Source organism: Leptospira broomii serovar Hurstbridge str. 5399 (assembly GCF_000243715.2).
GTDB classification, from domain to species: domain Bacteria; phylum Spirochaetota; class Leptospiria; order Leptospirales; family Leptospiraceae; genus Leptospira_B; species Leptospira_B broomii.
Genome location: NZ_AHMO02000007.1, coordinates 112452 through 170122, shown reverse-complemented (window position 1 = coordinate 170122; position 57671 = coordinate 112452). Strand labels below are relative to the sequence as shown.

Here is a 57671-nt window from a genome sequence, read left to right as displayed (position 1 = left end):
ATTATCGTTTCAATATCTTTGGAGAAATTGGACGGTATGGGCGAACTTTAGTCTTCCGTTCTCTCTTTTTTTGGGATTATTTACGGCTTCTTTATTCGGTCGCTCGTTTTTAGGAGCGGCAAAATATACTCCGAAAACGGCTCGCATCTATAATTTCCTTTTTTTTCTTCAAATACTTGGAATGATCTCCACGTTGACGCTTCTAGACTATCGGACTTCGATCGTCTCCAGCCTTGTGGTTATGTTTTTGACGTTAGGCTTCTTGGTTTTCAACGGAGTGCAATGTCTTTTAGCGGGAAGAAGAGAGGCACGCTATTTTCTATTAGCTTGGTCGGTTTTTATCTTATTTAGTTTCCTCTTCGGAATAAAATCCTTTGGTCTTCTACCCGATAATTTCTTTACGCTTTACGGAATCCAAATCGGTTCCGTGATGGAAGTAAGTTTATTATCTTTAGGACTTGCGGATCGAATTAAGGGTCTTTCCGACGAGTTAAGCAATCGTGTTCTTGAATTGGATAAAACGCGGATTAACGCCGAAGAATCCGAAGCAAAATATCGTAGCTTGTTCGAAGCGGAGGAGGACTTCCTTTTCTCCATCGATCAAAATTGGACTGTCTTAGCCGCAAACCGCTCTGTAGCAAAACATCTAGGGTATAAGCCGCAAGAAATTATCGGCAAAAATTTTATGGAGTTGGTGTACAAATCCGGTGGAATCCAGGACGCATATAAAAAGCTGTACGTCCTGGAAAAATTGGAGGAACTTTCCTCCGAAGGAAAGCCGGTCCGATTTTTGGCGGAGTTTCTACAAAAATACCTTAGAGAGCCTAAGGAACTGCAGGTCCAATTTCAAGTTTTAGAATACGAAGGCCAGCGAGAAATACTAGGGAGAGCCTACGAACCGGACCAAGATCTGATGGCAAGATTTGTGGACGGCGAAAAACTAGTTTTCTCCGCAAATAATTATCTTCAGAACGCAGAGTTATTGAGCCAAAGGTTGACTGCGAATTTATTTCGATTTACCGATCCGGGAACTATCGTTGCGATCAGGAATTGCTTACGAGAAATGATAATAAACGCGATTGAACACGGAAATTTGAATATCAGTTTCGACGAGAAGACGCGAGCTATGGAAGAGGGAAATTATTTTCGATTCGTCCAAGAACGGCAAAAAGATCCTTATTACAAAGGGAAAAAAATCAAGGTGGAATATTCGCTTTCGGCCGATCGTTTCGGAGTAAGAATTACCGACGAAGGCAAAGGTTTTAATCATGCACGGACGTTAAAGAATAAGATGGAACAGTTGAATTCGGAAGGTATGACTCATGGAAGAGGTTTGACTCTGACATTGTCTACGTTCGATGTTGTGAAGTTCAATAGTAACGGAAATCAAGTGACTCTCGTAAAATATTTTTAATATGGGTCGGCCTATGACATTTTTTCGCGATTTATTTCTAATCGGTGCAATCGGGATCCTGCTGATAGACTGCTCCTCTTTAGGAACGAAAAATAAAGCTCCCGATTTGGAAAGCGCAGTAAAAACTGTCGCCGGGGATTTAAAGAATCAATTCGTCGCCTCTGCAAAATCTCAAGGCGGAAAAATACCCGGTAGATTAGGAATTTTGAATATAGTGAACGGGGACGGATCAAAGTCGCAGTTGGGCGGAATTTTGACGGATAAATTGACTAAGGAACTTTTCGATCCGAATGTTTTTATTTTATTGGAAAGGGATCGGCTGAATCGGGTAGTGGGTGAACAGACTTTTCAGGAAAGCGGATTAGTTCTTTCTGATCAGGTAATTTCCCTCGGAAAACTTTCGGGGGCCGAATATCTGCTCTTAGGACAGATACTGTTCGAGGATCAAGATTTTTTATTGAATCTCCGTATAGTTTCACTTGCCGGAATTATTCTTGCGACTACGGAAGTTCGTTTCGATTCCAATGACGAGACATTTTCCAAATTTAGAGAACGTATTCAATAAGGTTTCGATTCCCACTTCCTATTTGCGTTTCTTCCGAACAGGTTGCACCTTTTTCTTTCCGATCGGTTTTTTTATTTCGGTTCTTCGAACTTTCTTCTTAGTTTTCGACGGCTTCTCGACTTCGGGGATTTCGGTTTCTAGGATCCGACTTTTATCCGATTTAGAGTGGTGTTCCAAGGAACTGCCTGGCGGATGATTCTTTTCCAAGTAGTCGGTAATGCTACGCAGATTTTCCTCTACTCTCACGATATTAAAATTCCCGACGACGTCGAACCAAAGATCCCTTCCTTGTCCGAATTCCGAAGAAGATTTAGGGAGGAAAAAGAGCTCCTTCCAAGGGGAAAGCGGTTGGAAACGATCCATAAAAAGAAAGGTGTTGAACATCTTTTCCAACAAAGGAGATTTCCAGTCCAGGTCTTTCGGTCCAAAAAAGCGAAAGAGCGAAGTCCCTCGAAAAGGAGTTCCTAGCGTAATTAATGCGCCGACCTTTCTTCTAGACGTATCCGGTAACAGGAGGCATAAAAGACCTCCCGTATTATGGGTTAGAAAAACGTACTTCTTCGGTAGGTTTTTCAGTTGGGAATCGAGGGATCGGATGATATTCGTCGTGCTTAAAAAAATCGGAGGAACTTTTAGGATTTTGGGTTTGTAACCGGCTTTTTCTAGGTTTCTTGTAAGTTTTTTGTAATATACGGGTCCGGAAAAAAAACCGGGAACGATTAAAATATCCGCTTGCTCGATCGGAGTTTCTCGAGTCTCCGGGAGATAGCAAGTTGCCAGAGAGAAGAGAAACGAGAATATTTCAACGATGTAGTAATAGAATTCGCGTAAGCTTGCGAAGGTTTTTTTCATACGAAAAGCTTGAAGTATCCGAGGTTAACTGCAATATGTCAGAAGGTTTCGATGTTGGGAAAAAATTGGTCCAAACTTGTTCTGATCTTCTTCTTAGCGGTCGCTCCTGTCTACTCGAATATACCGAAATATTCGGAGCTGGACAGGATTCTACTTTCTACTTGGAACAGAACATTCCCGATACCTTTTACTAAGATAGTTAAGAGGGATATAAGCGGGAAGGGAATCCTTCAATACAGAAAGTCGTCAAAGAAGACTGTTTATATCTATACCTATCTGGTGTTTCTTCCTCGATACGGGGAAGAAGCGGAAAAACCGGTTCAGCAAGATGGAGGCAGAGAAGTGAAAGTCAAACTTCTGTACGATCCTTTATCTCTGGAAAAATACGAGGTAGAGTTGGGCGAATTCGACGAGGCCTACGATACAAGGGGGATTATTCGATGGATTCGATGAAAGCTGAATCGGAGGCATTGATTCAAGCGAAGATGCTTGAGGCCGGACTTTCTGTGGAATTCATTTCCGACTTTTTGTTAAAAGTCGACGAGGTTCGAAATGGCGAGACTGGAATCGTAAAATGGGAAGAGGTCGGAGATCTTGACTCTAGTACGGACGAAATTTCTCTCGAATCGATCGAATCGAAAGGTAGGCCAAATCCGTCGGTTTTAAACGAGCTCGTAGTTATTAAACTCAACGGCGGATTAGGAACAAGCATGGGATTGTCCGGCCCGAAATCTCTCATAGAAATCAAAAACGGAATGTCTTTTTTGGAGATAGTTGCTCGGCAGATCGAGTTTATTCGGAAAGAATATGAGATCGAAGTTCCTCTATTGCTTATGGACAGTTTCAGCACTTTGGAACAGAGTCGGGCAGAGCTAAAGCGAATCGGATTTTCTCAATCTTTCCCGACAAGTTTTCTGCAGCATAAGGTTCCCAGGCTACTCAAGAGTAGCCTAAAGCCGTTGGAGGTCCCGGGGGACGAAAATGAAGAGTGGTGTCCGCCCGGTCACGGTGATATTTGGTTTACACTTCTGGAAACCGGCATCTTAGATTCGCTGATCGAGAAGGGATATAAAGTCGCCTTTGTCTCTAACGGAGATAATTTAGGCGCCACAGTTCATCCGGGAATCTTACGGTACATGATGGAAGAAGAACTGGAATTCTGTATGGAGATGACTCCGAAAACCCTTGCTGATAAGAAAGGCGGCGCCATTTTTCGAAGGACGGTCGATGGTAAAAAGCTAAATTACCAATTGCTAGAAACGGCACAAGTGCCTCCGAATCATATGAACGAGTTTGAAGGAGTTTCTAAATTTCGGAGTTTTTCTACGAATAACCTTTGGATTCGTCTGGATGCACTTAAGGAGCGTTTAGTTTCCGGAAAATTTTCCTTATCCTTGATCGTAAATCCGAAGAAGATAGATGGGAAGGAGGTCCTACAGTTGGAAACCGCAATGGGATCCGCTATTCAAAACTTTCCAAAAGCCAAAGGGATCATCATTCCGAGAGATCGATTCGCGCCGGTAAAAAAATGCGAAGACTACTTAGTCCGCCGCTCTGACGCATATACTTTGAATTCTGACTTTTCCATAACGATGACAGAGGAACGTAAAAGTGCGGGTCTAGGGGAAGTGATCGTCCAGATGGATGATAATTATTATAAAAAAATTACTGACTTTACTTCAAGAATGAAAGCTCTTCCGTCATTAGTGCGCTGCACCTCGTTGCGAGTCGAAGGGGATGTCTTATTCGACGTTCCTTTAGAGATAGAAGGTGACGTAACTATAACCAATCCGAATCCATTGCAGAAAAAAGTCTCCGAACTAGGCAAAAATCGAATCTCCGGGGAAACGATACGTTTCCGCTTTACATAAAACAACAGTCGTTTAAAATCCTGTCTACGGGCGTTATGGGGAAAGCCGTCCGCTCCAATGCCGATAAAAGTCGAAGCTGAAATGACAGATTCCCAAAACCTCAAATTAAGGTCCTTTGATTTTGGGGACTTAGAACAATTCAAAACTGTATTTATCAATGAGAATCGAGGAAAGCCGATCTTCCTCCTTAGATTCCAAAGTATTTCCGTAATTTCTCTCGTTGAATTCATCCAACTCATTCCGCAAAAGATCGCAGAAGTAGAACCTTCTCATCGCGAATTTCTCCGCTATTATACTTATGGGGACAAAAAGAATTTATTGATAGGGGTTGCCCCCCTAGATAACTCCGAATTTGAAAATCAGGCGAATTTCGACGCTGCCATCGGTAGATTTCATGATAGCGCCGTGCGAAACGGAAGTTTAAATTTCGATTTCGGCATAGGTCGAACCCAATGTAATTTTATCTCCTACGTGGAGGAAATTTTTCGAGAGCTGGAGTCTTCCTCCTTAAAGAATTTAAAGGACAATCTGGTCCGCTGGAGTTGGACCTATTTAAATCGCGTAAACGATTATTTCGCTAGCGATCGCCCCGACGCGGTAATTCAACCGATTATTCATTATAATCATAGAGATCATACTTTCTCGATGAAAGGCGGCGAGGTTTTTGTCGGTGGAGAAGCGTATGCCGGTTATGCCGATCTGATACGCGACATCCCGCACGATCAGGACTTAAATAGAATCGAACTTTTGATCCTCGAAAAGTTGATCATGTCCTGCAACGGATCGCCGGGATTATTGAAGTTCAATATTTCTCCGCAAACATTAATCGATACCTTCGATACGGACGAGAAAGTTACTCGATTTCATGAACTTCTTTTAAAGCAAAATTTGAATCCCCAGAATATTCGTATGGAGTTGATAGAAAAGCCGTACGAGGAAGGCGAGGCTACCCTTAAATCCGTATGTAGAAGATTCTGGAATTTCGGAATCAGCTTTGCAGCGGACGACTTCGGAGTCAAAAGCCAAAGTCATCAAGTCGTATTAGACTTGGGCGAGATGATTAAGGAATTTAAATTGGATCCTATCAGCTTCAAATTTAAGGCGGACCAGGATCTAACTAAATTCTTAGATAACCTTGCATTCATCGATTATTGCCGTCGACTTTCCGATAACCGAGAAGCGATTATCACTGCAGAAGCTTTGGAAGATATAGATTCTTTAAACTTCCTAATCACTCACCAAGTATACTATTTCCAAGCGAATTTGTTTTGTCGCAAAATTTGGATTCAGGACTATAAAGATCGATTCAAAGAAATGCAAAAACTTCCGGAGAGCGCCGTAACGACGATTCTCAGTTCCACAGAATTAACCCAAAGGTTGAAGGAAATCGGAAATATCTTCACACTTGCAAGAGAAGTGGAACTTATTTAATTTCCGAATCCCTTTTTAATCTGTGGATAGTCGTCATCGTTCGAATTTCCTATTTACCGGCTACTCGAAATTCCCAAAAAAGTTTTAATGTCGCATAGTGTTTTAGTTTGCTTCTCTAAAACGGCCTATTGCTATAAACGAAAGACTTCTACCGAATTCGCCGTTGAAACCGGTAGGAGTCTTTACTTAATGTCGACCAGGTTTGTAGAGTACGTTTATTATTCTTTCAGAAAGCTCAGTGTGGATTTCTGATTTATAATCCCGTTATCTTTCAAAGTAACCGAAAGCGCGTCTCCGGTTTTCTCGATTTCAATTCGGAATTTTCCGTCCTTGTCTATGATCGGGCTATTTTCGACGTATTTCCCTTCGAAAATCTTTTGCTTGTTAAACTTAACCACATAGTTAACGTTATCTTGGCTCTCGATTTCCAGTAAGACTTGATTGACTCCTTTCGATCCATCCCAGGACATCGCAGTCCACGGCCCTTTAAATTTTTCTAAAGTAGAATCTCCACCGAAAGCTCTCATTAATTTTGCCGGTTTTGCGGCGGAAAGCACTGCGGAAACGGGACTAGAATATTCGCTTTCGCCTCCTAGGTCCGTTTTAGCCGTAACCGAATACAAAAAGAAGGTTTCCTTTTCGGGGATATCTGCGGTAAATAGCGAACTCTTTGCGTTGGCCGAGGATATAAAATTCCAGGAGGAAGATCCTCGCTTCTTGCGATAAACGTAATATTCCGACGCGCCCTTGACAGGCTCCCATTTTAAAGTGATCTTACTGTTTTTTGCATCCAGATTTCCTTTCAGGCCGGTCGGAGAAGGGAGCCTTTCTCCTCTGTGTTTGTTCGGATCGATATAACCGTAAGCGTAGTCCGAAAAAGGTCCAGCTAAACCGTTTTTGTTTACGGCAGCTACCGCATAAAACGCATACTGGGCCGGAAGTTTCTCATCCACGAAATTCTCTTTAGCTTCCTCGGCAAGTTTCGACCAAGTCCCGCTACCGAAAAGTCCTCCTGTATTATAGCGATAAATCAAATATCTGGATGCTCCGCTAACTTTTTGCCAACGAAGTTCTACCTTGCTGTTATACAGCCCTTTCGTCGCGATCAAGCCGACGGGTTTCGGAGGTTTGGAATCTGCTTTGGCAGTGCTTCCCGAGGCGGCGTCGGAAGGGTCGCCCGTCTTTCCTCCGTTGATCGCTGCGACTACATATAATTCGGTACTTCCATTCTTTGCCGCACTATTATCCGAATATGAATTGGTTTTACTTTTTCCGATAAGAACATATTTTTTCTGGGCTGTACTCCATTTATAAACGGAGTACTCGGCCACTCCGTCCATCGCTTCCCATATTATATCGATTTTATTCGAAAATTGACCCCGACTAGCTTTCAGACCTACTACCTTTGCAGGCGCTTTTTGCTCTTCCGACTTTGCATAGCCTATAGCTTCGCCATCCGATTGGTCCGAAGAATCGGAGTCCGTAAGAGTCGCGATTTTATACGCGTAAGCCATATCTTTTTGGATGCCGTCGTCCGTGAATCCATTGGTTTGCGAAAGGCCGATTTTAGCGAATGCGGAATCTCCGGGTCCTTTTCGATAAATCTCGTAGCCTATGGCTCCCGCGAGGCTTTCCCAAGTGATTTGCACTCTATCCGAGTAGGTCCCTTGCGATGCTGAAACCTCCTTCGGAGGTATGGGTTTGGTTTTCTCAGGGGGAAGAGGTTTATTATCGTTCGTTTGAGCAGGCGTCGGTTCTTCCTGTATACTTGCTACTTCATCAACGAGAACGAACGCCGATTGACAGACTTTCGTAAACCACTTATAGTCGATGTATCCGTAACCCTGGTCTCCCCATTGCGTGCTCCATGAATTAATGAATTTGAATGCGTTTTGAGAATCGTCATAGCCTACTATTGAAATTGCGTGCCCACCATAGGCTTTGCCCGCTCCTTCCTTATAGATTTCCTTACCTTTTAGGTTCATGAAATTCTCATAAACGAGGATCCCGGCGACTACAGGTCTTCCCTGTGCGAGCTGATTCTTTACTTCCATCGGATCCGTCTGCCGAACCCTTAGGAATTCCTTGGCTTTAAATTTGGAGGCAACGTCGAATGCAGATTGGGGCGGCTTAGTCAGATAATCACTGGGGTTATACGGCATTGCATCCCAAGTGGCCGCTCCGGTTTCCACCACTAGTTTCATGGCATCTGAAATTAAGGAGCCGTTATCCCTTCCGCCGTTGATTTGATTGTAGATAAACGCCGGAGAAAAGATGGAAGAATAGTTAGGAGAACCGTCGGCAGCTTTTAAATTCCAATTCCCCCTTCCTTTCCTCTCGCTATATTCCTGGAACGATTTTGTTGCGTATGCAGTGGACCAGGCAACGCAGGAGCTTTGTTGGCCCTGATCTCCCACCGGTGGCATCGAATCCGAGAGGTCTACGCTGGAGGCCATTCCGCGATGAGAAATTCGATTAGGATTAGCTTCTTTAAGGGAAGACAGGAGCTCGAACGGCTCCTGCTTCATTCCTAATCCCGGAAATTTTGCCGGTTGTCCGAATACGCCGTTCCCGGCGAGCAGTATAGTCGATATTAAAACGGAAATTTTTCTGAGCATTTTCATTCGGTTCTCCCAACTAAATTAGTTTTTGATTTCGGCTCGAATTTTTTCTTCCAACTCTTTCGAGTATTCCCGAAAGGCGTAGGGATGAGGTTCGTAGAGAGCGACCACTTCCGTCTCTTTTCCCTTGCTATCCTTTACTTTTTTCTTAATTAAAAAAAGAATATAATCTCCCTCTTGCGGAGGAGCTTTTAGCCATTTCCCGAAATATTCCGGGAAAACGAGAAATGCTAAGTCGAATTTTGTCGGTAAATCCGAGCCTCCTTTTATGGGCTTTAACACTTCTATATTAGCCGTCACCGATATCGAATTCGCGGAAATCTTGCTTTCCTTAACATTGGATAATCTTGCGAGTGCAATAAAATTGGAATGAGCCACTTGTGATTCTAGAGAAGGAGGCGGAGTCAGGGCTTCTACAGGGAGAAGAAAAAAGCTAAGGATCATAATGCAGGAAGCTGCCAGACGAATCATTCTTATCGCTCCAAGGGTAAGTTTTTGAGGGCATTACACCTTACCCCTTTAGCCGAATCCATTTCAACCGATTTTCAAGCGCCGACGAGTAACTCTTTCCGCATTTTGGAAAAAAGAAATTAACGAGATTTTAGCAAAAAGTCGTTTAGTGCTTTCGGTTTTTTGGCGCGTCTTTTCGAAAATTCCGAAAGATGCGGCAACTGCATACGCTCTCCGAGGATGATGTGTAAACGGGATTCTCCGTTCTTGGTGTATGTAAAACTTCCGACTGTTTTTTCTAGTCCTGCATACGAGTTCTGCGACCCTCTAGCTTGGCCTGCGCTGCGAGGAAGTTTTCGAACGAGTTACCGTTTATCGGATCTCGTTTAATATTGACGGTTAAGATTATGCTAACCAAAAAAGTGAAACGGTCTCGTTGTCAAAGATATCTTCTTTTTCAGGAAACGCGTTCTCGCGAGGGTAAGAGGATTCACTCAATCATCTAATTTGAAATTTACCGGAATACGGTGGTTCATTTTAATCGGACGCCCCTTGACATAACCCGGACTCCAACGAGCGGCTCGAACGACGCGAATGGCTGCATCTTCGAATCCGTATCCTTTGATCCCTGCTTTTAAAACTTTGGCATCGATTAGATTACCATGTTCGTCCACTCTAACTTCCAAAATCGTATCGGCGTAGGAAATTCCTTGTAGCTTGGCTTTTTCCGGAAAATAATCCCGTAAATCAAAGTCGATAATCGGCGTGGGTGGTTTATCGCCCATGTAAGCATATAAAAAGCCGTCTTTGTCCGTTCCATCCCCGCTTAATTTGTTGGGATCGATATCGTTATCTTCCGGATCTTTTCCATCTTTATCGGATCCCTCTACCCATTCTTCTTTTTCCACAGGAGCGGGAGAATTTTCGCCGCCGATCAGTTCGGGAGGAATTTCCTGTATGTCGACTTCGATATCTTGAAATTCTAATCTATCGGAATCGATTTCACCCGGTTTTAAATGTGTAACGATATAGTAGGTTCCGAAACATAGAAAATGCACCAAAATCGAGCCGTACAGACAGCGATCCCAAAGGTTCGTACCTTCGTACCAGCTCAAGATCGAATCCCGGACTGTCAGTAACCTTGCATTCATCGATTTTCGAGACTTATCTCTTAACTGAAAGAGCGATCTTTGTCACTCCGGCTTGTCGAATAACTCCCATCGTTTCCGCAATTTTCCCGTAAGGAAGAGAAGAATCCGCAGAAAGAGTCAATCTCATGTTGGGCCTGACTTTCGAGTCCCGGGCCAACTGAGCTCCTAATTTTTCGGGCGTTGTTTCCGATCCTTCCAAAACGATTTTCCCGTCTTTGGTAAGCGCTACCTGAACGGATTGAGCCACGTTAGGGTCGGCCGCTTGAACTTTCGGGAGATTGATGTTGATGGATTCCTTTTTTAGAAAGTTCGCAGTGACCATAAAAATGACCAACAGAACGAGAATTACGTCGACCATGGGCGTAATGTTAATGCTACCGATTTCTTCTCCGTCTCCGGAAGAGGTTTGTCCCGCCATATCCTTTCCTCCTATTTATATGCTCCGGTATTTATTTCCGGGAAAGGTTTGCTAGAAACTCCTTTGAAAGAATGTCTAAGTTGGATTGGATAATTTTTAGCTTTCGAGTAAAATAGTTATTTGCCATAACAACGGGAATTGCGACTGCGAGTCCGGCTGCCGTCGCAAGTAAGGCGGTTGAGATGCTTCGCATGACTACTTCCGCCCCTGTATTTCCTAACGTTCCTAATCTATAAAATGCATTGATGACCCCGAAGACCGTTCCTAGAAGACCGATAAACGGCGCGTTATTCCCTAAGGTATTTAAAATCGAAAGTCGAGTTTCAAATTCGACGCGTTCACCGATCGCTTTTCCTTCCATTAGCTCTTCTAAGCTTTCTTTTCCACTTTTGGAGTGTTCGGCTGAGAAACTTGCAAATCGGGCATAAACGTTTTCAGGATGGACTTCGGTGAACTTTGCGGCTTTGGAGATATCTCCGTTTCGAATCGTCTGAACGATTTCGGGCAAAAGGTTCTTAGAATCTTTCGTATTTTTGAAGAAGACTATGCCGCGTTCCACAGCGACAGCAACGGCGATGATGCTTGCAATAATCATGATGATAAAGATCGCCGATTCTCCGACTTCTACAAGTATCTCAAAGTTCATTCTACCTATCCTTCCTAATTCCTGTTTTTTCGTGAGATAGGATAACCGTCATTCCGTTTTTGTTCCCTCTTTTATCAGAGACCGGAAGATATACTCGAACAATTACGAATACAAGACAGAGTATCGGCACCTTCGGCAGAGATCAAATCGGAACTTTGCCCTTCGCATCTGCTTGCCGACCTGAGTGCAGACCAATAGGCTTCGTTGCAAGTCATGACGCATTCCTGCGCTTTTATATTTAGTTTTGAAAATGATTCGGAAGAAAGTAATGAAGTACAATATTGAGAATACGTCGCCGATTGATTTCCGGAAATGATTTTTGCTAACGAGGATTCGTCGATGCCTGATAGATCCTCCGTGAGTTTCAAGCACGTTTCCTCTTCCTCATTTGCGTTTACGCAGGCCTTCAAAGGATCGGGTGAATTCTGAAGAAGTGATTGCAAGATCAAGCCCGGGTCTGCGCCCTTATTCTGAGATTGTGCTCCTTGATTTACGCAGGCGACAAGAAAGACGGAACCGAAAATAATAAGGAAGGATCTAATAAAAAAAGAATTCTTCTTTGTAACCGTAAGCATTAGAATTTCACCTCAATTCCAATGTTGAAGAACGGGATAACAACACCTCCAGCGAGAGTGATTGTTCCGAAGGTGGGGGAAGGCTTCGGGTTGGTGCCGGAGAACGGCCTTGTATTGTCAAAATTTTGACCGTTCACGTTTTCCCGCAGATAAACGTTGATGATTTCAAAAAACGTATTCACAAAACCCCATTCATAATTAAAGAATCGGTCAAACCTTAGGTCCAAACGATGGTACGGTTTCAATCTTCGCGAATTTATGTACTCCGCGAGGAAGGGATTATTCGCGTATTCGGCAGTCCAAATGGTTTGCCCGTTCGCGGGGTTGCTAAACCTACCCCCGTCATCGCCTACGATAGGAGTATAGGGTGTGTTCGTCAAGTAGGACCAGCGTGCTCCGAATTGCCATTCCTGGCTCCAGCGCCATCCAAAAACCATGTTGATAACGTTTGTTCGGTCGTAATCGAATAGGGTCTGCTTGGCATTATGATAAAATTGGGCCAAATACCTCTGATCGGACGTTAAAGGGGGATCGCCGGGATTTTGTATAAATACGTTATTATTTCGAAAAGTTTGGGACCAAGTATATGTAATCCATCCGAACCAGTTACGCGTTCCAGGGCGCGAATTTTTTCTGAGTACGAGCTCGAATCCGTGAGACCAGCCTGTTCCACTATTCGAATAATTTAAGTTTTTATTTACGAGAAAGGGCTGAGTGATTTTTCCATAAGGATCTGGATTGGTTCCAATAGGGTCAGTGATATACGGATCAGCAACGATTAGTCTTGAAAATTCCTGTTTAAATACTTCCCCTTTGATCTGATAATCGCCGGCTAGTTGTTGATCTATACCACCCCCGTATTTAAACACTTTTTGAAAGTCCAAATGCGGATTTCCACTATCCTTATTGAATCTAGTATCTAACGGGAAGTTATAAAAATTTCCACCACCGGCAAAAATCGTAGTTCCTTTTTCGAATTTATAAGATGCCTGTCCTCTGGGTCCTAATGCGGTATGATGAACGTAAGGAATATAATCGTAGCGAACCCCGGGCTCGAATTGAAATCCACCGTAACGAAGCTTTGTAGTTAAGTAAGAATTATAGTAGGTCCCTTGTGCACGAATATTGGTCGGGATAGTTCGGTACGCGGGATTTTGAGTGTCATAGGGATTGGGACTTCGGTTAGTAGGGTCTGTCTGAACGATAGAAGAACCCTGAGATGAATAGTTCAAGAGTCTGAACTCGGATCCGAATTCTACGCTTACATGCCGATTCGGATCCCAGAAAGCGTCCTGACGCATCCCATTGTAGGCGCCGATAGCGGTATTCTTTCCCTTAATGGATCCTAGGGAAACATTGAAATCGGTGAAGGGATCATAACTGATCAGAGTCAACCGATTTGAAAAAGTTTCCGTGGGTTTCCAAGTATATCGGAGCGCTTGAGTTCTAAATCCCTGCCCGGCGGAAACACTTCCACCTGCTATGGATGCAAACGGGTCCTTAGTCGGATCGTTCTTTGATTTTGCCGGAGCGTCCAGAGCAAAGTCGTCTTTCGACGTGAATGAGTGGAAAGAAATTTGATGTTCATTGGTAAAGTTATGAACGAACTTAACTTGCGAATCTACGAATCTAGGAAGGCGAAGACCATCGGGTAAGCTTGCTCCCAACCTGCTTCCTATCTCGCTAAAAGTCTTATCCAGATATCCGACTCGGGCTGCTGCCATGATATAACCTTTTCCACCGAAGGTAGGCGCCATATAATTTACGCTTGTGGCCCAAGCGGAAATGATCACATTTCGTTGGGAGGTATCCACCTTATCTACGGTATCTATATGGATGACCCCGCCCAATGCGTTATTATAATTAGCGGGGAAAACACCGGTATAGACATCGATGGATTTTATTAGGTTAGCATTTACGACGGCGCTCAACCCGTCGAAGTGGAAGGGATACAAAATTGGAAGATCGTCGACTAAATATAAGTTAGTATTCGGATCCGCACCTCGGATCACGTAATTGTTCGCTCCACCTCCGAAAGCTGCGGCAGGTACGACACCAGGAATCGTCTCCAGGGAACGAAGTGGCTCCCCGAACGTTCCAGGCATTCGTTTAATCTCGTCGTATTTAATCGTGGTCCGGGATAGTATCGGTTTTTCCCTTTCCGCAGTAACGTTAATGGAGCCTTTAGAGACACTGCTTCCGCCGATCCCGATACCGCCGGATGAGGTCGGGGCGTCGATAAAAAGCGTTACGAGTTGGCCGGACGCGTCCACGTTCCCTTTAATTTCCTGCATCCCGTCCACTTTAATGATTCGGAATGTATAGGCTCCGGGTGTCGGTACGATTGCCTCGAAATAACCTTCTGAATCGGTCTTATAGAATTTCTTGGTCTCGAACAAAAGAACGTTCGCTTTAGCTTCGCCTTGGTTTTTTTGGCGAGAAAATAGTCTGGCTTTGAACGTGACTTCGGCTAAAAGTTCGATCGGCGCAAATGCCAATAGGATTAAGAATTTAAAGGCGATACGTTTCATAACTTATGGCACCTTTGGAGTAACGTACGCATCTTTAAAATTTTCGTACCAAGGAATATCCCCCGTAGGTTTGTCCAAATAGATCAATAGGCATGCGATGGGGTAACTTATGAATGGGCAGTCGGATTTAGTGATAGCAATACTACAAAGATCCAAATTTCGTCTTTGCACATCTCCGATTGCAACCGGATATGGAGTGGGAATCGGATCTCCGCACTTTGTCGCAAGATATTTGGCGGCGGCATAAATTTGACTATTCGAATCTCCTTGCGAAACTAGATCTTCCCGGACACAAGCCCCCGAATAGAACGCGGAAACGGAAACTAAAAAGAAGCATATTATAATCTTCTTCATTTCTTTCCGTCCGAGGAAGCCCCGCCGTGAGTAGAACGTTTTCCGCCGCTAGAATCTTTTTTGATTTCAGGCTCCGTCTCGAATCCTATGTCCGCGGGCGGAGCACCTACCACCATACCTTTTACCTTCAAAATGCTGACAGTACCGACCGGAAAAAATAAATGAGTTTCATGCCAATATCTGACTTTAACCAAAGTTTTCCCGCCCGGGATTTTACGAACTGCTTCGCTTAACGCATAGTCCATATTCAACGGATTTGTCATCGGGATTAGACCGAATAAAAAAAAGACGGAACTCTCTCCCGTAGACGTTCCTAGTTCTTCATAGTCTGTACTACGCAATATAGTTGCAGAATCGATGAGTCTTGGATCCCTGACTCGTCCTCCTACCTCGGTACGAGTGATTGTTCCCGAGCAGGCTTGGGTAAAAATAATGGAAATAACCAGAACGGCTTTTAGGAAAAATTTCTGCATGGAAAAAGAGATTATCGTCCTTTCCGTCTCGGTTCCGGTTGCAAAACGGGGTTGGAAATGACTCCGTCAAATCGAACTGCCTCTGCTGAAATATGCAAACGATTCAGCGTTAAGAAAAGAAAGATGTACTTATCAGTCCAGTAGCGCAGGTTGATCAATGCATCCGCTTCTTTTTCTTTTTGAAGTTCTTCCAAGAGTGTATCGATCGGCGGGGATTTTAATGGAATCCCGATAATAGCGACGTCGAACGTGATCCAATATTTCATGCCTTCTACAGGACCTAATACCGTATATTTTTTGTCAGCCATCGGTACTGTACTTGTTGAAAGCCCAGCACTTGAAGTAGCACAGGCGGAAAGAATCCCGATAAAAGCAGTTATAATTAGGATTCTTGCAAACAAAAGAGGCATTGATGTTTTTCCTTCGGATGAAACCGACCCAGGTCTAAATGGTTCGTTCGGTTTCTACTTTTCTTATCCGCCTAAACGATCGGAAAAGATATATTTTCCAAGGAAAAAATTCTATTCTATTTTGGAGTTCGACTGGGGATTGAATGGCGATTTGATCGGAAAATTACTAACTAAAAATTAACGTTAAAAATATATTATAAGACCGTAATAATTCTATTTACCTTTTCGGTAAAGTTGCAGTAAATTTCGAGCGGCTTTCAGGGAACTTTCCTCACCTCGAGTGACTTTCTGCTCCGCAAGTAAAAATTCGGATTCTAATTTTTCCCGGAAGTCTTCGATCAAAAGGGATTGTACCGACTCATATAACCAATGCCTAGCTTGATCTTTTCTGTTTATATCGAAATATCCGTTCGAACGTACAATTTCGATATATTTTAAAATTTCGAGCCATAGTTCGGAAATCCCCTGTCCTGTCAGCGCGGAACATGTTAATACATTCGTTGGGGCGCCCGATTCGTGAGGCGGGAGAAAATGAATTGCCGATGCGGTTTCAGATTTGGCGCGTTCTGCTCTTAGTGCGTTTTCTCCGTCGGCCTTGGTAATCGCAATTAAATCCGCCATTTCCATAATGCCGCGTTTGATTCCCTGCAACTCGTCTCCGGCACCTGCAATGAGTAAAAGTAAAAATACATCGGTCATGGAATGAACGGCTGTTTCGGATTGGCCGACTCCTACCGTTTCAATTAAGATAGTGTCGAAGCCTGCCGCCTCGCACAGAAAAATTGTTTCCCTCGTTTTACGGGCAACACCTCCAAGAGAATCTCCGGAAGGAGTCGGGCGAATGAACACTTCTTCTTTTCTGGAGAGAGTTTCCATTCTGGTCTTATCTCCCAAGATGGAACCCTTCGAAAGTTGTGAAGTCGGATCAACGGTTAATACTGCGAGCTTTCTCCCTTTCTGAACAAGAAGATTCCCGAAGGATTCGATGAATGTACTTTTTCCGACGCCTGGAATTCCAGTAATTCCGATTCGGATGCTTTTTCCCGAATGGGGGAGGCAACGTTCGATGATTTGTTCCGCCAAGTCTTGGTGGGAATGCAGAGTGCTCTCTACAAGAGTGATTGCCCGGCTGAGTAGAACCCTATCTCCGTCTAAGATTCCTTTTACGAACGTACCTATTTCCGGAAGGGGCTTTCGATGACCGCCGCCTCTAAGAAGGCTTTCTTTTTTTTTCTCCGATTCAGGCACGAATCCTAAACACCTTCTGCGGTTTTGATGAGAAGTTCCAGTATATCCACTCCAGCCTTCGAGATTTTTGTTCCAGGTCCGAAGATACCGTTTACTCCCGCCTTATACAAAAATTCGTAATCTTGTTGCGGGATCACGCCGCCGGCGATTACGAGAATATCGTCTCTTCCTAAGCGCTTCAGTTCTTGGATGACCTGAGGCACCAGTGTTTTATGACCTGCTGCAAGGCTGGAAACACCTAGAACATGCACGTCGTTTTCCACAGCCTGCTTGGCTGCTTCGGCAGGAGTTTGAAATAGAGGGCCTATATCCACGTCGAATCCCATATCGGCAAAACTTGTAGAGATTACTTTTGCCCCCCGGTCATGTCCATCCTGTCCCATCTTCGCGACCATAATCCTGGGCTGACGTCCTTCCAATTTGGAGAATTTTTCCGAAAGCCCTTTGGCCTTCTTAAAATCCGGATCGTCCATGATTTCCTCCGAATAGACACCGGTTATGGAATGGGTGATTGCTTTGTAACGGCCGAAGACTTTTTCCATTGCAAAGGAAATTTCTCCGAGAGTTGCCCTTTTTCTGGCCGCGTCAACTGCCAGATCCAACAAATTCCCCCGTTCCCCTCCGGCACATTTGGTAATAGCATCCAAGGCAGATTGAACCGCATTAGCATCCCGATTCTTTTTAAGTTCGTTTAATTTACGAATTTGGGATTCGCGAACTGCAGTATTATCGATATCTAATATTTCAAGCGGATTCTCTTTGCTTGGCCGATATCGATTGATTCCAACGATTACGTCCCTTCCCGAGTCGATTCTTGCTTGTTTCCGAGCGGCGGCCTCTTCGATTCTCATTTTCGGAATACCGGTTTCGATGGCTTTTGCGATCCCACCCAATTTTTCCACTTCCTGAATCAGCTCCCAAGCGCGATGGGCTAAATCGTTCGTAAGAGATTCCACATAGAACGACCCGCCCCAAGGATCCACTACTCTGTGGATATTCGTCTCTTCCTGCAGATATATCTGAGTGTTTCTTGCGATCCTTGCGGAGAAATCCGTAGGTAGAGCGATGGCTTCGTCCAATGCATTCGTGTGTAAGGATTGAGTATGCCCTAAAGCGGCGGCCAACGCTTCGATGCAAGTTCTTGCCACATTATTGAACGGATCCTGTTCGGTTAAGCTCCAACCGGAGGTTTGGCAATGAGTTCTTAATGCGAGTGACTTGTTGTTTTTAGGCTGGAAACTTTTGACGATTTTAGCCCAGAGCAAACGCCCTGCTCGCATCTTCGCGATTTCCATAAAATGATTCATTCCGATCGCCCAAAAAAACGAAAGCCGAGGTGCAAAGCTATCCAAATCCATTCCGGCCTTGATTCCAGTCCTAAGATACTCGAGTCCGTCCGCTAACGTATAAGCCAATTCCAAGTCGGCAGTCGCTCCCGCTTCCTGCATATGATAACCGGAGATCGAGATCGAATTGAATTTAGGCATATACTTCGTAGTGTATTGAAATATATCCGCGATAATTCTCATGGACGGCTCTGGAGGATAAATATAAGTATTCCGTACCATGAATTCTTTTAGAATATCGTTTTGAATGGTTCCGGAAAGTAGCTCCGGTTTCACACCTTGTTCTTCGGCTGCTACGATATAGAAGGCAAGAGTCGGAATGACCGCACCGTTCATCGTCATGGATACTGACATTTGATCCAACGGTATTTGATCGAAAAGAACCTTCATATCCAAAACGGAATCGATAGCCACGCCCGCTTTTCCCACGTCTCCAACAACGCGTTCGTGGTCCGAGTCATATCCTCTGTGGGTCGCCAAATCGAAGGCGACCGAGAGACCTTTCTGTCCTGCTGCCAGGTTCCTTCGATAGAAGGCATTTGACTCTTCTGCCGTCGAGAATCCTGCATATTGTCGGATGGTCCAAGGTTGCTGGACGTACATGGTCGAATATGGTCCTCTAAGATAAGGTGGAATTCCCGCCGCATACTCCAGATGCTCGAGCGATTTAGCATCGTCAGAAGTATAAACGGGTTTAACCGGAATTTTCTCCGGGGTATGCCAGATTCTAGATTCTAAATTAGAAAGTCCTAATTCATCTAAGGCTTCCTTGGACCAATCGGCATACGTTTCCTTTGAACTAGAATGTTTAAGATCAGACTCGAATGTAGGTCGCTTCATCGTATTCCCAGCCTTTTTTGAAGATCGGTCAAGGTTTTGAGTAGATCGGATTTGATATGTAAAAAGCCTTGGATTCCCAACTTTTCCAATTCGGAAACTACTTCCTTCGGATTTCCGGCGACGAGAGGGATCGGTTTTGGATTCAGTTCGGGAAGAATTTCTCCTACCCATTTTAGAACTTCCTCGTCGGAAGAGCAGAAAACAATCACTTCAGGTCGCTCTTTTGCGATGGCGGACTTTGCTTCAGCGGAACTCTCGTAACTGCCTGGATCGATGACCGTAAAGCCTCCGCAGCCTAAGAAGTTCAAAGAGAAGATTGCTCTGGCCTTCTTCATCTTTAAATCCCCGACCGGGATCAGTAAAACTTTTATCGGTTTACCCGTATTTTGTTCCCGGTTTTCAGTTAAGAATCGAATTTCTTCGATCGCATCGCCTGCAAAAAAATCAGGTATTGCAAGGCAGGTCGATTCCCCGGGTTTTGTTTCTAGAGGTTTCGTCGGTACGGATTTGTTTAAATTCTTATTGGTGATTTTATCTTTTAGATTCGGATATTGATTCGTTCCGAGAAAGATTTCCTTTCTAGTCGAATAATTTTCTTCCTTTTTCTTCCTGGATTCTCCGATGCGAGCTTGAATTTTTCCCGATTGTAAAGAAGAGAGAAAGCCGCCTTCTTTTTCGATTTCGCAGAACAATTTCCAAGCCTGTTCGGTCATGGACTGAGTCAGAGTTTCGAGATAGTAAGAGCCGGACGAAGGATCGACGACTTTGTCCAGATAGGATTCGTGCTTCATCAATAACTGAACGTTCCGCGCTATTCGGAGCGAAAAAGAATCCGCCGGTTGAATCAGATGATCGAAGGGTAGGACGGTGATAATTTCGGCCCCTCCGATTGCGGCGGCCATCGCTTCGGTCGTTGCCCTAAGCATATTATTATAAACATCGTAGACCCCATAATTGTACTTTGCGGTTTCCGCCGCGATAAAGGGTAAACTTGCCTCTCCAGTTTCGGAAGAGTAGACCTTAAAAATTTCCGCCCAGAGAGTTCTAGCGGCACGAAACTTTGCAATTTCTAAAAAGTAGTCGGGCCCAACGGTAAATTGCAGTATGGTTTGAGAGTTAACGGTTTCCGGTTTTAGTCCGCTTTGGGAAAGTTGATATAAATATTCTGATCCCAATGCCAATGTAAAAGCGAGTTCTTGTACGATCGTAGATCCGCTATCTCTGAAAGTGGAGGAGTGAACGGTAAGACTTCGATAATTCGGCCAAGTTGCCGCATATTCTTCCAGAATAGGTTTTAGAGTCTCCGGGCCATGACCGCCTGAGCGACCGTGGCGGGCTAAAATCCGGAACGGATCGTATCCTAATCCGCCGACTAACGGTTTGATCTTAGGAAGCCATCCGTGTATTTCCGGAGATCTTTCTTCGGCAATAAAATGAACCGTGATATCATTCAGGGGGAGTTCGGTCAGAAGAAATTCTAAATCTTCCCTTTTTTCGACCGGAATTCCCCTCCGCCCGGTCGTAGAATTCTGAACCACGAATCCGATTGAATTCACTCCGTTCGCGACTGCTTCTAAAGCCAGTTCTTTTGCGAGTTTTAAATCGATAGAATCTATATCCTGACGGATATTCCATTCGTTTGTGAGCTTTCGTGTAGAACGAGCGAAAGGAAAGGTGCCCGGAAGATTGGAAACGGACCATTCCAATCCTTGAAGATTTTCTTTTCTATAAAAGGGCTGAACTTTAAAGCCTTCCTGAGTTTCCCAAACCAGCTTTTTCTCGAAATCGCCTCCCTTTAGATCTTTGATGATTTGATCCGTCCATTCTTTCGTTGAGACCGGCGGGAATTCGCTAAAGAGTTTTTCAGTGTCCATAATATTCTCTTCTTTTGTGAGAAGATCCTTTTTCTAGGGAATAAGTCAAAATCTTCATGTAAAGTCTAAAAACTCCGATCAGGTTCCTTTTTTCGTTGATAAATAATGGGGAAGGGAAATTAGCACGGACACGATAAGCGTACTAATAATTACGAATAACGAAATCTCTATAGAGACATGGATTTCCTCTCCGAGTAACGGCTTAGAAATCGCCGGTAATAATAGTTTGATTCCTACAAACGCTAAAAGTAGAGAGACGCCCTTTTTTAAATGAACGAATAGTTCCATTACACCGCCGAGTAAAAAGAATAAGGATCGCAGTCCCAATATTGCAAAGACGTTCGAGGTATAAATAATGAAGCTATCTTGAGTGATCGAAAATATCGCAGGAATCGAATCCACCGCGAACAGTATATCGCTGAACTCCACTACAAGAAGAATCAGAAAGGTTGATGTGAAGACTATCTTCCCTTGCTCGCGCACCATCAATTTTTCCGGATGAAATGTAGAAGTCATCGGCAGGATCTTTTTGGCGTATTTTAGGAGTTTCATTTCCTCCGGATCGAAATCTTCTTCCTCGCTATGAAAGTACATTTTCCATGCCGAGTATAAAAGAAGAATTCCGAAAAGATATAGAATCCATTCGAATCGCGAGACTAACTCCGCTCCTGAAAAGATCATCGCGGCACGAAAGATTAAGGCCCCTAAAATACCCCATTTAAGAATCATAGGTTGATGGTGCGATTGGATTCTGAATTTCGCAAAGATCATAATAAAAACGAAAAGATTATCGACTGAGAGGGAATATTCTAAAAGGTAACCGGCCAAAAATTCTAGAGTTTTTTCCTTCGCGATGGCTGGCTGGATCGGATCGTCGTGGAATATATATATGAGGGATGCGAAACCTAACGCCAGGGAAACCCAGAACAAAGTCCAATAGCCGGACTCTCTAAGGGAAAGTTTGCGGGCTTTTCTATTTAGAACAAATAAATCTAGATAAATTAAAAGGCCTACCCCTAAGCTGAAAATGAGAAAAAGTGTAGAATCTTTTTGGCTAAAAGAAAGCATCGCAGCGTCCAGACCCGAAAATGGTTGATGGGAGACAGGTTCTAACCTGAGAGCAGGAAGACAATCCCAAATCCCGGACTTTCCCGAACCCGGAGGCTCAATTGCTTTATATTGTTTATCCTCTCCTATGCCTTTTGCATCTGGTTGTAGTCAATGTTTGGCCAGAGGTCTTCTTATTGAGGCTGGGATCGAAAGTTTTACCGATTCTGCTATTGCTTTGGGATTTCACTAGGGATAGACGTTGGCAGACTAGAGCGACCGGAATATGGATAGGTTTTGGTTTGGTATTTTCCTTCTTCGGGGATGCAATTTTAACTTTTCCGGCAGAATATTTCGTTTTCGGCTTAGGAAGTTTTTTGATCGCGCAGTTATCCTACTCTTGGGGCTTTTCTCGTGGAAATCCGGTGCAGATCGTCCGCCTAATACCCTTCGTTATTGTAGGTGGCGGCTTCTACTACTGGCTTCTTCCTGGAATTCCGATCGCTATGAGTTTGCCGGTCTTACTTTACGTTGCCGCGATTTGCACGATGGGTTGGAGAGCTTCATCTAGAGAATGTGAAAAATCGGATTTGTGGCTGGGAATTTCGGGCGCAGTCATTTTTATTTTTTCCGATATGCTGATTGCATTAAGTCATTTCACTTCGATCCGATTTCCGGCACACGGGAGTTGGATTATGGGAACGTACTACCTCGCTCAATTTTTAATTTTTGTTTCCACGGAAGAAGAATCTTGAACTGAAATTTTAGGATTGTTTTTTCGAATAAAGAATGGAATTTCTTCCGCAAACGCTTTTACAAGCGTCGATGTTCCTCAAAAAAAATGAACACGCGCGATAATTTTTGGATGAGAAAAAACGAAAAATTAGTATTGAACCCGATGGGAAATCTCCCTAGAATTGACGCGACCGGAGTTAACATATGAGTATCAAACCTCTTAAAGAAACAACTTTCCTCGAGGCCATTGCAGCGGCGATCCAACACGAGAAGGACTACTTCGAGTTCTATATGGATACGTACGAAAAACTTCCACCGGGTCGTACGCGGGAACTTTTCGAACGCCTTGCAGAGGAAGTGGATGATCATATCAGATTCATTACTGAAATTTACGAAGTAGCGGAAGGCGCCGAACTGCCTAATCTAAAACAACTTACGGCGATCCATAAATTTCACCAGACGACGATTCAGAGATTGATGAATAAAGTGGAACGGACGATCACCGGTTCCGGCTCCAAAGACGCACACGAAGCTTTAGAGCTAGCAATTAGAGAAGCGGAGAACTCAGTGGCATTTTATGAAAAGCTAACGACCAAGTTCGCCGATCCGAATATTAGGCTATTGTTTAGCAAACTTATGGAATATAGTCAGAATTATCAGTCCCTTTTGGAAGCGGAGCTCAATGCCCTGGATCAAACTCATTCGGGCAGAGGTGCGTATTTTTGGGACGAACAGGCCGAAGAAGTCGCGAAAGCGGTAGATAGTCCCGCAAAAGGCGCTAAAAGTTCTAAAGTTGCCAAACCCAAAAAAATCCTCCCTAAAAAAGTAGCTAAGAAAGCGGTCCCAATCCCGAAAAAAGCCTCCGCCAAAAAGAAAATCGTACCGGCAAAGAAAAAGATCGCCGCTAAGAAATCCGCACCGAAAAAGAAAGTGGCTGCCAAGAAAAAACGCTAGAGATTCCTATTAAAATCGGAGCGCTCTCTTTCCGAGACGCTCCGTTAAAAAAGGGTTTTGTCTTCCGTACTAAAGTTTCAATTTGGACGAAGGATGAAAACAAACGCCACTCCGGATTGGGTAAAGATCCAAGCCTTATATCCAGTAAATCGGGAAATGATCTGGTTAAATAATTGCGGTACTACTCCTTGTAATACTGAAACGATCCGTTGGGTCAACGAGTATCTTCAAGGATATGCGTCTCATGGCGGTCTCACGGAAGTAAGACGTTATGTAACCGTCAAAAGGGTGATTCGGAAAATTCTCGCCGAATTACTAGGTTGTGACCAGGGAGAACTCAGCTTAATTCATAATACGAACGAAGGGATGAATTTTATTTCCTTGGGTGTGCAGTTGCAGCCTGGGGACCAAATTTTACTTCTTGAGAATGAGTATCCTTCCAACATTTACCCTTGGGAACACTGGAGGGAAAAAGGGGTAGAACTCGCCTTTGTTCCGATGTCGGAAACTCCAGAAGGATTTTTAGAAAACTTAAAAGATTCGTTAACTCCGGAAACTAGATTGGTTAGTCTTTCCGCGGTTCACTGGTGTACAGGGATGCCTTTTCCTTTAGAAGAGATCGGAACTCTTCTGGCGGAAAAAGGAATCGAATTTGCATTAGATGGGGCACAAGGTGTCGGCTTGTTACCCATTCGCCCTAGAGAAATGAAAATTTCCTATATGGCTTTTCCGGCTTGGAAATGGCTTCTTGGACCTCTAGGTTTAGGAGTGATGTACGTAGCCAAAGAAAAATTGGAATCTCTCCAATTCCCGTTCAAAGGTACGGGGTCGGTTGTAAACGACGAAGTATATCTTCCGTATCGCGAAGAATTGAAAGGTACAGATCGGTATGAGATTTCAACCGTGAATTTTATTGACTGGGTCTATTTTCAGTCGACCTTGGAGATGCTGAATGAGATAGGCTTCCATTCTTCTATGGCTCGAATTTACGAACTCGCAGATTACTTATCGGACCGGTTACGGGAGGCCGGCTGGAAGCTTTGTTCGGATCATTTTCCGGATTTTAAAACTGGAATTGTCGTGGCCGAAAAGCCGGGCATATCCATGGAAGACACGGTCAATCATTTGAAAAAAAATGGTGTTATGTGCGCTTTGCGTCTAGGGAAGGTTCGATTTTCACCGCATATCTATATCGCGAAAGAGCAACTGGATCGCGTAGTCGATCTCTTGGCAAGGTGAGATTGGCAAAGTTTTTTGAACGGATCTCTCTTCTATTTCCTGTCTGGGTAATTGCGGGAGTCTCCATAAGTTGGATTTATCCTAGTTGGATAGTTTGGTTCGACGGCCCTTGGATTACCTATAGTTTAGGAATAACGATGCTTGGAATGGGGATCACACTGGTCCCGGAAGATTTTAAGCGAGTCTTCCAGACTCCGAAGGCCGTTTTGATCGGTGTAGTAGGTCAATATACGATTATGCCTTTGGCAGGTTGGGCTATCGGAATTTTATTGGAACTTCCGTCTCCTCTGGCAACGGGGCTAATCGTGGTTGCTTGCTGTCCCGGCGGCGTTGCTTCCAACGTGATCACATTTTTAGCGAGAGGAGATGTGGCATTGTCGGTGACTATGACTGCCGTATCTACTTTGCTCTCCGTCGTCCTTACTCCTATGTTAACCTTACTCTTGGTCGGAAATCGTGTGGGGGCCAATCCGTACGGGCTATTTTTGAACACCTTTGAAGTCGTTATCGTACCAGTGACATTAGGGATTCTTTTGAATCGATACACTCCCAGGTTTGCCGATCGAATTAAAGTGGTTTCTCCATTTGTAGCAGTGCTTTTGATTTCACTCATTGTTTCTTCTATTTTAGGGTCGGGAAAATCTGCGGTTATGAAATCGGGGATGCTTCTACTTTCCGCTGTCTTCCTCCTACATTCGGCAGGTTATTTTTTCGGATACTGGTTTGCTAAATTGACGACACGATCCCTAATCGTTTCTCGAACAGTTTCTATCGAGGTCGGAATGCAGAATAGCGGCCTTGGAGTCGTTCTATCTAAAAATAATTTTACGGACCCTCTTGTTGCAATCCCGGCTGCCTTATCCAGTTTTATTCATTCTTTAATTGGAAGTGTTTTAGCGGCAATTTGGAGAAAGTATCCACCCGTCGGAAAAGAGGAAATTTCGGAGTTTCCGAATGATCTTCCTTGATTTTTCAGCCAACTTTTTTTTTATTGCTTATGCAACCTCGAAACCTACAGGCGGGGGGAGTCATTTTTGGCTCGAAAATCCCGTTTTTTAGGTTTTAGGTTAATTTTCGCAAAGAGAAACCGCCATGAGAGAGATCATTAAGCTTTCCTGTCAGGTATGTAAGAAAGATGCTTACTTCCAGACGAAAAATAAAAAGGCGAAATCCGAGAAACTTGTTACGAAAAAGTTTTGCAAATTTTGCAGAGCGCACGTCGAACATAAGGAATCTAAGGTATAACCGAAAAACCGATGGTCGCAAAAAAACTTGCATACGATAAGAAAATCCTGACCGAGTTGCAGGAGTTACTGGTAGAGAGAAAAAACTCTCTATTGGAGAAGTATGCCAAGTGGGAAGATAACAGTAAACCTTCCGGCCTAAAAGAGATGGGTGATATCGCCGATATCGCATCCGAAATCAACGAAGAAATGCTCAGTTCCGTTCTAACCGAATCCGAAATCGATACGATTCGTGAAATCGATGTGGCCCTAGAGAAAATCGAGGATGGGGCCTATGGAATTTGCGAGGGAACCGGTAAAAAAATTCCTCTAGCCCGCCTAAAAGCGATTCCATGGACTAGATACACCGTGGAGTATGCAGAGGCCGTATCTAAGCATCGCGCTTCCGGTAAGAAAAGCCCTTTGTCTCCCACGCTAACGGGTACATATAAAATCCCTACGGACTTGGATTCTTTAGACGATTGAGTCTCTCCTTTCTGTTCTTTTCCCATTTTTAGATTGAAATCTACCTACTTTCCAGGACCATTTCCAATTCGTGCCAAGCATTTTTGCCCGATTGAGGCCGCTTAGAACCCCTACTTTCTTAACGCTTATCTTAAGTGTGATCTTATCTTATATTTTGTTGCGCTGGTCTTTATTGGTCCGCAATCCGGATGCAAGTTTTGGGATCGCGTGCATTCAATTCCTCGCCGGATTATTACCGAATTTGCATCATCGCAAATCGGGTAGGATCTTTACGGCAGCATTCGCGTTTCTTTCTCCGGGATTACTTTCAGCCACGGAAATAGGATTTCTTTATCTCTCGGCACTATTTACCGGTGCAACCTTAGGTGTTTTTCTGAGACAGTATGTTTCAACGTTCTATGGACACTCGGTTAACGAAGAAGATCCGGTACTAAAATATTTTTATATCAACCGACCGTATAAGAATTCTCTAGACTTCACTAAGAATCCAAAAGCCGGGCTTCTTGCACTTTTCGCTTTTCTGCTCGTGGAGAGACTACTAACATATTTTGGCATTTCTCCGCTGACGGACGGTATTCTTCAGGATACCGAATACTCCACAGGGATTTCGTCCAAGTACGCGTTTGGATTGACTTTGGACGGATTGGGAGTTTGGCTTTCGGCATTAATTTACTTTCTTGCCGAAGAGACAAGTTCTCATGATACGGACCCGCCCGTAAAACAATGGAGAACCGGAATTCTCGTTGGATTCACCGCAAATTTAATTTTAGGAGCTCTCCAAGGACTTTCTAAAGAAACTGTTTTTCCATTCAGTTCAGGTAATGCGGAAACATTTGGCGTCTCAGGATTCTTTCCGGATGCAGCTTCCTTCGGGGTCGGCATGCCGATCCTAGCGGGTTTATTTTTATATCATGTTCATAGTCGAAACTGGCGGATTATCTCTAGAGTTGTGTTAAGCATCTCGATTTTACTTCCCCTCTTTTTAGCGGGAAGATTTCAAGGAAGCGGATTTTGGGTCCTCTTACTTTTGGAAGGAATGACGGTCGCTATTCTCTCTTACCAAAAAAGATTCAGGAATCCTATCTTAAAATATTCCTTCATTCCTCTTGTTTTCGTCGGAACCATTCTCTTATTTGTGGGAATGTATTTTGCGGGAGGATTTGATTGGTCACCGACCGCTTGGCAGGTATTTAGGGAAGACATAGCTACGGCCTGGCATAAAGGAAAAGGACTTTCCAAAATCCTAGAATTGTACTGGAAGGACGGCTGGATTCAAACTTTATCCGCTTGGAATTGGTGGAAGGAAGCCCCCATTTTCGGGCAGGGCTTCGGAAACTTCGCTCTTCGTTGGATAGAATTAGGTCCCAAAGGATCTTTTCCTCCGCAAGGACAACAGGATTTTGTTCTCAGCTCTTTGGTATTATTAATAAGCGACGGCGGAGTTTTATTTTTTCTTCTCTTTGCCACATGGATCGGATTCGAGGCGTATTTACGGGGAACGTACTGGACCTTAGTTTTATTACTTTTTCCTGTTTTCTTTTACCAACCTTGGATCGGAGGTGCCGGAAGTTTAGGTTTTCTTTTATTTTGGATTTTAGGCTCTTCTGGACCTTCTACGAGAATGTTTCCGAAATGGTGGATCGTCCCCGCCTTTAATTTAGTCTGTTTGGTGTTCGGTCTTACAATCGCTATGAAAACCTTAGTCAAGCTTTCTAGCCATGCGCAGGGACCCGAATTTCGATACGAGGAGCGCAAGACCTTCCAGCTTTCCGCGAGGGAAAAGAATACGGTTAAAAACGGCCTAAGAGTCCACGTATTCCATTCAGGAACTTCATGGGTTATAGGTGATAAGAATTCCGTGAATCTAAGAGTCGGTCTAGCTCAAGACCCTAAACCAGGAAAGCCAATCTATATTAAATGGATTTTTTCGGATGAAAAAGGTGTGGAACTACAGTCTAGGAGCACTCCGCTTAACTCTATATCAAATCCGGTGGCTTTGACCGTTCCTGCTGGAGCAAAACTTTTAACTGCAAAAGTTCTAAGAGTTTCCTGGATGGAATTCGGACCAACCGAGTTCTTTATCTCCGCAGAAGACTTTGACGGATTAAATCGAATTCGTTGATCGACGTTTGTTTTACTAATCTAAGTCTAGTTTCGTCGGAACTTGATTCCATGTAACACATCAAATGAATTCCGGATCTGCTGCCGAATTCGAACGGTCCAGCGCCAAATAATTAGAGTCCAAGGTATATTCGGGAATCGATATAATGCTCCGTTTTCATGATTTGGATCTTCATGTCTGAAGTTCTTCCAAACCGGAACCGCTCTAATTCCGACAAAGCTTTTTCCGGCAATATAAAAAGACGCCTCGGTCTCTTTACCCAAAATCGGTTCCTTTGTTACCGGAGAATAAAAACCTCTTATAGAAAGAGAATAGGCAAGAGTAGGTTCCTCTTCTTCGCGAGTTCCCAAAGTGACAGATAGGAATAACGGTACTTTTAAGATTCTCTCTTGAAAGAAGGACGGATTTAAAAAACCCCGTAAAAGAAACAAAATACCTAACCAGGTCGGGTACTCCATAAAAAGCGCGATAAATTGTTGGAAATCGATACTTACCAGGTAGTACGGAATGAGTTGGGGCGAAAAAAGATAAAAATTTAAACAGAATATAGGCATCCCAAATAAGAAAATTGCGACTAATGTTCTTCCCGCCGAAAGGGATCGAAATAGAGGAATTTCGGTAATCGGCTCTCCTGTCTGAGTCTTGCGTAACCATGAATCATATCGGCTGTATTTCTGGATCATAGAATAATCGTCCAAAAATAAATTCTCAGTCTGCATCAACTCGAACGGAAATGTTACTTGCGCTTGAACGACTAGATATTCCAAAACTATAAAAGATAATCCTAATAGAATGGGAACGAATAGAATCCCGTTTCCCCCGGCTGCGACTAATCCGTTATAAATCCCGTGGAGTAAGATAACTCCTAAGAAGGCTAGCCAGGTTTCGAAACTTGAGAAAGTGGCTTTTCGGATTTGATAATTTCTAAGCAAAAAGAAGCCTAAAATTCCTCCCGAAAAAGCGTGCAAGGGCAACGAAGTTCCGGCTCGCAAGAGGCTAGGCCAAAATTCCAATTGAAAAGAATAAAAAATGTTTTCGATACAACCGAACGATGCTCCTACGGTTAGTCCGAAATAAAGTCCGTCAGCGAGGCTTAAAGTTCTTCCGACTCGCCGAAAATACCAAAGTGCAATAAGAGCCTTGGAACTTTCTTCAGGGAGAGCTCCGCTAAAGATCGCCCGGGAAAATTGGGAAAGTTCGGGAAAGAAATCAAAAACTTGAACTTCCCAAACTAGAGAAATTCCGGTAGCGACCATTCCGGAGAAAACGGCCGTCACGGTTGCAAGATTGCCTTGTCCCGAGTAGTACGTCTTTTTATAGAAGCCCCAGTAAAACCAGGCGGCCAACAAAGCCGTAATCGGCTTTGTTAACTCCAACCAGATTTCCGTTCGACCCATAAAAAAAGGCATTGTCCAACTAGTATCGGACAATGCCTCCTTTGGAGTAAATCCAAGACGCTATTTCTTAGATAACGATGGATTGTTTCCTTCTCAAGATATACAGTCCGATTCCTCCGATTCCTAAGAGGGCGATCGCGTAGAATGCCGCGAATTTCTTTACCGATAAAAATAGGTAACCTAAAAAGTTCGGGGAATCCGGAACGGGGAAGACCTTACTTTCATTCGTGATATGATTATACCAAGTCTTGTAATTAGTTCCTTTTGACTCTACCCAAAGGTAGAAGTCTCCATAACCGGTTTGTGAGGCTTTTCGTATATCCTGCTTTTCGTACGGATATTTCCAGGCTCCCGGTATAAGGATTGCCCAGGGAAATCCCGTAGAGTCCATATATGCGTCCGATCCGTCTGCGTTTTTATAAAGTCCGGGAAAATGAATATCCTGCTTCGAATTGACTACATGCGCGAATAAATCGTAAGGGAACGCACCCAGCTGAGCTCTTGTTACCGGGGTGTTGAAGATGATCTCGATGGTGGCCACATGACCTTGCTTGAAGACTTCTCCCGGATTTGCGTTTTGGCCGTTCAGAGTTTTGCCCGAGTCCGGTAAAAGCTCGTATCCCTGATTTAATTGTGCGGCCGTAAGGGTTGCGGTTGTATGAGCCAGCTTATTATTCTCGTTACCGTCAGTTCGTTTATACGTAACGGTTGCGCCTACGTTAACGGGTAGCTTGAGTAAAAGTTTATGCGTGTACCCTGCTCCTCTCGCGACATGCTGGTATTTTCCGCGAAGCCGCACGATTTTACCCGTCGCATCCAAGTCCTCTTCGTTTCTGAATTGCACGACATAGTCGTTCAGATCGGCATCACCGGGAGAAGGATAAAGATCTTCGAATGCAAGCGTATAAACTCCCTCGGCAGGATATAAAAGTTCCGTGGAACGAGACCGATCATCCGGATAAATATCCGTGTTGTCCGGGACCCCGTCTCCGTCGGAATCTGCAACCTTATTAGAAGGCAGAGTAATCGCGTAACGAATCGTTCTAGTAATTCCTAAACGTTGCTCCAGACTGACGTACTGAGAAATGGACTCTCCTCCGATGGAAATATCGATCGTAATACTTCCCACGGACGTCGGAACGGTTAACGATCCGGTTACCTTACCGGAAGAATCGGAAATCCCTTGGAAAAGAAGATTACTCGTCTCGTCATAGACAAGAACCGTAGCCCCGCTGACAGGCTTTGTTTCCTTATCCACGACCGTTAAGTTAAGAGGAATCGTTTGAGTCGTATTAAAATTGAAATGTGAGCTTCCTTTCGGATCATCTACGACTACGACTGCCACGGTCGGAGTTCCGGATCCTTTATCTCCGCCTGAATTCCCCGAACCAGAAGTATTGGTTGAGCCTCCGTTATTTCCGGACCTGTCATCCGACGAAGGATTATTAGCGAAACCGGAATTGTTCTCGGTGCCTCCGTTCGATGAATGATTGCCGGAATTGGAATGATTCCCTGAGTTTCCGTTTGAGGAAGAATTATCGGAAGGACCGGTATTAGAACTAAAAGATCCGCTTCCATCCGAAGAAGAATTATTGGAAATATTCGTATTACCGGACCCATCGGAGGAAGAGGAACTCCCGCTCGGGTTTCCCGAGTTTGTCGCTCCGGTTCCGGACGAAGTTGACGGAGTCGAACTTGAATTGCCGGTCGTTCCGGTTCCTGTGCCCGAAGAAGATGTCGGGGTAGAATTGTTGCTAGGTAGGTTAACGGGATTTCCGGAACCGTCGCCAGGTGCAAATACCACTCCGGCACTTCCAGAATTGCCGGCAATTCCAGTACTACCGGTACTTCCTGTTTGGGTGTTTAGAAGGGAAAGGAATGGAAGCAAAAGGCCTTTTTTTTTGCCGTTATTGCAATTTAGAATCAGTCCGGCCATTAGGGCCAGTAGTATGATTTTTTTCATGGCGGTTTGAAACTCCCGCATTTAAACTCTAGTCTAAGAGAAGACGACGGGTTCGGAATGAATACGACAAAGGGAGTATTATTTTTTGCCGGTATGCAAAACCGCATTTCCAAAAACGAAGTTTTTATACCGGACATCTTTAAATCCGTGCTTTTGGAATAATTCTTTCAGAGAATTCTGATCGGGGTAGGTTAACGAAGACACCGGTAAATAATTGAACATTTCGTTTTTCCCTCCCCAAAGGAGATACCCAAGAAGTGGAACGATTCGAAAAAAATAGAAATTCGCCAACCATCGGACTAGCGGATGCTTAACTTTACCGACATCAAGGTTTGCAAATATTCCTCCGGGTTTTAAGATTCTATAGATTTCCGAGATCGCTTTATCTAAATTATCCACGTTTCGCAGGCCGAACCCGACGCTCACCGCGTCTAGGCTAGCGGACTGAATGGAGGAAAGGTTTGTCGCATCGCCGAGCTGAACTTGGACCCGACCTTTCTGTATTGGGCCAGCCAATCTATGCCGTGCAACATCGAGCATTCCTTCCGAAAAGTCTATAGAAAGTAATTTGTCGACTTGCAGTGACCTTTCTAGTCTTACCGAGATGTCCCCGGTTCCGCAACATAAGTCTAATACTCGAATCTTCTGCCCAGCCAGTTCCTCGATTTCCTTTACGAGTTGATTCTTCCAAATTCGATGTAGGAAAAAGCTATTCCAATCGTTGAAGCGATCATATTTGGCCGCGATAGCGTCGAAATTCTGCTTAACGAACTGCGCTTTGGCTTCGGTGGTCGGCATTTGGAAACTAGTCATTTCCCTTAGCTTTTTTTTTAAATCCGCTTTGGCAAGAGCGATTCAAACTAGGTCTTGCGGTCGACATGAAAGGTTGCAATGTCTACTTTGTGAAAAAGGAATCGAGGTAAATGAGTAACGGTATTTTAGGTAACGGTTGGGACTGGGTTTCTATTGCGATCGGAATTCTTTCAATCTGGAATTTAGCGACATTCATTCATGTTTTGACGACCTTACCCAAACGCAGAATTAATTTACTCAAAGGGTTCGTTTCCGGGACAGATCCCGGGGTCTGGGAAGAGCGAGTTTCTGCGGCGCTTTTTCCGCTTGAAACCAAGCTTTCTTGGATTCGCCACCTAGCGGGCATTGCAACTATGCTCGGCCTATTAGGAACGGTGCTCGGGATATCCGAAGCCTTTTCCGCGCTGCAAGCAGCGGGGACGGTGAGTCTGGATGCGTTTGCCGGCGGAATTCGATTGGCATTGGTCACTACGATTCTCGGGTTAGCGGTCGCTATCCCATCGTTATTAGGTTATCAATATTTAAAGCATCGCTTACTAGATCTGGAAAGAGACACGCTCTCATGGACAAAAATTCCGCCCGGAGAAGCGAAATGAGAAAGTCCATTCTGCGAGAGGAAGAAGGAGCGATAGATCTAACCAGTTTTATCGATGTAGTCTTCATACTTCTTGTTTTCGTAATGTTAGCGGTAAGCTTTCGAAAGGAAATTCGTTCGATTCCTTTGGATCTTCCGCAAGTCGGAATCGGCGAGGATCCCAAAGGCGATCGAATCGAAATCGCACTTTTACCGAACGGATCGTTTCTCTGGAACGGAGTCAATTTGGATAGAAGCGGTTTGGAAAAAGAACTGGGATCCGGAAATTTAAAAGGTAAGGAAATTCGTTTCTTTGCGGATGAAACCGCCGATTACGGCGAAGTCGTAAAAATTTTAGATATAGTTAGACGATCTGGAATCGATTCCCTGGAACTCGCCGTTAAAGGATCTAAGTAGACGAGGAATCCGACGTCCCTAACTTCGGATTGTTCTTATGCCGATCCTTATCGCGATCGGTGTTTTTCTCCAAAGTGGCGCGAAAGGCGTCCTCCATGGAAATTCCCATTTGATTCGCGAGACAAATTAATACAAAGAGAATATCTCCTAATTCCTTCGGGAGAGCGTCCGGATCTTCTCCTTTTTTAAAGGACTGGTCTCCGTATTTACGCGCGACTAGTCTTGAGAATTCTCCGACTTCCTCCATTAGGATGGCAAGGTTTGTTAACTCGGAAAAATATCGTACTCCGAAATTTCGAATCCAGTCATCTACGGATTTTTGCGCTTCGTCGAACGTCATGATTTATTTTCCTGAATTCTTCTTATGAGGCACGGTCTTCGCTTCCAAGTAGGAAATTAGAATCTTAGTGGGTTCCGCGAAACAGCCTCCGCTTAAATGATGCGGGTCTATGAATTTTTGACATTTTACCTGGTCTCTATAATCTTCTAGATCCAGGACCAAAGTTTTCGGATATTCTAGTACTAGTTGTTCTCTCAAGCGAATCCAATCAGGATAAAAAGGGGATTGTTTTACTTTTTCCGTAAATTTGGAATAGAGTAGAGGCGACCAGAGAACTACGGTTATTCCGTTTTGAGAGGCCCTTTTTAAGAATTCTCTAAGAAAAGCGACTTGAGTTTCCGAGCGTTTATAATTGCGATACGTATCTCTATGGATTCGTTCCGCTTCCGAATCCAATTTATCTTCGGGAGTGTTTGCCAGAAGAGTATTGGGAATTCCACCTTTAAATCGATCCGACTCGTCCGTCAATTTGCTTCGAATCGCCATTAAATAGGCAAGCTCTTCGGGATGCTTGAGTCTTGAGGCTGCTTCCTTAAATCTAGGCGGAAATACTGAAGTTCGAAATACCCTCGCTCTCAAAAAAGTGTCCCAATCGGTCGTAGAGAACACATTCCAATGTTCCAAGAAATACATCGAATCATAGGAATATCGTAACGCATATCGGTTGGCAAAGTCGGTAGCCGAATCCGGATAATATTCTAAAATCGCGAAATCCAGCGGGATTTTTTTATCCAATAATCTTTCTAAAGTATACGTATGAAACGAATAAGGCGCGGAAGGAGCCGAGAGGTTATAAACGATAAGGTTCGGATTTTCTTTATGAATCTCGGAAAGTGAAATTTCTCCCATATGCGAGGTTCCGAAAAAAGTCATAACTTTTTGATCAGGAGACTTGGAATCCGTTTCCTTCTTCATCGTATCTAAAATACGACCCTTCATCTCATAAAAATAATATTCTGCGCCCGATTCCGTATAAGGTCGAACCCATTCGGAAGATAAAAGTTTGTCCCAGAAGAAAGCCAAGGCTGCGATTCCGAGTGGAATCCAAAGAATCTTTCTATAGAAAAGTGGGAATTTAGAGTTCTTTGCGGTTTCCATGAATCTATCCTAAAAAGCGAAGTAAATAAACTCTTGGCCCTTACCGGCATAATTTCCGAAGAAAAGAGCGGCGACTAAAAGAAATGCAACGAGAAGTTTTCCTCGATTCCTGTGAAACCACATCGGATATCGTTTCGGTTCTTCCAGGGCATGGAATAGGAAACCTCCGAGGAGAAACGGTATGATTAAATCGAAAGATAGGAAGGCGGCTTTACTCTCGGGTTTAAATCCGAAAAATCCGTTCTTCAGAAAATATAAAGAATCCGAGATCGTAAAAGCTCTAAAGAAAGCGACGGCGAAAACGAAAAGCAAGTACGTCCAGATCATCCGTATTCCTTGAAAAAGTTTTCCCTGGGCCGGAAGAATCTGAATTCCATGTCGCTCCATAAACCGTTCGATCGTTAAAAAGAATCCGTGCGAAACTCCCCATGCGATATAAGTCCAATTGGCTCCATGCCAAAGTCCTCCTAAAGCAAAGGTAATCGTTTGGTTTAGATTAGTGCGAAGTTCGGAGAGTCTGTTTCCTCCCAGTGCGAAATACACATAATCGCGTAACCATGTTCCCAATGTGATATGCCAACGTCTCCATAGTTCGTGAACATTTTGGCTGAAGAAAGGAGAATGAAAGTTTCGCGGGATATTGAATCCGAATAATAAAGCGCATCCTCGAGCGACATCCGTATAACCGGAGAAGTCGGAATACACTTGCCAAGTGAACCCGTTTAAAGCTAAAAATAGGGAAAGACCTCCGTATTCCTTCGGTCTAGCAAATACGGGGTCGATCAAAACTCCTAGATTGTCAGCGATCAATAATTTCTTGCAGGCTCCTAAGCCTATCAGAAAGAGCCCGGTATAAATCGACGTTTTGTGAATTCTTAAGTGTTCTAAGCGTGGAAAAAAATCGCGAGCCCGCATGATCGGTCCGGCGACCAATTGCGGGAAGAAAAGTAAAAATAACGTGAAATGAAACAGACTCGTTCCTTCTTCCACTTTTCCTTTATATGCATCGATCATATACGCCATGATTTGGAACGTATAAAAACTGATCGCCAAAGGAAGAATGATCCGGAAAGGCATGGATGAAGTATCGAATAAGGACCATTTCGTTACGTAAAAAAGATTATCCGTGACGAAATAAAAGTATTTAAAGATCGCCAAATTCAGAAGATCGATAACGAGTATGGTTCTAAGTAAAACCTTACTCTTGGTCCGAATAATCGGTCCTAGAAAAAGATAATTGAGGAAGACGATTCCAAGCAGATGAAGAAGAAACGGAGGATTCCAAGAGGCATAAAAGACGAGAGAGGCGATTAAAAGAACCCACTCCCGAAATTTTCTGGAATTCCATGTCCAGTAGATGATGTAAACGATTAGAAAGAATAAGAAGAAAAGAGTGGATGTAAAAATCATTTACTTTGTTTTCCCGTATAACCTAATGCCGAAGGGAGATCTTTTACCATCGCTTCCGAAAATTTAATCATCCCTAATTTATTTAAATGGATTAAATCATAATAATAATCGCCGTTATTACTGCCATCCAAACTGGACTGATAATCCAATAAAAGCATTCCCGGTTTAATCTTTTCCAATTCCTCTTGCCAGATCCGATTTCTTTCCGGAGTTCTCCATGCCCGCACGATATCGCTGTAGGGGGCAAGGACCGCAATGATCCGAATCTCCTTACCGTTTTGTTTTCCGATTCTTCGAATATCATCGTGTAGAATCTTTAATCGGCTAAAAAATTTAGCGACGGCGGCGTCCGAGCCGACGACTGTCGGAGTTTTTCTCGCCAATATACAAGTATCCCAAACCGCCTTTTTATGGAAATGATCCGAGCCTTGCGGGATCGGTTGTCCGTTGGTAGGATCCGTGGCTCTTAAACAGGATTCCACGTCCTTAGCTTCCGGGTACATACTGATTCGGGCAAGGTTGGGATTTTCATAAGGCCATGGGTCGATCTTGGCTTCCTTTCTTCTTCTCCCTATGTCCTTTAGCCGCTTTGACGGATCTAAAAAGAAATCACGCATATCTCTGCGATATGCGACGCTTTTGAAAGTAAGAAAGGCCAAGTCATCGTAATTCACTTTGTAATCGAATTCATAGATTTTCTTAAAGGCCACGCTTCTTTCTAGTTCGCTTAACATCGATAGAGTATGGATTTCTAAATTTTGCAAATCCAACCATGGCGTGGAAACTTCCAGTACATGAATTACGGTATGCACGTTCTTGAACTGCGGGAGCAGTTTATGGACGATCGCGTCTTGAACTACTAATTCCGTTCCTTCCATTGCAAAGGATTGCATTCTCTCGCCGTAAGGTTCCAGCGTTTCATTTAGGATTCTGAGAGAAAGGCCTTGATGGGCTACGGAAGTTCCTAAAAGAACGACGGTAGGATCGAAGACGGCTTTCTTTTCCAGAACATATTCGGTGTTTCTTACTACATTCGCGGCAAAAGAACCTTTTTTTAAATACGGCCTATAAACGCCCGCTTGGAGACAGAGGTCGAAGCATACAAGGATCAGAACAGGTATCCAAAACTTTCTGTCTCGAATTAGGCTTAAATATGGATTCATTTCCCGATAACCTCAGAAATCGAAATACAGGAAGTTCTTACTTTCGGTAACACCGAATATCAAAAGTAAAAACGCGTTTGCTAAAAAGAACAGGATGAATTTTCTGCGATTCTCAACGATGGATTCGATCGTATTTTTAGAAAAATAGTAAGCCATCGTATAACAGACAACCAATAGTAACCCGTATTCGAAATTTACGTAGGACTTAACCGATTGGATTCCTCCCGGTACGATGAAGAGGATAGACTTCATCATATCCCAGGATTTAGTCATCGTTTCCGCTCTAAATAGAATGAACCCGAAGGCAAGGAAGAACATGGTCAGAATGCGGACAAAGACATCGTATGTTCTGCCCCCTTTTTCGTTGATCCATGCGGCAAACTTGGTCGCTCCGTATTCGCGGTGAACGGCAAGCATCACTCCTTGCCAAAGTCCCCATCCCACATAATGATAAGCCGCTCCATGCCAAACTCCCGCAAAAAGCCATGTTATGAATAGGTTTCTATAAGTGATAAGGGTTCCGGCTCGCGACCCACCCAAAGGAATGTAGATATAATCTCTTATCCATGTGGAGAAGGAAATATGCCATCTACTCCAATGGTCCGCAATGTTTCTCGCAACCATCGGAAAGTTAAAGTTCGGATCGAATTTATATCCGAATAATCTTGCGACCCCGATTGCAATATCCGTGTAGCCTGCGAAGTCAAAGTAGATCTGCCAACCGAAAGCCAACGTCCCGGTCCAGATTTCTATCGGATTGAGGGTCGTATAATTCCTAAACGTAAAATCGGTAACTTTGCCGAGATTATCTGCAAAGACGATTTTCCGAGTGAAGCCCATTAGTATTTGGCAAAATGCGATCTCTATATCCTGTCGAGTAACGGTATGAGGGTGATCCAAGTCTCGGAAGAAAGTATGTGCTCTCACGATAGGTCCCGCTACTAGTTGCGGGAAAAAAGAAACATAAAGAGCAAAATCTAAGAACGATTTGCGGGCCTCCAACTGCTTCCGAAAAACATCTATGGTATAACTCATGGATTGAAACGTGTAGAAGGAAATCCCGACGGGCAGAATGATCTTTAACGGATCTATCTTTGTAGGCCCTAGATTTTGAATGTCGGCGAATACTTCCAAAAGGAAATTCGTATATTTAAAGTATCCTAGAATACCGAGATTCGTGACTAAAGAACCGATTAAGCAGATTTTCCGGAACTTGTCGCTCGCTCCATCCCGGCTCATCAAAAGAGCCGCAAAGTAATCGACGATCATCGAAACGATTAAGATTAGTATATATAAGTTGATCCCAAAATCACAGAACGACTTATCGATCCAAAATTCGATCCAACTTCCGGTACGAAGATCGGTACATTTGATTGTGGCCGGGTGCCAGGCGTTGTAAAAGTAGAGACTTGCCAGAAGGAGGAAGAGCCTCCGATTGGTTCCTTTCAAAATCTTCGCTACGATCAAAACGATCGGCAAAAAAATCATGAAGTGGACGGAATTAAACAGCATGAGTGCGTCTTTCCTCGGTTCCTGAGCAGTTTTTTGCGGGAAGTGAAACCCACAACCCTATTTTAGAGTTCTGAAGGCGCTCATTCTTTTCCATAAACCGGCTCCGGTGTTATCGCCTTGTATTTGTCCTCGATTCCTTCGATAAAACTAACGGTCGGCCGTTCCGAACGAGGATAGGTTGAAAAAGTGAAGTTTATGCATAGAAGTAAAAGTAGATACGCAAATAACAAAATATGCCCGATTGCTCTCGTTCCGAAATACAAGTGTTCGAATATGAACGATCGTATTACCAATGCCGAAAAAATAAGAAGTGCTATTACGGTGGAAACCCAAAACTCGAAAAAATATCCTTCCCACCAAGTATAAAAAAACAAAGACGGGAGAAGCCAGAGAGCGAGAAGAGTTATTTCGATCTTAAAGTTTCGCCAAAGTCGAACGCAGTTAGCCAGGGCCAGTCCTAGACAGGCAACCCAAAAGCCTAGATTCAAATTGTAAGGTAAGGCTTTTAAATCCGTCGGATTTGCAATCTTGATTCTAAGTCCGTTTTTAACTCCTTCAAAGTTGAGAAAGGCGTCTCCGATACCCCGATAGAAATTCATAACGTAATCTTTGGCCCCTTTTGCGGCTCCCCATTTCTCTTGTGTCGCGTAAAGAAAGAGCCAATTTGCAAAATTCTTTTCGCTCGTCGGGGGCGAAGTGAGGTCCCTCTCCAAAATGATAAAACCCACGAATAAATAAGAGAGTGTCAAAGTAGAAACGACAGCGATCAAATAGATCGGAATGAGTTTAATTTTTTTGGAAAATTCCAATTCTGCTCCTTGCCATTCTTTGGCAAACAGCAAGGAGGCTGGTACGAGAGTTAAGAAGATCGTGTCCGACTGATGAAAATAAACGTTCCATACTTGCAGGAAGAACGCAAAGAATAGTTTCCCGGTCGACCATCCGTTCTTAGCATTCCATACGCAAAATAGATACAAGCATGCAGTAAGGCAGGAGTGAATCAAAGGAGTATCGTTATGTTGAGCGTAGAACCAAAATCCCTGAGTGCAATGGACTCCCAAGCCTAAGATCACTGCCCCGACGATGTCTTTGTACAATCTCCAATATGTCACCATCAGGACGAAAATAAATAGAATGGCGAAGTACAACGTCCTGAGGCGTAACCCGAACATAATCGAATCCGGACCATGAGCCCATCGCCAGAATTTAAGGTACAAATATCCGGTGCTTTCAAAGCCGATATGATGAGGATTGAAGAAGACCTTCCAAGCTTTGTCCGTATTAATATTATGAGTATAAACGATGGAGTCCCAGTCGTAATGTCTGGAGAGGAAGCGGAGATCGAATAAAAAAAGGGCGCCTGCTAGGCATCCTAAAAATAGAAATCCTTCCCAAGGCAACTTCCGAACGGAAAGTAACTTGAGCTGGGAGAAAGGGTAGAAAAGGATCTTTGTAAACGGATTCATCCTAGGAATGAAACAGCTCTTTTAAGAACTCCGAATTTTTGCGAGAAGAGAAATAAGGCGATTCCGCTATTAAAGAAACGTCTGCGCCCGGTGGTTGCAGAAAAAAAACGAGTTTTTCCAAGCCTAATAGCCTACGCAAGACTCCGCCTTTATGCAGAATTTGTAATCCTGATTGATTCGGTTCCCAGCGAACGGATTCCCCTCCCAACCAACCCCTTCGGGTAAGCTTTAGCTTAGCTCCTTCCCAATATAGGTTATTGAATAAATTTTTATCCAAAAAACGAACCAAATCCAGGAAGAACGCGAAAGCGATATAGCCGACGATAATTAAGGCGGAGTACTTGTAAAGTTGAGGATCCAAAAGTAACTGCAGTTTCAACACTTTGGGAATTTGAAGGAATTCCACAAACTTAAACAACCAAGTAGCGATGATCTCTCTAAACGGTAGAATCAAATTTAAAAATCCTGCATATATTCCTATGGATAATATTGCCGGGATCGGATTTTTACGAAGTTTTAAAGAGAGACTTTTCTTACTTCGTTCGTTAGTCGAGGCCTGAGCCCATTCCCACCAAGGTGAAAGTTTTTTCTCCGGAATTTTCGTACTACCCATACCCTTTATTCCTCTATTTTTCCCGGCTTTCTTTTTCTATTTTTCCAGAGTGTTACAAGACCTTCTTCAACTTCTTGCGCGGTGGAATCCCAAGACCATCTCCTGGACTTACCGCTGCGAAATCGAGCCCCTTTATTTCCTGCTTCCAACATAGCTTTGATCCAAGCTTCCGTATCTTTAGGAGATACGAAAAGGTCGATTTGCGAATCTAGGACCTCGTGAAAAACGGGGATATCCGAGGCGATGCAAGGTTTTCCTTCTTGGATTGCTTCCAAAAGAGGGAGGCCGAAACCCTCGTGCAAGGACGGAAACATAAAATAAGAACAATTTTTGTACAACCAACCCAATTCCCCGTCGTTGGGATTCTCGACAAAAAAAATCCCTTCGGATTCGAGCGAGCCGTTCCTAAGAATTTCGGTTAGACCTTCCGATTTCCAACCTAGGCGTCCCGCGAGAACTAAGGCAAACGGATAATCGAGATTTGTTCTTTTAAGAGTTCGATACGCTTCCACCAAGGTATTTAAATTTTTCCTAGGTTCCAATGTTCCCACGGAAAAAAGGAAATTTTTCGGTAAGATTTTATTCGGAGGAACGACGCTTTCAAATCCCTGGGCTCCCGGATAAACGACTTGCAACTTATCCGCCACGCTCGGTAAAAATTCCGCGATCTCTCTTTGAGTATTCTTAGAGAGACAAAATATTTTATCCGCCCGTTTAAGTGTCAGAGGAGAAAAAAAACGATGCTGCCAATAATTAGCAGTGGTCATCGTTTCCGGCGCTGAATGAAAATTTAGGTCGTGATAATTAACCGCCATCGGGATATTTCGGCCGAATACCGGCAATAGCTGGAGAGTCCCCCAAAAAATATCGATCCTGTGATCGCGAAACATGGACGGCATACTAAGATTCAACCAAAAAAGTCCGGGTAGCCGACTGGGAATAAAAACGGGCGCCTTCTTGGCTATTTCATGAAATACCGGATGAATGGGTTTATTAGAATAAAGGTAGTATTCTAAGGGGGAATTTTCATTCAAAACTCGCTGGAGAATCTCCGCGAGATAACGAGAATTTCCGTTGATTCCGTAAGCTAAAGGCCTAGCGTCCACCGCAATTCTAGGTTTATATTTTAAAGAATCTTTAACGATCATTTGCTGGCTAAATCGACTTTGATTCCGAATTATTTTTAGACTCGATAAAAAAGAGGCAGGAGTATTGAATTACGGAAATGTAAAATAGAAAGGAAAACATCATTAGCAATTCTTCCGCAGCGGATCCGACAATTGCTCGATTTAAAAGTAGAACCGTAAAAGAAAGAATTAGATACGCGCCGACAGATTTATTTTTACCGAATAAGGATTTCCATTCCTCGCGATTCGGAAATCTTTCCGTCCTCGGCCAAAAGGAAGAAAGAGCGAACGCCGTCGGAAAAAGTAAAAAGACGAATGCGTGAATCCAAGAAATTCCGCTAAACAATACGGAAAAGAAAAAGAGGCCGGACAAAAGAAACCCGTCCGAGGCGCCCTTATATGCCCGATATAAATACGGCGCGGCGATTCCGATGGAAAGAATATTTCCGATCCATTTGATTTGATTTAAAGTAAGTTCGACCAAGGGCATTCCGAATCGACCTTGATTCATGATATCCGCGTATTGTAGGAAATATTTCGCCAAAGTGGAACTTAAACTTTGGTTATTTTTCCAGGCCCGAATTGCCGGAGATTTTAGGTATTTCTCTAAAACGAGTTCGTACCAAGTTTGATTCATATTCCAAGTAAAGGAAGGTTCAAGCAACGCGGGAAGAAATGCCCACAGTACTCCGAACCCTAACGCATAGAATATAACGGAATACCTTCTCTTGACCAGAAAATAGAAGAGAAAAACCGCGGGGGTTATTTTAATTACGATTGCGAGCGCAAGCAGTAGTCCGGCCAACCAATCTTTTTTGACGGTAACGGAGGAAAGAATTAAGAAAATTAGAATGAAGCCGACTTGGTTGTTGTTTTGGTGATTTTCGATAAATCGAAAGCAAAGTAGAATGGCCGCTGTGAGGAATAGAAATTGCCTGTTCCGCCCCAAGAATTTTCCGATCAGAAAAAGACTCGCGACAAGAGCTCCGAAGTTAAGACAAAAGAAAATCGCAGATGAAACTTCATATTCTGAGAAAGAGAGAGGAATTAGTAAAAAGGCGAATGTAGGAGGATAAATATATGCGCCTACATTATCCATCTTAGTTTGCAGACGTAGAAAAATTTCCGGTTTAAGAATATCGTTTAAGTTTAACTTACCTGATTTTAATTCATCTGTTAGCTCTTCTAAAACGTCAAGATCATACAGGTCTTTCTGGATTCTAAAATTTTTAGAGGCTTCGAAATAATCTTTAAAGTCAGTGTCCTGAGATACGTGACTTAGCCCGTTTGCTAAAAGATACGCTAGCAGGGCTATAAAAAGGAGCAGGGGCCCCCGTTTTCGGAGATCGATCCGCATTCAGGTACTCTTTTCTGGAAGCCTCGAAAAGCCAACAAAATAACGGTTCTCGGTTGCCGTTTGACCCGGAGAGAAAAATCGGTTTTCTTCAAGTCTCTTCGGTTTTTTCTGGAACTATGGAAATTCAGGATCTCTCCGAGTTCTCCTTCGATCTTCCGGAAGACCGAATCGCAAAGCATCCTTTGTCTCGTCGTGACGAGAGTCGGCTCCTTGTTCTTGATAGGAAAGAAGATACCTTACTCGAAGAAGTTTCTTTCGCTTCCATCCGAAAGCATCTCAAGAAGGGCGATGTCCTTATAGCAAATGCAGCCCGAGTCAGTAAACGTAGAGTTTATCTAAAAACGATTTCGGGACGTAAACATGAGGCATTATTTCTTTCTCAGGGAAAAGATAATATTTGGAAGGCTTTGATTCGAAACTCCAAAAAGTTGAAAGAAGGAACTTCGCTGAGATCGGAAGAATCGGACTCGTTCGAATTCATCGTACTAAATAAGGAGGAAGAATTCACTTTTTTGAAATGTACGTCCGATTTCCACGAGGAAGATTTTGAAAGTATAGGAAAGATCCCGATTCCTCCGTATTTCAAGCGGGAAAGTTCCGAAGAAGATTCTATTCGTTATCAAACGGTCTATGCCAAGAATCTAGGTTCTGTCGCAGCTCCCACCGCCGGATTACATTTCACGCCGGAATTACTAAGCGAAATCGGAAATGCGGGAATCGATTTTGTGGAACTGGAGTTGAGAGTAGGTTATGGAACGTTTCAACCTCTTTCAAGAGAGCATTTTTTTGAGAAAAAACTGCACGAAGAGTCTTACTTTATTTCTGCGGAAGTCTCCGAAGTTCTGAATTCCGCAAAGGAAGCCGGTAGAAGAATCATCTCTGTAGGAACTACGACTCTCCGAGCTCTGGAATCCTCGTATGATCGGCAAACGGGGCAATTTCGAGCCGGCGAAGGTACTACACGATTATTTCTCCAGCCTGGGGATCGGATATCAAGTTGTGACGGGCTAATCACGAATTTTCATTTGCCGGAAAGCAGTTTGCTTCTGCTTGTTTGCGCGTTTGCAGGTAAAGAGCGGGTATTAGCCGCGTATCGTTATGCAGTGGAGAAGGAATTCCGGTTCTTTTCTTACGGCGACGCGATGCTACTTCTCTAGAATCCCGAGGGATCTTAAATATCCGAATCGCTTATTTTTATTGAGCAAATCTCCCAGTAAAGAGAGTATGGGAAAGTGTTACGCAAAGTTCTTCCCACTCAGGCTCAGACTAAATTTAAAGCGCCTAAACCGAAACAGCTAAAAGGATTACCCGATTTTCTAGTCTTTCATAAAGAAGAGGTAAGGACCTTTCATCAAGCTCTTGAAAATCCGGAGCTTTTTAGGCATATACTGATCACCGGTCCCGAGATAGAATCGAATCTTTTGCAATTCGCCCATTACCTTTCCGATATCGGAAAGAATCGACCGGTAATCGCTGAACCTACGCCGACACTATTATCGTTGGCGGGCTTCCCCAATTCGGACAAATATCGCGCGGGACGAATCGCCGAGGCCAATGGCGGGCTTTTACTCTTGCCGCTTCGTCCGTTAGTGGAAGATCCCGATTTATATTATTTTTTAAAAGGGGTTCTTTTAACCGGAAAGATAGATTTTCTTTCCTTACCGGAAGGACCGGATTCCCGTCATATCAATCGATTTTACCCGAGCATTCAATCTAGATTTCGACTTATCTTAATCGGAGAAGAGACGGAAGTAGATGCCATTTCTCAATTGGATCCGGATTTTTACGGAAGTTTCGATTTCAAAATTCATATGCCGTACGAAATCAGCCTGACTGCCGCTTGGTTACCTCTATTTTCCGGGTTGGTCAAATCTTGGGAAAAACCCGGCTATCCTCCGATGGATCAAAGCGCTTTGGATGCTCTTTTGGAGCTGGCACTCCGCTGGAATGATAGCCAAAGAAGATTGTCCTTACATTTATCCGAATTACGCTCCTTTGTTACGGAAGTTCTCGCTCTCAGTAAAAAAGGTCAGAAAGCAGTGAGCCGAATTCAAATAGAACGCGCGCCCGAAGAAATCCAAAAACGAACCGCCATCCACAAACGTAAATACATCGAGAATATTAAAGAGGGATTGATCGCCGTCCCTTTGAAGGGGAAAAAAACCGGACGGATTAACGGATTATCCGTGATCTTATTGCAATCGTCTTTATTGGATTTCGGGCAAGTAAACCAAGTTTCTGCAAGAGTTTCCTTGGGAACCGGAAACCTAATCAATATAGAAAGAGAAGTAAATCTTTCCGGCGATCTACACGATAAAGGGGTTTTCATTTTACAATCCTATATAAAAGGAATGTTTTCGCATATTCAGTCATTCGGTTTGGATGCTTCGATTTTGTTCGAGCAAAATAGTTCTCCTATCGACGGTGATTCCGCGAGCTGTGCCGAACTCTTGGCGCTTTTATCAGCTCTTTCGGGCCTTGAGATTCCTTGCAATATAGCGGTAACCGGGGCCCTCTCGCAGTACGGGGATATCTTACCCGTAGGTTCCGTGAATACGAAAATACAAGCTTGGTATGACGTTACAAAGCTGAGCGGATCTCCCGGCGACAGATATACTGTTTATATCCCGAAAGATAATGTGCGAGATTTGAATCTACCTAGAGAAATACTGCATTCGATGCAGAAAGGTAAATTTCAGATCGTTTCTTGCTCTCACGTCGAGGATTTGATTCCGGAAATCTTCGGCACTCCTGCGGGCAAGATGTCCAAGCCGGGTAATTATCCCGAGGGAAGCTTGTTCAGAATCATAGAAGAACGAATCGATCGCAAAAAGGACGCCGAAGAACATTCATGATCCTTTGAGAAAGACTTGCTTCGTAAGAGCGGCTAAAAATCCTTTAATGGAAACCGGAAATTCCGGGACGAAGAGGGATTGAATGTTCGGCGGAAAGAACTTAGAGAATCTAAAACAGATGAATCAGATGCGCGTTCGGATGAAGCGTCTGGAAAAAGAACTGCAAGCATTATCTTTCGAAGGAAAATCCAAGAACGATTTAGTTACATGCGTTTCGGACGGAAAACTCGTAGTACAGGAAATTCGAATCGAAGACGAGTTGTTGGCCAAGAACGACAAAAAACTATTACAGAAAAGTATAAAGCAGGCCGTGAACCAGTCGATCGAATCGGCTCAAAAAGCGGCAGAAGAGAGAATGGGGGAATTTCGGGGATTGCTTTCCGGAGCGCCTTAATTCTTTTATAGGGAGAATCCCGGAAATCTAGAGGGAACCGAATTCACTTTTAAAAAATCATGAGGACATATCGGGTTTGGAGCATCCGAATCCGGTAATTCGATTCCTTGGCCATCCCCTGATGAATTCGTCTTTCCGTATGAAAAAGAAATATCTCCCGCTCTGTACGGCTCGGTATTTACCTGAATTGAATAGTCACTTCCATTAAAACTTTTTTTCATTAAAAATAATCCTGGTGAAGCATTCACATTTTCTTGGGCCAATTTTACGAGTTGAAATTGACCCGGATTCAATGTAGGTAAAGGGACAATCTCAGGGAGTCTGCTTGGAGTGTATAAACCTTGCAGCTCAATTCCATCCAGATTCGCCTCGACAAACGGAAATCGAGCAATAATCGAATCGATCGATTGGCGAAGCGCATCCGCTCCGATCGTATCTGTGCCGGCTTGGACCGTATCGGGGGATGTATCTCCGATGGATTGCCATAGGAAGGAGGCGAATATTCTTCGGAAGGTGTCTCCCGATGTCGATCCGAGAGAACCGATGATAGGATCTTGAACAGAGTAGGCCTTAGAAGTTTTTCGAAATACTTCAAACAAGCTGCTTGCATCGACTGCGCGAATTCCTGTAATTCCCTGTACGCTCGCTTTGAAAAACAGATCCCGTTCTGCTGTATTGTCGCCGGAGGAAAGATATACGTATTTCATAAACGGATAAGAAAACGCGTAATCAACGACCGAATTGTAATGCGGAGAGCCGAAGATCGAAGAGCCATTGACTCCTCTGACACAGGCGCCGGGAATGTTTCCTCGGTAACAATTGATTCTGGCCGTTTGGGGGGAATAGCCGGCTATGTCGGATGCGACTTCGCTTGTACCTTCGTTAATCCAAGTTTCGTCTCTATTTCCACCTTGGGCCAAAGCGATAGCCTCATATTGGAAGCGAATCAAGTGTTGGTATTCATGGGACATTGTAGCTAAAAACGTATCCGGTTTTCCGTTAGATAGATCTTTATTTCTTAAGGCCACTAATTGCACACCGTCCAAATATAGCATGTCTTGAAAATTGGATCGAATACGGGAAGTGAGCGAATCGGGATAGTAGTCGGCCGGGTCGAAATATCCGGCTACAAATGATCCTCCAGGCGAACTTCCGTCTCGGATATCGAGTACTAAAATCGTTACTTTTCCGTTCTTATCCAGATCGTTAGGAACACCAAAAGCCGCTTCTAACCTAGGGTGTATCTGAGTATCGAATTCCATTGCTATATTCTGATAATTTAATGCATTTATCAGAGAAGGTTCTGCGTAAACGTTAATGTATTGTCCGGAAGCCACGAGGTTTGTCTGGGTGCAATAGGATGTATTCGACACTAGGTTTCTCGCCCAGAATGCACCGTCTCCGTTGCAATTGGAGGAAGAAGAGACTAACGACAAAAATTGACTAATCGACGGGGAATATTCCGAATGTTGAGATTTCGAATGGATAAAAGCGGTGCAAAAATTGGCGCCAAACGACGTTAGTAGAATAAAAGTGAAGGAACGTATCAGTCTTACGGCGCCGACTGTTACTCGGTGTCGGTTCCAGACTGGCGCTGGTTCTCGATTGTAGAACCTGTTCATTGATAGTCGTCTTCCTAGATAGGAATCTGCTTTACTCGTCTGAGCCCTATCTTATGGTCAATTAGGAAAGACATTATTGTTGGAGCAAGTCGCATTGACAGTTTCGATTTTTTCTCGTTGGAAATATTTTGCCTTCTTTGGAAATTTATTTCTTATCTCTTTGTTTTCTTTCCAATGTTCCTTTCGTCCTTCCCCGATAAACCGTACGGACTCGATGGATTACCCCGAAGGGATTACTAGCTTGCCGGAAGACGGAGAATATTTTTCTCAGATTCAAAGCATCCCGACTGGGTTCTACATAAGACAAATTTACCTTAATACAAAAAGAGAACGACCCGAATTTTTGCTCAGCCAACTCTCGGTCACCGAATCTAAGAATTGGGAAGAAACTAGATTCGAAGGGAAAATCGTAGCCGATCCTAAAGGAAGGGGTTACCGTTTTCGACCTAAACTTTGCAGGATGTTTACTAGTAAAGGAAGTGGAGACCGTTGGACATTGACTCGAGCGTACGAGTGCGACCATTTTGAATTTCTAATATGGAAATCCGGGCAGAATCAAATCCGTTTAATTCCTGGTCCGGAAGGCGAAGAGGAAGGGATCCATTTGAGAAGATCCTCATCTTCCGCTCCGAATCGAGTCGCAGCAGTCGTATTGTTCGCAAAACGAGGAATTTTGGAAATTTGGGGAATGCGTCTCTCCAAGGTTCGAAAAGATGCTACGCTTGTATTAGAAAAATCGGATGGAAAGAGGCGAAGACTTAGATCCTTGATAACCGTGGAAACGACGGGAGAAATTCAAGCGGAGGGATTAAGTATTTCTACCGGCGATCTTATTTTATACACGAATCCGGGAGAGGCCGCACCTTTGGCCTACGAATAAATCGGTTTTTTTATCTATCTAATCCGGTTTCAGAATTTAGAATTTTGCGCATGCCGGGAAAGACTTTTAGATACGGTAATTTCTTTCTAAGACCGCTGATTTCTTCGTCCGCGACGGAAGTCCGGTCCAACTGCAAATGCATGAGTTCGTTTAATCCGTATAACGGAGCCAGGTTTGAAACCTTGGTCCCCTGAAGATACAATTCCCTTAGTTGCAAACAATTTGCCAAAGGCCGAAGATCGGAAACGAGAGTATTTCGAAGTTCTAAATGTCTAACTGCGCATCCGAAACCCAGAAATTCCAACCTAGAAACTTTTGTGTTAGAAAGTTCGATTCGAGTAAGCCGATTCCAGCCCGAATACGTGGCGATATCGATATCATTAATCTGAATTCCGTTAAGGATAATTGAATCTAACTTGGGTTGCTTTTCTAAGGGTTTAAAATCGCGGACTTTCGTATCGCTAAGATTGATATATCGAAGGCGCGGTAATTGCGGTAGCTTTTCTAGTGACGAAAGATTCGAAAGAGGAAATTCCAAGATTTCCACTTTCTGAAAGGAAGAGAGATCTCCGAGCGACGGAGCTTGGTCAAAACCGATCCATCGAGTTTCCACCGGATAATAGCCTAACGTTTTTCCAGTCTGAGTCCTGATCGGCAATCCTGATTTTGCAGGGAATAAGCATCCGATTAAAACTATTCCTAAAAGAATCGCAACTCCTCTCATAGCTGAATTATATCGACCAAGGCTATCCTGGAAACACGAATTTGCCGCTTACGGCGGTGTAGATAATGGAACTACGTACTTTTAATTTTACTTTAGATCCGAAAGAATAAACTGCAGGATGTATATTGATAATTAATTATCAATAATAGTTGACAGAAATAGGATCTTCTAAATGCTGAAATTCATGTTAGTTTCTCGCCGACTTCCAGTCACTGTCCTATCCGGATTTTTGGGTTCCGGAAAAACCACGGTATTAAATCATATTTTAAAAAACCGTGAGGGTCTCAAAGTTGCAGTCATCGTAAACGATATGAGTGAAGTGAATATCGATGCGAACCTGATAAAATCCGGGGGCGCACAGCTATCCCGTACGGAAGAAACTTTGGTCGAACTTTCCAACGGTTGTATTTGCTGTACGTTGCGCGAAGATTTATTAAGCGAAATTTCTAAGCTTGCGAAAAACGGTAAATTCGATTACTTACTCATTGAATCCACAGGTATCGCTGAACCTCTTCCTGTTGCGGAAACCTTTACATTCGAGGACGAGTCGGGTTTTTCTCTCTCGCAAATCGCCGATCTGGATACGATGGTGACGGTCATCGACGCTAGGAACTTTCTAAAGGATTATTCCTCCACCGAAGATCTTTCTGACCGAGATTTGGCGGCAAACGAAGACGATTCTAGAGCAATCGTCGATCTTTTAATCGAGCAAGTTGAATTTGCGAATGTTCTTTTGATCAATAAAATAGATTTGGTTTCGCAGAAAGAGTTAATCGGCCTGACTTCCATTTTGAAACGCTTGAACCCGGACGCTCTCATCGTTCCTATACAAGAAGGTGAAGTGGATCCGAAACTTATTTTAAATACGGGCAGATTCGATTTTTTAAAAGCTGCGGAAGCTCCAGGTTGGTTGAAAGAGCTTCGGGGAGAACATCTACCGGAGACGGAAGAGTTCGGAGTTAGTTCCTTTGTATACCGTGCAAGAAAACCGTTTCACCCCCATAGGTTTTGGGACATCCTTCAGGAGGAATGGCCTGGAGTAATCCGTTCCAAAGGATTTTTTTGGTTGGCCACTCGACCCGATTGGGTAGGCGGATGGTCTCAAGCGGGCGGCGCCTGTCGAACTGAAAATGCGGGACTCTGGTGGGCGGCAACCGCTCGATCGGAATGGCCCGAAGCAGAATCGGAAAAAGAAATCTTAGCGCAATGGCAGGAACCGTATGGGGATCGAAGACAGGAAATCGTTTTAATCGGAGTTGACATGGACCACGAAGAAATCGCAAGCTTACTAGACGGTTGTCTCGTTACTGAGGAAGAATTTTCTTACGGTCCGAGCGGTTGGGAATCCTTTTCGGATCCGTTCCCAGATTGGGAAGTTCGGATGGAGGAAGAACTCGAAAATCCGTCCAGATAGATTTGCAAGAATGGGAAGAATTCTCATTTCCGTTCGAAAATTTATCATAAAATTGTATTCCCAGAGTTTACTTGGGATTCCCAAATGAACGAAGATAAGAAAGCCGCGTCTCGGAAGACAAAACAGAAAGAGGAAATTTTTCGTGTGATCCAAGATGCGAAAGGTCCCCTATCCGTAAAGGAAATCTACGACCTTTCTAAAATCACATTAAAGAATATCGGAATAGCGACAGTCTACAGAACCGTAAATAACCTATTAGAATCCGAAAAAATTCACGAGATAAAACTTCCAGGAGAATCGTCTCGTTTTGAAACGAGTCATTTAGAACACCATCATCATTTTCATTGCATCAGATGCGATCGAGTGTTCGATGTGGAAGTTTGTCCTTTCCCGATCGAAAACTTACCTAAAGGATTTCGAGTAGACTCCCATGAGATCATTCTTTATGGGGTTTGCTCGGAATGTAACCTAACCAGCAAATGACTGAAAAATTTTCCAAACTACGCGTGCTCGTAATGAGTATCGCGTTCCTTGCATTTTTTTCCTTTTTAGATAGGGTCGTTTTCCCTTTTGTTTTATTTCATTTTCCGAACGAATTGGAATGGGACACGTCGCCTTGGTTTAACTTTTTGGAAAAAAGAAATAGGATTCAATTCAAAGAGGATGAGGACGGAGTTTTAGTCGTCGGGAGTAGCGTGGCTTTATATTCCGTTTTTCCTGAAATGATTACCGAGCATTTTCAAAAAAATGGAGGTGATTCTTCCAAGAAAGTAAAAGCGGAATTTTACGCACACCCGGCTCTTACACCATCCGATTTTTATTATTATCGAAAGCATATTGCGTCCAAAAAACCCAAACTGGTTTTCTATGTTCTGAATCCGGCCGATTTTCAATTGGATTACTTAGTCGGCGACGATGAATTGGAATTAGGAAAACCAGATATGTCGGTAGGATTCGACGAAAAACGGCTATTTATAGATTTTAGTACCGGCAGACATCAAAACCGAATCTTATATCCGGCGGAGTTTTTGAGCGAAAATATTTTTAAAATTTTAAAATTGGGAAAACCCCAATTTTTAGGGCTTTTGTCCAGATCTTTATTTCTTTTAACTCGATATCGTAGTTTCGTATACGATCCGTTCGACTCTTTCATCGAACATCATTTTCGCAGCGGTCGATCTTATCATTATTATACGGGTATTTTGCCGAAGGAAGGAATTTATTTGAGGGGCTGGACCAAACCCAAATTCCATATCGATTGTGAAACTAAAAGCGGGCATCTTAAAGAAAGTATCTTTCTTCAGAATGAAAAAACTCGTGTAAGAATCTTTCAGGAAAAGCCCGAGGAGACTCTGATATTCGATAAGACATTCGAAAAGGCGGGATGGTCCAATTTAGATTTGGAGTTTTCGGGAGCGGAGGATAAGATTCCACTTCGGTTTGAAACTGATAAACCGGTTTCTTCCAACGAAGTCGACACTAGAATTTTCGGGACGGAGGAGATATACGGAATCCGATTATCGCAGAATTTCTGTCGTAGAGAAATCAGAAGTGATATCTCCTATGCGAGAATTCCTGGAATAGATGATTCCAGAATCGCGGATCTGGACGACGTCGCATATGCTGAAGATTATGAGAAAAGAATCTATCGGAACAAAGATGCGGAGTCTGCATTAACCCGTTTAAAAGTGATCAAAATCGCAAAGGAAAAGCTAAGTAGTTCTAAACAGTTCTTTACCTGGTCCGAATTGGAATATCTCAAAAAGGGAGTTCAGTATTTGGAAGACCAAGGAGTCAAGGTAATGATAGTGAATTCCGCGGAAAATCCGATCGAGAGAGTCGTATATGAAAACAGCGCTTGGTATAAAGGATACCTTTCGTATTTACGATCGCTAGGTTCGAAACATTATTCGTTCCGAGACGCTAAAAACATAGCGAAGGATAAAAGGGATTTTCTAGATCCTCATCATCTAACCTATTCCGCCGCTCAAGCCTCGACGAATACGTTCTCATCCTGGATCGGTGAAGAAATTCACGCAGAGAAATAAGGAGATTGAAAGGTGCGAGAAGATTTGCGTGAAAACAAGTTCCTATCATTCTCCGGTGATTTTTACCGAAAGATTTATAAACTATTAGAAAATCAAAATACGCTTATTCTCCTTTTTATTTTTATTTATTCACTTTCGTCCCTTCTGGTTTGGAAAAAATACGATTGGAACCCGACATCCCAAATTAATTTCGGAAAGGAATATTGCGACTTAAATTCCCTACAAGTACCAAAGGGCGCGATCGTCTTTCACGGGGAGGAAGGAAACTTAGGGGCCGGGTATGACGGCCAAATTTTCTATTTCTATTCTCGAATGATTTCAGGGCTTGCTTTGGATTGGCCCAACGGCTTTGAGACGAGCGTAAGAGCGCCTAGAATCGGATACCCGTTATTGGCCGCTCCATTCGGATGGCTCGGGCCGTACGGAACGATTTTCGGGATGTACTTCCTACATATATTTTTTATGATAATTTCCTTTTTGGCGATTCGTGATTTGTTACCGAATCGTCAAAAGATTCTCTCCGTCTTTTATTTATTTTCGCCTTTTGCCCTTGGCAGTTATATCCTTTTAGTTTCCGATACGATTCTAATTAGTCTTCTTGTGTTTGCGTACTGGGCTTACAAAAAGGAACGATTTATATTATTCTCATTAGTTGGCGGACTCGCGCTTCTTACAAAAGAACAGGCATTGTTTTTACTTTTTCCTCTTGGCGTCGATTCTCTTCTCAAGAAAGACTTTCGCCGAAGTCTTTGGATTCTTACTAGTCTAGTTCTTCCCGGTCTCTGGAATTTATTTTTAAAATTCAAATTTCCGGAAGCTACGCCGGCTCGTTTTGCGGATTTTTTCGATCCGTTAGGCGGAATTATCGGTTATCTAAGAGAGATTTACGGCTTGATGGTCGGATCCGTTCCTCTTGATGGCGGACTGTTTCGCTCCTTAGCTAAAAAGTTTTCCAGATTCCCGTTGCTTATTCTGTTTTTGAGCGGCTGTACGCTTCTTTTTCGAGGGGATTGGAAAAAGGGATTTCCGTTTCGACTGGGTTTCGCGCTTACTATGTTTTCAATATTCTCGGCCGGATATATTTTATACTGGGCTACGTATGAAAACATCTCCCGTATGTTTACCGTTTCCATCCCGCTGCTGATTCTTTGGCAGGCGGAAGACGATCGACTTTCGGCTTGGCACTATTGGGGAATTTGCGGCATCGTCTTGATCTTATTTTTCGTTAAGATCGCGTTTATCGCCAAGCCGATGACGAACAGTATCTGGTAAGAATTATTTTCTCTCTCCCATCGAAGATAATGGAATTTTGTATTGTGCATTGATTCTAGCGTTCGTGCTTGTAAGTTCCGCTTTGTTAAGAATCACTTCGGTTCCATCGTCTAACAATAGAGAAATGTAATTCTTTTTGGATTCCTTCACTTTTCGCATGAGGTCCTTTACGGAAAGGACGGGAGCTCCTTCGACTGATTCGAGAATTCTCGCAAAAACTTCGTGATAACCGTTATTCGATTCGTCGGGTATCACCTGTGATAATAGGACGATTCTACCTTCGTTGTCGCCGGACGATCTGAACTTATGATAATCGTACAAATATAAAAGCTTTTTATCTATTCGCGATCGCCAGTCCTTTCCCCACTCAAACAGGTAATTTTCCGAGAGATCTACGAACAGAAAACCGCCATCCAAATAAAAATCGGGTCGATTGGAAGGATCGCGATGGGGAATTCGAATCGAAGTATAAGGAAAAGGTTTTAGAGGGAGGTTTACTTCCATTTTCTTTTTTTCCCTAAGGATACTGACGGGAATCTTTTTACCGACTTCATATCCGAATTCATCGCCGATATGCGCGATAAAGGAAAGAACCTGCTTACCATAGGCCGGATGTTCGAAATATCCCTTGGAATCGATTTTTTTGCCGCCGAATTCGAGGATCACATCCCCCGGTTTCAAAATTCCATCTGCCGAACTTCCGGGGAGAATTTCTGCAACAAGGATCCCCTCATTCTTTCCGTTGATTCCGTAATATGCTTTGGTTGCCTCATCGGTTACCGGGCGATGCCGAAATCCTTTATAGGCGATTTGCGAATTTCCGGAAAGTCCTAGAAATTTGCGGATTAAAAAGGAAGGAATTGCTCTGCCTGCGTTTTTATCCCCGCTAAAATCAAATAGGATGCCGCCGACTTTTCCATTTTCAACGATGACTTCTCCGTTCCCGTTTAAGGTTTCCGTCGAGTTAACGTCTAGAATCGGAAGTTCGATTTGCCCTTGCGGATAGAGATCCAAGTCCAAGCTAAGTAAGGCTCCTGTCGCGCTTTGGATCGATCCGGAATTATCCAATTGGTAAATGGATATCTGCTTGGGATAGGAGATACTCGTTTGAAATTCCGAAGGTTTCAAATCCTGAAAGAAACCTTTTTCGTCAACTTTTAGTAGGGCAAGATTCGTTTCCGGATCGATACGAAAGATCGTCGCTTTAGTATCCGCATAGGAAGAGAATTTTTTAACTTCTACTAAAGTCGAGTATTGCAGAATTTGAGCAGGAACTAATATTTTATCCCCATCGATAACGATTCCGACTCCTCGGCGAACTCGCGGATTTTTTTTCTTCCAAGGTGAAATATAATCCGGTTCTTGAAAGGAAACTTTGATCTGAACGATGCTCTTTTCAAGTTCCTCTTCCGGTTTAGTTTTGACGGAGGCGTTTGAAACGGATGTCTTTAATTCCTGAACTTTTTTTGTAGTCGCGACTTTGGAAGATTTTCCGGATTTTGCCTCCGCAATCATGGAAGAAAAGAATACCGCAAAAATAACTGAGAAAATACGGAATTTCAATGTGTTACTCCAACCCATACGTGGAACGGATTTGACGATCGGCGGCTTCCGCTTCGTTCCGATCTAAAATTAAAGGAAGTTCTACGTCCAGAAACTTCAATCGTAAGTAACGATCCTTTGTCGAAGATAGAATCTTTTTCAAATCTTCCAAACTATTCACGGGCATTCCGTTAACGGATTCTACTACCAAATTGAGGAAATAATCGGAGGATGAATTTACTGGATGGGCTAGTTTTCTGTAAAGGATTACGTCCGCCTTCTTATAACGATTGATTCGATCTGCGATGAAATATTTATACCTGTATAGAAACTGGCTGCCGCCCGAAGTGCTTCCGGCACGACTCCATGTCGCTAAAAGATCTTGAGACATTTCTTGGAAGAGTAGGCCGCCGATCATCGCATAGTCGTACGGCGCGTCGTAACGATTTCGCATAAAATCAAAGTCGGGCATTCTCTTAGCCTCGAAGGAAATATCGATGAGTTTTCCTCCACGAAATACCTTGAATTTAATTCTATCTCCTGCGTGCTTGTTGTCGACATTCTCCGTAAAATCGACTCTGGCATCCTTATCTAGAGTGGTGGTTCCGTTTCTCCCGATCGGACTTCCGTCGATCTCGGTGAGATAATCTCCTTCTTGCAAATATCCGTCTGCAGAACCGTGAGGAAGAATGCGAGTAACAAATACCCCTTCTAGACCATCGGGGATTCCTTTAGCTTTACGAAGGGAAACATTGAAGGAATTTAAAAAACTGATCCCGAGCTCGACATAGCCG

The 57671-nt window shown here is 43.5% G+C and carries 53 protein-coding genes (2 of these 53 cut by a window edge); 22 read left to right on the top strand and 31 right to left on the bottom strand.

The features are described from left to right. Both LEP1GSC050_RS04175 and LEP1GSC050_RS04170 read left to right on the top strand, forming a co-directional pair. Positions 1–1414, top strand: the 3' portion of a protein-coding gene (locus LEP1GSC050_RS04175) for a 7TM diverse intracellular signaling domain-containing protein (RefSeq protein WP_010568463.1). Its footprint begins 725 nt before the window's first position; only the last 1414 of its 2139 coding nucleotides appear in the window; its start codon lies beyond the left edge, outside the window; its stop codon occupies positions 1412–1414. Positions 1415–1427: 13 nt separating this feature from the next. Next, positions 1428–1979 carry a CsgG/HfaB family protein gene (locus LEP1GSC050_RS04170; protein WP_020987100.1) on the top strand — a complete coding sequence of 184 codons (552 nt, stop codon included), beginning with the start codon at positions 1428–1430 and terminating at the stop codon, positions 1977–1979. Positions 1980–1997: 18 nt separating this feature from the next. Here the strand turns inward: LEP1GSC050_RS04170 and LEP1GSC050_RS04165 are convergent, their stop codons facing one another. Then, positions 1998–2831 (bottom strand): esterase/lipase family protein, encoded by an 834-nt coding sequence (locus LEP1GSC050_RS04165; protein ID WP_010568465.1) that lies wholly within the window; start codon positions 2829–2831, stop codon positions 1998–2000. A 51-nt stretch (positions 2832–2882) separates the two neighbouring features. On the opposite strand from LEP1GSC050_RS04165, the gene LEP1GSC050_RS04160 reads away from it, so the two are divergent. The 3 genes from LEP1GSC050_RS04160 (at position 2883) to LEP1GSC050_RS04150 (ending at position 6133) form a co-directional block, all read left to right on the top strand. Beyond that, complete coding sequence (locus LEP1GSC050_RS04160; protein ID WP_010568466.1) at positions 2883–3284, top strand: hypothetical protein; 402 nt, start codon at positions 2883–2885, stop codon at positions 3282–3284. Continuing rightward, complete coding sequence (locus tag LEP1GSC050_RS04155) at positions 3272–4702, top strand: UTP--glucose-1-phosphate uridylyltransferase (protein WP_010568467.1); 1431 nt, start codon at positions 3272–3274, stop codon at positions 4700–4702. The genes LEP1GSC050_RS04160 and LEP1GSC050_RS04155 overlap by 13 nt, the downstream gene beginning before the upstream one ends. An 81-nt stretch (positions 4703–4783) precedes the next feature. After that, positions 4784–6133: an EAL domain-containing protein gene (locus LEP1GSC050_RS04150; protein WP_040911097.1), complete on the top strand. Its 1350-nt coding sequence runs from the start codon at positions 4784–4786 to the stop codon at positions 6131–6133. Between the two features lie 218 nt (positions 6134–6351). Here the strand turns inward: LEP1GSC050_RS04150 and LEP1GSC050_RS04145 are convergent, their stop codons facing one another. The 14 genes from LEP1GSC050_RS04145 to LEP1GSC050_RS04080 all read right to left on the bottom strand — a co-directional run bounded on the left by LEP1GSC050_RS04145 (position 6352) and on the right by LEP1GSC050_RS04080 (position 22138). Next, complete coding sequence (locus tag LEP1GSC050_RS04145; RefSeq protein WP_010568469.1) at positions 6352–8757, bottom strand: C1 family peptidase; 2406 nt, start codon at positions 8755–8757, stop codon at positions 6352–6354. Positions 8758–8775: 18 nt separating this feature from the next. Further along, entirely contained in the window at positions 8776–9225 is a 450-nt protein-coding gene (locus tag LEP1GSC050_RS04140) for an LIC_20196 family exoprotein (protein ID WP_020987078.1), read from the bottom strand. 473 nt (positions 9226–9698) lie between these two features. After that, positions 9699–10355, bottom strand: a complete 657-nt coding sequence (locus tag LEP1GSC050_RS04135; RefSeq protein WP_010568470.1) for an energy transducer TonB — start codon at positions 10353–10355, stop codon at positions 9699–9701. A 13-nt stretch (positions 10356–10368) separates the two neighbouring features. After that, positions 10369–10773 carry an ExbD/TolR family protein gene (locus tag LEP1GSC050_RS04130; protein WP_010568471.1) on the bottom strand — a complete coding sequence of 135 codons (405 nt, stop codon included), beginning with the start codon at positions 10771–10773 and terminating at the stop codon, positions 10369–10371. Positions 10774–10804: 31 nt separating this feature from the next. Beyond that, positions 10805–11419, bottom strand: a complete 615-nt coding sequence (locus LEP1GSC050_RS04125) for a MotA/TolQ/ExbB proton channel family protein (protein WP_010409787.1) — start codon at positions 11417–11419, stop codon at positions 10805–10807. A 74-nt stretch (positions 11420–11493) separates the two neighbouring features. After that, positions 11494–11994: a hypothetical protein gene (locus LEP1GSC050_RS04120; RefSeq protein WP_010568472.1), complete on the bottom strand. Its 501-nt coding sequence runs from the start codon at positions 11992–11994 to the stop codon at positions 11494–11496. Further along, the gene (locus LEP1GSC050_RS04115; RefSeq protein WP_010568473.1) at positions 11994–14525 is read right to left on the bottom strand and encodes a TonB-dependent receptor plug domain-containing protein; all 2532 of its coding nucleotides are present in this window, start codon (positions 14523–14525) and stop codon (positions 11994–11996) included. The genes LEP1GSC050_RS04120 and LEP1GSC050_RS04115 overlap by 1 nt, the downstream gene beginning before the upstream one ends. Before the next feature lie 3 nt (positions 14526–14528). Beyond that, on the bottom strand, positions 14529–14879 hold the full coding sequence (locus tag LEP1GSC050_RS04110) for a hypothetical protein (protein ID WP_010568474.1): 351 nt from the start codon (positions 14877–14879) through the stop codon (positions 14529–14531). Beyond that, on the bottom strand, positions 14876–15352 hold the full coding sequence (locus tag LEP1GSC050_RS04105) for a hypothetical protein (RefSeq protein WP_010568475.1): 477 nt from the start codon (positions 15350–15352) through the stop codon (positions 14876–14878). Before LEP1GSC050_RS04105 ends, LEP1GSC050_RS04110 begins: the two co-directional genes overlap by 4 nt. An 11-nt stretch (positions 15353–15363) precedes the next feature. Beyond that, positions 15364–15762 carry an LIC20211 family lipoprotein gene (locus LEP1GSC050_RS04100; RefSeq protein WP_040911029.1) on the bottom strand — a complete coding sequence of 133 codons (399 nt, stop codon included), beginning with the start codon at positions 15760–15762 and terminating at the stop codon, positions 15364–15366. A gap of 213 nt (positions 15763–15975) precedes the next feature. Then, on the bottom strand, positions 15976–17010 hold the full coding sequence (gene meaB, locus LEP1GSC050_RS04095) for a methylmalonyl Co-A mutase-associated GTPase MeaB (protein ID WP_010568478.1): 1035 nt from the start codon (positions 17008–17010) through the stop codon (positions 15976–15978). A gap of 5 nt (positions 17011–17015) precedes the next feature. Next, a complete protein-coding gene (gene scpA / locus LEP1GSC050_RS04090; protein ID WP_010568479.1) occupies positions 17016–19196 on the bottom strand; it encodes a methylmalonyl-CoA mutase in 2181 nt (726 codons plus the stop codon). After that, complete coding sequence (locus LEP1GSC050_RS04085) at positions 19193–21070, bottom strand: methylmalonyl-CoA mutase family protein (protein WP_010568480.1); 1878 nt, start codon at positions 21068–21070, stop codon at positions 19193–19195. The genes scpA and LEP1GSC050_RS04085 overlap by 4 nt, the downstream gene beginning before the upstream one ends. A gap of 78 nt (positions 21071–21148) precedes the next feature. Beyond that, the gene (locus LEP1GSC050_RS04080) at positions 21149–22138 is read right to left on the bottom strand and encodes a TerC family protein (RefSeq protein ID WP_010568481.1); all 990 of its coding nucleotides are present in this window, start codon (positions 22136–22138) and stop codon (positions 21149–21151) included. 101 nt (positions 22139–22239) lie between these two features. On the opposite strand from LEP1GSC050_RS04080, the gene LEP1GSC050_RS04075 reads away from it, so the two are divergent. From LEP1GSC050_RS04075 to LEP1GSC050_RS04045, 7 genes are all read left to right on the top strand, one after another. Next, positions 22240–22872 carry a lysoplasmalogenase gene (locus LEP1GSC050_RS04075; protein WP_010568482.1) on the top strand — a complete coding sequence of 211 codons (633 nt, stop codon included), beginning with the start codon at positions 22240–22242 and terminating at the stop codon, positions 22870–22872. 184 nt (positions 22873–23056) lie between these two features. After that, the gene (locus LEP1GSC050_RS04070; RefSeq protein WP_010568483.1) at positions 23057–23806 is read left to right on the top strand and encodes a ferritin-like domain-containing protein; all 750 of its coding nucleotides are present in this window, start codon (positions 23057–23059) and stop codon (positions 23804–23806) included. A gap of 93 nt (positions 23807–23899) precedes the next feature. Then, positions 23900–25045 carry an aminotransferase class V-fold PLP-dependent enzyme gene (locus tag LEP1GSC050_RS04065; RefSeq protein ID WP_010568484.1) on the top strand — a complete coding sequence of 382 codons (1146 nt, stop codon included), beginning with the start codon at positions 23900–23902 and terminating at the stop codon, positions 25043–25045. A gap of 2 nt (positions 25046–25047) precedes the next feature. Then, positions 25048–26013: a bile acid:sodium symporter family protein gene (locus LEP1GSC050_RS04060; protein WP_010568485.1), complete on the top strand. Its 966-nt coding sequence runs from the start codon at positions 25048–25050 to the stop codon at positions 26011–26013. Between the two features lie 124 nt (positions 26014–26137). Next, on the top strand, positions 26138–26290 hold the full coding sequence (rpmG, locus tag LEP1GSC050_RS04055) for a 50S ribosomal protein L33 (protein ID WP_010409750.1): 153 nt from the start codon (positions 26138–26140) through the stop codon (positions 26288–26290). 11 nt (positions 26291–26301) lie between these two features. Beyond that, the gene (locus LEP1GSC050_RS04050) at positions 26302–26754 is read left to right on the top strand and encodes a TraR/DksA family transcriptional regulator (RefSeq protein ID WP_010568486.1); all 453 of its coding nucleotides are present in this window, start codon (positions 26302–26304) and stop codon (positions 26752–26754) included. 136 nt (positions 26755–26890) lie between these two features. After that, positions 26891–28876, top strand: a complete 1986-nt coding sequence (locus tag LEP1GSC050_RS04045) for a membrane protein (RefSeq protein ID WP_010568487.1) — start codon at positions 26891–26893, stop codon at positions 28874–28876. Between the two features lie 26 nt (positions 28877–28902). On the opposite strand, the gene LEP1GSC050_RS04040 is transcribed toward LEP1GSC050_RS04045, so the two are convergent. From LEP1GSC050_RS04040 to LEP1GSC050_RS04030, 3 genes are all read right to left on the bottom strand, one after another. Next, positions 28903–30285: a PrsW family glutamic-type intramembrane protease gene (locus LEP1GSC050_RS04040; protein ID WP_010568488.1), complete on the bottom strand. Its 1383-nt coding sequence runs from the start codon at positions 30283–30285 to the stop codon at positions 28903–28905. Between the two features lie 55 nt (positions 30286–30340). After that, positions 30341–32236 carry an LruC domain-containing protein gene (locus LEP1GSC050_RS04035; RefSeq protein WP_020987075.1) on the bottom strand — a complete coding sequence of 632 codons (1896 nt, stop codon included), beginning with the start codon at positions 32234–32236 and terminating at the stop codon, positions 30341–30343. Positions 32237–32314: 78 nt separating this feature from the next. Beyond that, positions 32315–33034: a ubiquinone/menaquinone biosynthesis methyltransferase gene (locus LEP1GSC050_RS04030; protein WP_010568490.1), complete on the bottom strand. Its 720-nt coding sequence runs from the start codon at positions 33032–33034 to the stop codon at positions 32315–32317. A 125-nt stretch (positions 33035–33159) separates the two neighbouring features. On the opposite strand from LEP1GSC050_RS04030, the gene LEP1GSC050_RS04025 reads away from it, so the two are divergent. Further along, positions 33160–33645 (top strand): MotA/TolQ/ExbB proton channel family protein, encoded by a 486-nt coding sequence (locus LEP1GSC050_RS04025; protein ID WP_010568491.1) that lies wholly within the window; start codon positions 33160–33162, stop codon positions 33643–33645. Continuing rightward, positions 33642–34040, top strand: a complete 399-nt coding sequence (locus tag LEP1GSC050_RS04020) for an ExbD/TolR family protein (RefSeq protein WP_010568492.1) — start codon at positions 33642–33644, stop codon at positions 34038–34040. Before LEP1GSC050_RS04025 ends, LEP1GSC050_RS04020 begins: the two co-directional genes overlap by 4 nt. Here LEP1GSC050_RS04020 and LEP1GSC050_RS04015 read toward each other — a convergent pair. From LEP1GSC050_RS04015 to LEP1GSC050_RS03975, 9 genes are all read right to left on the bottom strand, one after another. Next, positions 34033–34380 carry a nucleotide pyrophosphohydrolase gene (locus LEP1GSC050_RS04015; RefSeq protein WP_010409728.1) on the bottom strand — a complete coding sequence of 116 codons (348 nt, stop codon included), beginning with the start codon at positions 34378–34380 and terminating at the stop codon, positions 34033–34035. The genes LEP1GSC050_RS04020 and LEP1GSC050_RS04015 overlap by 8 nt on opposite strands. Positions 34381–34383: 3 nt before the next feature. Beyond that, positions 34384–35478 carry a DUF1574 domain-containing protein gene (locus LEP1GSC050_RS04010; RefSeq protein WP_010568493.1) on the bottom strand — a complete coding sequence of 365 codons (1095 nt, stop codon included), beginning with the start codon at positions 35476–35478 and terminating at the stop codon, positions 34384–34386. Positions 35479–35487: 9 nt separating this feature from the next. Continuing rightward, the gene (locus LEP1GSC050_RS04005) at positions 35488–36888 is read right to left on the bottom strand and encodes an MBOAT family O-acyltransferase (RefSeq protein ID WP_010568494.1); all 1401 of its coding nucleotides are present in this window, start codon (positions 36886–36888) and stop codon (positions 35488–35490) included. Next, positions 36885–38051, bottom strand: coding sequence for a hypothetical protein (locus LEP1GSC050_RS04000; protein ID WP_010568495.1), 1167 nt, complete (start codon positions 38049–38051; stop codon positions 36885–36887). The genes LEP1GSC050_RS04005 and LEP1GSC050_RS04000 overlap by 4 nt, the downstream gene beginning before the upstream one ends. A gap of 12 nt (positions 38052–38063) precedes the next feature. Beyond that, positions 38064–39563, bottom strand: a complete 1500-nt coding sequence (locus LEP1GSC050_RS03995; RefSeq protein WP_010568496.1) for an MBOAT family O-acyltransferase — start codon at positions 39561–39563, stop codon at positions 38064–38066. Between the two features lie 80 nt (positions 39564–39643). Further along, entirely contained in the window at positions 39644–41029 is a 1386-nt protein-coding gene (locus tag LEP1GSC050_RS03990) for a hypothetical protein (RefSeq protein ID WP_010568497.1), read from the bottom strand. A 1-nt stretch (position 41030) separates the two neighbouring features. Next, positions 41031–41642: an LIC20162 family protein gene (locus LEP1GSC050_RS03985; protein ID WP_010568498.1), complete on the bottom strand. Its 612-nt coding sequence runs from the start codon at positions 41640–41642 to the stop codon at positions 41031–41033. Positions 41643–41647: 5 nt separating this feature from the next. Continuing rightward, a complete protein-coding gene (locus tag LEP1GSC050_RS03980; protein WP_010568499.1) occupies positions 41648–42790 on the bottom strand; it encodes a glycosyltransferase family 4 protein in 1143 nt (380 codons plus the stop codon). A gap of 7 nt (positions 42791–42797) precedes the next feature. Continuing rightward, positions 42798–44126, bottom strand: a complete 1329-nt coding sequence (locus tag LEP1GSC050_RS03975; RefSeq protein WP_010568500.1) for a glycosyltransferase family 87 protein — start codon at positions 44124–44126, stop codon at positions 42798–42800. A 116-nt stretch (positions 44127–44242) separates the two neighbouring features. Between LEP1GSC050_RS03975 and queA the strand changes: the two genes are divergently transcribed. The 3 genes from queA (at position 44243) to LEP1GSC050_RS03960 (ending at position 47375) form a co-directional block, all read left to right on the top strand. Beyond that, on the top strand, positions 44243–45283 hold the full coding sequence (gene queA / locus LEP1GSC050_RS03970) for a tRNA preQ1(34) S-adenosylmethionine ribosyltransferase-isomerase QueA (RefSeq protein ID WP_040911093.1): 1041 nt from the start codon (positions 44243–44245) through the stop codon (positions 45281–45283). A 75-nt stretch (positions 45284–45358) separates the two neighbouring features. Then, positions 45359–46981, top strand: coding sequence for a S16 family serine protease (locus LEP1GSC050_RS03965; RefSeq protein ID WP_020987114.1), 1623 nt, complete (start codon positions 45359–45361; stop codon positions 46979–46981). Positions 46982–47063: 82 nt separating this feature from the next. Beyond that, a complete protein-coding gene (locus LEP1GSC050_RS03960; protein WP_010568502.1) occupies positions 47064–47375 on the top strand; it encodes a YbaB/EbfC family nucleoid-associated protein in 312 nt (103 codons plus the stop codon). A 5-nt stretch (positions 47376–47380) separates the two neighbouring features. On the opposite strand, the gene LEP1GSC050_RS03955 is transcribed toward LEP1GSC050_RS03960, so the two are convergent. Then, complete coding sequence (locus LEP1GSC050_RS03955; RefSeq protein ID WP_010568503.1) at positions 47381–48997, bottom strand: hypothetical protein; 1617 nt, start codon at positions 48995–48997, stop codon at positions 47381–47383. Positions 48998–49211: 214 nt separating this feature from the next. Between LEP1GSC050_RS03955 and LEP1GSC050_RS03950 the strand changes: the two genes are divergently transcribed. Beyond that, entirely contained in the window at positions 49212–49877 is a 666-nt protein-coding gene (locus tag LEP1GSC050_RS03950) for a hypothetical protein (RefSeq protein WP_232225650.1), read from the top strand. Between the two features lie 10 nt (positions 49878–49887). Here the strand turns inward: LEP1GSC050_RS03950 and LEP1GSC050_RS03945 are convergent, their stop codons facing one another. Further along, positions 49888–50601: a leucine-rich repeat domain-containing protein gene (locus tag LEP1GSC050_RS03945; protein WP_010568505.1), complete on the bottom strand. Its 714-nt coding sequence runs from the start codon at positions 50599–50601 to the stop codon at positions 49888–49890. A 172-nt stretch (positions 50602–50773) separates the two neighbouring features. Between LEP1GSC050_RS03945 and zigA the strand changes: the two genes are divergently transcribed. The 4 genes from zigA (at position 50774) to LEP1GSC050_RS03925 (ending at position 55335) form a co-directional block, all read left to right on the top strand. Then, positions 50774–52015 carry a zinc metallochaperone GTPase ZigA gene (gene zigA / locus LEP1GSC050_RS03940; RefSeq protein WP_010568506.1) on the top strand — a complete coding sequence of 414 codons (1242 nt, stop codon included), beginning with the start codon at positions 50774–50776 and terminating at the stop codon, positions 52013–52015. Between the two features lie 84 nt (positions 52016–52099). Then, on the top strand, positions 52100–52498 hold the full coding sequence (locus LEP1GSC050_RS03935) for a Fur family transcriptional regulator (RefSeq protein ID WP_010568507.1): 399 nt from the start codon (positions 52100–52102) through the stop codon (positions 52496–52498). Continuing rightward, entirely contained in the window at positions 52495–54063 is a 1569-nt protein-coding gene (locus LEP1GSC050_RS03930) for a hypothetical protein (RefSeq protein ID WP_010568508.1), read from the top strand. Before LEP1GSC050_RS03935 ends, LEP1GSC050_RS03930 begins: the two co-directional genes overlap by 4 nt. Positions 54064–54075: 12 nt before the next feature. Then, positions 54076–55335, top strand: a complete 1260-nt coding sequence (locus LEP1GSC050_RS03925) for an AZOBR_p60025 family cell surface glycopolymer formation protein (protein WP_010568509.1) — start codon at positions 54076–54078, stop codon at positions 55333–55335. A gap of 3 nt (positions 55336–55338) precedes the next feature. Here the strand turns inward: LEP1GSC050_RS03925 and LEP1GSC050_RS03920 are convergent, their stop codons facing one another. Together LEP1GSC050_RS03920 and LEP1GSC050_RS03915 are read right to left on the bottom strand one after the other, a co-directional pair. Then, positions 55339–56916 (bottom strand): S1C family serine protease, encoded by a 1578-nt coding sequence (locus LEP1GSC050_RS03920; RefSeq protein WP_040911025.1) that lies wholly within the window; start codon positions 56914–56916, stop codon positions 55339–55341. Further along, positions 56903–57671: the 3' portion of a S1C family serine protease gene (locus tag LEP1GSC050_RS03915; RefSeq protein WP_010568511.1), read on the bottom strand. Its footprint extends 695 nt past the window's final position; only the last 769 of its 1464 coding nucleotides appear in the window; its start codon lies beyond the right edge, outside the window — the gene reads right to left on this strand; the stop codon is at positions 56903–56905. The genes LEP1GSC050_RS03920 and LEP1GSC050_RS03915 overlap by 14 nt, the downstream gene beginning before the upstream one ends.

Bases quoted from the DNA above. Each gene is read 5' to 3' on its own strand.
- LEP1GSC050_RS04170 (WP_020987100.1), top strand. From the start codon at position 1,428: ATGACATTTTTTCGCGATTTATTTCTAATCGGTGCAATCGGGATCCTG.
- LEP1GSC050_RS04165 (WP_010568465.1), bottom strand. From the start codon at position 2,831: ATGAAAAAAACCTTCGCAAGCTTACGCGAATTCTATTACTACATCGTT.
- LEP1GSC050_RS04160 (WP_010568466.1), top strand. From the start codon at position 2,883: ATGTTGGGAAAAAATTGGTCCAAACTTGTTCTGATCTTCTTCTTAGCG.
- LEP1GSC050_RS04155 (WP_010568467.1), top strand. From the start codon at position 3,272: ATGGATTCGATGAAAGCTGAATCGGAGGCATTGATTCAAGCGAAGATG.
- LEP1GSC050_RS04150 (WP_040911097.1), top strand. From the start codon at position 4,784: ATGACAGATTCCCAAAACCTCAAATTAAGGTCCTTTGATTTTGGGGAC.
- LEP1GSC050_RS04145 (WP_010568469.1), bottom strand. From the start codon at position 8,757: ATGAAAATGCTCAGAAAAATTTCCGTTTTAATATCGACTATACTGCTC.
- LEP1GSC050_RS04140 (WP_020987078.1), bottom strand. From the start codon at position 9,225: ATGATTCGTCTGGCAGCTTCCTGCATTATGATCCTTAGCTTTTTTCTT.
- LEP1GSC050_RS04135 (WP_010568470.1), bottom strand. From the start codon at position 10,355: ATGAATGCAAGGTTACTGACAGTCCGGGATTCGATCTTGAGCTGGTAC.
- LEP1GSC050_RS04130 (WP_010568471.1), bottom strand. From the start codon at position 10,773: ATGGCGGGACAAACCTCTTCCGGAGACGGAGAAGAAATCGGTAGCATT.
- LEP1GSC050_RS04125 (WP_010409787.1), bottom strand. From the start codon at position 11,419: ATGAACTTTGAGATACTTGTAGAAGTCGGAGAATCGGCGATCTTTATC.
- LEP1GSC050_RS04120 (WP_010568472.1), bottom strand. From the start codon at position 11,994: ATGCTTACGGTTACAAAGAAGAATTCTTTTTTTATTAGATCCTTCCTT.
- LEP1GSC050_RS04115 (WP_010568473.1), bottom strand. From the start codon at position 14,525: ATGAAACGTATCGCCTTTAAATTCTTAATCCTATTGGCATTTGCGCCG.
- LEP1GSC050_RS04110 (WP_010568474.1), bottom strand. From the start codon at position 14,879: ATGAAGAAGATTATAATATGCTTCTTTTTAGTTTCCGTTTCCGCGTTC.
- LEP1GSC050_RS04105 (WP_010568475.1), bottom strand. From the start codon at position 15,352: ATGCAGAAATTTTTCCTAAAAGCCGTTCTGGTTATTTCCATTATTTTT.
- LEP1GSC050_RS04100 (WP_040911029.1), bottom strand. From the start codon at position 15,762: ATGCCTCTTTTGTTTGCAAGAATCCTAATTATAACTGCTTTTATCGGG.
- scpA (WP_010568479.1), bottom strand. From the start codon at position 19,196: ATGAAGCGACCTACATTCGAGTCTGATCTTAAACATTCTAGTTCAAAG.
- LEP1GSC050_RS04085 (WP_010568480.1), bottom strand. From the start codon at position 21,070: ATGGACACTGAAAAACTCTTTAGCGAATTCCCGCCGGTCTCAACGAAA.
- LEP1GSC050_RS04080 (WP_010568481.1), bottom strand. From the start codon at position 22,138: ATGCTTTCTTTTAGCCAAAAAGATTCTACACTTTTTCTCATTTTCAGC.
- LEP1GSC050_RS04070 (WP_010568483.1), top strand. From the start codon at position 23,057: ATGAGTATCAAACCTCTTAAAGAAACAACTTTCCTCGAGGCCATTGCA.
- LEP1GSC050_RS04065 (WP_010568484.1), top strand. From the start codon at position 23,900: ATGAAAACAAACGCCACTCCGGATTGGGTAAAGATCCAAGCCTTATAT.
- rpmG (WP_010409750.1), top strand. From the start codon at position 26,138: ATGAGAGAGATCATTAAGCTTTCCTGTCAGGTATGTAAGAAAGATGCT.
- LEP1GSC050_RS04050 (WP_010568486.1), top strand. From the start codon at position 26,302: ATGGTCGCAAAAAAACTTGCATACGATAAGAAAATCCTGACCGAGTTG.
- LEP1GSC050_RS04040 (WP_010568488.1), bottom strand. From the start codon at position 30,285: ATGCCTTTTTTTATGGGTCGAACGGAAATCTGGTTGGAGTTAACAAAG.
- LEP1GSC050_RS04035 (WP_020987075.1), bottom strand. From the start codon at position 32,236: ATGAAAAAAATCATACTACTGGCCCTAATGGCCGGACTGATTCTAAAT.
- LEP1GSC050_RS04030 (WP_010568490.1), bottom strand. From the start codon at position 33,034: ATGCCGACCACCGAAGCCAAAGCGCAGTTCGTTAAGCAGAATTTCGAC.
- LEP1GSC050_RS04025 (WP_010568491.1), top strand. From the start codon at position 33,160: ATGAGTAACGGTATTTTAGGTAACGGTTGGGACTGGGTTTCTATTGCG.
- LEP1GSC050_RS04020 (WP_010568492.1), top strand. From the start codon at position 33,642: ATGAGAAAGTCCATTCTGCGAGAGGAAGAAGGAGCGATAGATCTAACC.
- LEP1GSC050_RS04015 (WP_010409728.1), bottom strand. From the start codon at position 34,380: ATGACGTTCGACGAAGCGCAAAAATCCGTAGATGACTGGATTCGAAAT.
- LEP1GSC050_RS04010 (WP_010568493.1), bottom strand. From the start codon at position 35,478: ATGGAAACCGCAAAGAACTCTAAATTCCCACTTTTCTATAGAAAGATT.
- LEP1GSC050_RS04005 (WP_010568494.1), bottom strand. From the start codon at position 36,888: ATGATTTTTACATCCACTCTTTTCTTCTTATTCTTTCTAATCGTTTAC.
- LEP1GSC050_RS04000 (WP_010568495.1), bottom strand. From the start codon at position 38,051: ATGAATCCATATTTAAGCCTAATTCGAGACAGAAAGTTTTGGATACCT.
- LEP1GSC050_RS03995 (WP_010568496.1), bottom strand. From the start codon at position 39,563: ATGCTGTTTAATTCCGTCCACTTCATGATTTTTTTGCCGATCGTTTTG.
- LEP1GSC050_RS03990 (WP_010568497.1), bottom strand. From the start codon at position 41,029: ATGAATCCGTTTACAAAGATCCTTTTCTACCCTTTCTCCCAGCTCAAG.
- LEP1GSC050_RS03985 (WP_010568498.1), bottom strand. From the start codon at position 41,642: ATGGGTAGTACGAAAATTCCGGAGAAAAAACTTTCACCTTGGTGGGAA.
- LEP1GSC050_RS03980 (WP_010568499.1), bottom strand. From the start codon at position 42,790: ATGATCGTTAAAGATTCTTTAAAATATAAACCTAGAATTGCGGTGGAC.
- LEP1GSC050_RS03975 (WP_010568500.1), bottom strand. From the start codon at position 44,126: ATGCGGATCGATCTCCGAAAACGGGGGCCCCTGCTCCTTTTTATAGCC.
- queA (WP_040911093.1), top strand. From the start codon at position 44,243: ATGGAAATTCAGGATCTCTCCGAGTTCTCCTTCGATCTTCCGGAAGAC.
- LEP1GSC050_RS03960 (WP_010568502.1), top strand. From the start codon at position 47,064: ATGTTCGGCGGAAAGAACTTAGAGAATCTAAAACAGATGAATCAGATG.
- LEP1GSC050_RS03955 (WP_010568503.1), bottom strand. From the start codon at position 48,997: ATGAACAGGTTCTACAATCGAGAACCAGCGCCAGTCTGGAACCGACAC.
- LEP1GSC050_RS03950 (WP_232225650.1), top strand. From the start codon at position 49,212: ATGGATTACCCCGAAGGGATTACTAGCTTGCCGGAAGACGGAGAATAT.
- LEP1GSC050_RS03945 (WP_010568505.1), bottom strand. From the start codon at position 50,601: ATGAGAGGAGTTGCGATTCTTTTAGGAATAGTTTTAATCGGATGCTTA.
- zigA (WP_010568506.1), top strand. From the start codon at position 50,774: ATGCTGAAATTCATGTTAGTTTCTCGCCGACTTCCAGTCACTGTCCTA.
- LEP1GSC050_RS03935 (WP_010568507.1), top strand. From the start codon at position 52,100: ATGAACGAAGATAAGAAAGCCGCGTCTCGGAAGACAAAACAGAAAGAG.
- LEP1GSC050_RS03930 (WP_010568508.1), top strand. From the start codon at position 52,495: ATGACTGAAAAATTTTCCAAACTACGCGTGCTCGTAATGAGTATCGCG.
- LEP1GSC050_RS03920 (WP_040911025.1), bottom strand. From the start codon at position 56,916: ATGGGTTGGAGTAACACATTGAAATTCCGTATTTTCTCAGTTATTTTT.